This window comes from Rhodococcus sp. 7Tela_A2 (assembly GCF_049311045.1).
GTDB lineage: Bacteria > Actinomycetota > Actinomycetes > Mycobacteriales > Mycobacteriaceae > Rhodococcus.
In genome coordinates this window covers 1-57,288 of record NZ_JAXION010000007.1, presented here as the reverse complement: position 1 = coordinate 57,288, position 57,288 = coordinate 1, and the positions used below count along the sequence as shown (strand labels likewise).

At 68.1% G+C, this 57,288-nt stretch carries 53 protein-coding genes, 1 pseudogene and 1 riboswitch (1 of these 55 only partly in view); of the genes and pseudogenes, 32 read left to right on the top strand and 22 right to left on the bottom strand.

All coding sequences use genetic code 11. From position 1 onward, the window contains the following. Positions 1 to 739 carry the 5' portion of a biotin synthase BioB gene (gene bioB, locus TVH25_RS02750; protein ID WP_169653095.1) on the bottom strand. The gene continues 275 nt to the left of window position 1, outside the view, so 739 of the gene's 1,014 nt are visible here — the first part of the coding sequence; its start codon is at positions 737 to 739; its stop codon lies beyond the left edge, outside the window. Between the two features lie 121 nt (positions 740 to 860). Here bioB and TVH25_RS02745 point away from each other — a divergent pair, with 121 nt between their 5' ends. The 7 genes from TVH25_RS02745 (at position 861) to TVH25_RS02715 (ending at position 9,771) form a co-directional block, all read left to right on the top strand. Further along, positions 861 to 1,487 carry a TetR/AcrR family transcriptional regulator C-terminal domain-containing protein gene (locus TVH25_RS02745; protein WP_169620109.1) on the top strand — a complete coding sequence of 209 codons (627 nt, stop codon included), beginning with the start codon at positions 861 to 863 and terminating at the stop codon, positions 1,485 to 1,487. 42 nt (positions 1,488 to 1,529) lie between these two features. After that, complete coding sequence (locus TVH25_RS02740; protein ID WP_422423302.1) at positions 1,530 to 2,840, top strand: SWIM zinc finger family protein; 1,311 nt, start codon at positions 1,530 to 1,532, stop codon at positions 2,838 to 2,840. Then, positions 2,837 to 4,261 carry a DUF5691 domain-containing protein gene (locus TVH25_RS02735; protein WP_169620111.1) on the top strand — a complete coding sequence of 475 codons (1,425 nt, stop codon included), beginning with the start codon at positions 2,837 to 2,839 and terminating at the stop codon, positions 4,259 to 4,261. Before TVH25_RS02740 ends, TVH25_RS02735 begins: the two co-directional genes overlap by 4 nt. Beyond that, positions 4,258 to 5,358, top strand: coding sequence for an ATP-binding protein (locus TVH25_RS02730; RefSeq protein ID WP_169620112.1), 1,101 nt, complete (start codon positions 4,258 to 4,260; stop codon positions 5,356 to 5,358). The genes TVH25_RS02735 and TVH25_RS02730 overlap by 4 nt, the downstream gene beginning before the upstream one ends. After that, entirely contained in the window at positions 5,337 to 7,550 is a 2,214-nt protein-coding gene (locus TVH25_RS02725) for a DUF5682 family protein (protein WP_422423307.1), read from the top strand. The genes TVH25_RS02730 and TVH25_RS02725 overlap by 22 nt, the downstream gene beginning before the upstream one ends. Further along, on the top strand, positions 7,547 to 8,698 hold the full coding sequence (locus tag TVH25_RS02720; protein ID WP_422423299.1) for a VWA domain-containing protein: 1,152 nt from the start codon (positions 7,547 to 7,549) through the stop codon (positions 8,696 to 8,698). The genes TVH25_RS02725 and TVH25_RS02720 overlap by 4 nt, the downstream gene beginning before the upstream one ends. Before the next feature lie 116 nt (positions 8,699 to 8,814). Next, complete coding sequence (locus tag TVH25_RS02715; protein ID WP_169620376.1) at positions 8,815 to 9,771, top strand: iron-siderophore ABC transporter substrate-binding protein; 957 nt, start codon at positions 8,815 to 8,817, stop codon at positions 9,769 to 9,771. A 16-nt stretch (positions 9,772 to 9,787) separates the two neighbouring features. Here the strand turns inward: TVH25_RS02715 and TVH25_RS02710 are convergent, their stop codons facing one another. Genes TVH25_RS02710 through TVH25_RS02695 form a run of 4 tightly spaced genes read right to left on the bottom strand, consistent with a single transcriptional unit; the run spans position 9,788 to position 13,615 of the window. Further along, complete coding sequence (locus TVH25_RS02710; protein ID WP_169620115.1) at positions 9,788 to 10,546, bottom strand: succinate dehydrogenase/fumarate reductase iron-sulfur subunit; 759 nt, start codon at positions 10,544 to 10,546, stop codon at positions 9,788 to 9,790. Between the two features lies 1 nt (position 10,547). Next, positions 10,548 to 12,464 (bottom strand): fumarate reductase/succinate dehydrogenase flavoprotein subunit, encoded by a 1,917-nt coding sequence (locus tag TVH25_RS02705; RefSeq protein WP_169653091.1) that lies wholly within the window; start codon positions 12,462 to 12,464, stop codon positions 10,548 to 10,550. A 57-nt stretch (positions 12,465 to 12,521) separates the two neighbouring features. Beyond that, the gene (locus TVH25_RS02700) at positions 12,522 to 13,331 is read right to left on the bottom strand and encodes a hypothetical protein (RefSeq protein WP_169620117.1); all 810 of its coding nucleotides are present in this window, start codon (positions 13,329 to 13,331) and stop codon (positions 12,522 to 12,524) included. Continuing rightward, on the bottom strand, positions 13,328 to 13,615 hold the full coding sequence (locus TVH25_RS02695) for a hypothetical protein (RefSeq protein ID WP_169620118.1): 288 nt from the start codon (positions 13,613 to 13,615) through the stop codon (positions 13,328 to 13,330). Before TVH25_RS02695 ends, TVH25_RS02700 begins: the two co-directional genes overlap by 4 nt. 154 nt (positions 13,616 to 13,769) lie before the next feature. Between TVH25_RS02695 and TVH25_RS02690 the strand changes: the two genes are divergently transcribed. After that, the gene (locus tag TVH25_RS02690; RefSeq protein WP_169620119.1) at positions 13,770 to 14,402 is read left to right on the top strand and encodes a class I SAM-dependent methyltransferase; all 633 of its coding nucleotides are present in this window, start codon (positions 13,770 to 13,772) and stop codon (positions 14,400 to 14,402) included. On the opposite strand, the gene bioD is transcribed toward TVH25_RS02690, so the two are convergent. From bioD to TVH25_RS02675, 3 genes are read right to left on the bottom strand one after another with little or no spacing between them, the layout of a single operon-like run. Further along, a complete protein-coding gene (gene bioD, locus TVH25_RS02685; protein WP_169620120.1) occupies positions 14,399 to 15,076 on the bottom strand; it encodes a dethiobiotin synthase in 678 nt (225 codons plus the stop codon). The two genes, TVH25_RS02690 and bioD, sit on opposite strands and share 4 nt — an antisense overlap. Beyond that, complete coding sequence (locus tag TVH25_RS02680; RefSeq protein WP_422423296.1) at positions 15,073 to 16,212, bottom strand: 8-amino-7-oxononanoate synthase; 1,140 nt, start codon at positions 16,210 to 16,212, stop codon at positions 15,073 to 15,075. The genes bioD and TVH25_RS02680 overlap by 4 nt, the downstream gene beginning before the upstream one ends. Positions 16,213 to 16,259: 47 nt before the next feature. After that, positions 16,260 to 17,549: an adenosylmethionine--8-amino-7-oxononanoate transaminase gene (locus tag TVH25_RS02675; protein WP_422423294.1), complete on the bottom strand. Its 1,290-nt coding sequence runs from the start codon at positions 17,547 to 17,549 to the stop codon at positions 16,260 to 16,262. Positions 17,550 to 17,698: 149 nt separating this feature from the next. Here TVH25_RS02675 and TVH25_RS02670 point away from each other — a divergent pair, with 149 nt between their 5' ends. The 6 genes from TVH25_RS02670 (at position 17,699) to TVH25_RS02645 (ending at position 27,496) form a co-directional block, all read left to right on the top strand. After that, positions 17,699 to 19,777 (top strand): SGNH hydrolase domain-containing protein, encoded by a 2,079-nt coding sequence (locus TVH25_RS02670; protein WP_296550270.1) that lies wholly within the window; start codon positions 17,699 to 17,701, stop codon positions 19,775 to 19,777. A gap of 44 nt (positions 19,778 to 19,821) precedes the next feature. Then, positions 19,822 to 22,026, top strand: coding sequence for a glycogen debranching protein GlgX (gene glgX, locus TVH25_RS02665; protein WP_296550272.1), 2,205 nt, complete (start codon positions 19,822 to 19,824; stop codon positions 22,024 to 22,026). Continuing rightward, entirely contained in the window at positions 22,023 to 24,386 is a 2,364-nt protein-coding gene (treY, locus tag TVH25_RS02660; protein WP_296550274.1) for a malto-oligosyltrehalose synthase, read from the top strand. Before glgX ends, treY begins: the two co-directional genes overlap by 4 nt. Positions 24,387 to 24,602: 216 nt before the next feature. After that, the gene (locus TVH25_RS02655; RefSeq protein ID WP_240951851.1) at positions 24,603 to 25,436 is read left to right on the top strand and encodes a class II glutamine amidotransferase; all 834 of its coding nucleotides are present in this window, start codon (positions 24,603 to 24,605) and stop codon (positions 25,434 to 25,436) included. A gap of 62 nt (positions 25,437 to 25,498) precedes the next feature. Then, positions 25,499 to 26,053 carry a potassium channel family protein gene (locus TVH25_RS02650; RefSeq protein WP_422423291.1) on the top strand — a complete coding sequence of 185 codons (555 nt, stop codon included), beginning with the start codon at positions 25,499 to 25,501 and terminating at the stop codon, positions 26,051 to 26,053. Between the two features lie 24 nt (positions 26,054 to 26,077). Continuing rightward, complete coding sequence (locus TVH25_RS02645) at positions 26,078 to 27,496, top strand: DUF2252 domain-containing protein (RefSeq protein WP_422423306.1); 1,419 nt, start codon at positions 26,078 to 26,080, stop codon at positions 27,494 to 27,496. 10 nt (positions 27,497 to 27,506) lie between these two features. On the opposite strand, the gene TVH25_RS02640 is transcribed toward TVH25_RS02645, so the two are convergent. Beyond that, a complete protein-coding gene (locus TVH25_RS02640) occupies positions 27,507 to 28,172 on the bottom strand; it encodes a hypothetical protein (RefSeq protein ID WP_206036418.1) in 666 nt (221 codons plus the stop codon). A gap of 260 nt (positions 28,173 to 28,432) precedes the next feature. Here TVH25_RS02640 and TVH25_RS02635 point away from each other — a divergent pair, with 260 nt between their 5' ends. Next, positions 28,433 to 29,722 carry an adenylosuccinate synthase gene (locus TVH25_RS02635; RefSeq protein ID WP_169619125.1) on the top strand — a complete coding sequence of 430 codons (1,290 nt, stop codon included), beginning with the start codon at positions 28,433 to 28,435 and terminating at the stop codon, positions 29,720 to 29,722. 114 nt (positions 29,723 to 29,836) lie between these two features. On the opposite strand, the gene TVH25_RS02630 is transcribed toward TVH25_RS02635, so the two are convergent. Beyond that, entirely contained in the window at positions 29,837 to 30,304 is a 468-nt protein-coding gene (locus TVH25_RS02630) for an RES domain-containing protein (RefSeq protein ID WP_296550614.1), read from the bottom strand. Positions 30,305 to 30,455: 151 nt separating this feature from the next. Then, positions 30,456 to 30,974, bottom strand: a complete 519-nt coding sequence (locus TVH25_RS02625; RefSeq protein WP_422423290.1) for a hypothetical protein — start codon at positions 30,972 to 30,974, stop codon at positions 30,456 to 30,458. Positions 30,975 to 31,152: 178 nt separating this feature from the next. On the opposite strand from TVH25_RS02625, the gene TVH25_RS02620 reads away from it, so the two are divergent. Continuing rightward, the gene (locus tag TVH25_RS02620; RefSeq protein ID WP_422423289.1) at positions 31,153 to 32,601 is read left to right on the top strand and encodes a PLP-dependent aminotransferase family protein; all 1,449 of its coding nucleotides are present in this window, start codon (positions 31,153 to 31,155) and stop codon (positions 32,599 to 32,601) included. Between the two features lie 64 nt (positions 32,602 to 32,665). On the opposite strand, the gene TVH25_RS02615 is transcribed toward TVH25_RS02620, so the two are convergent. After that, entirely contained in the window at positions 32,666 to 33,763 is a 1,098-nt protein-coding gene (locus tag TVH25_RS02615) for a CaiB/BaiF CoA transferase family protein (protein WP_169619132.1), read from the bottom strand. A gap of 94 nt (positions 33,764 to 33,857) precedes the next feature. Then, complete coding sequence (locus TVH25_RS02610) at positions 33,858 to 34,241, bottom strand: nuclear transport factor 2 family protein (RefSeq protein WP_422423288.1); 384 nt, start codon at positions 34,239 to 34,241, stop codon at positions 33,858 to 33,860. 113 nt (positions 34,242 to 34,354) lie between these two features. Between TVH25_RS02610 and TVH25_RS02605 the strand changes: the two genes are divergently transcribed. Next, positions 34,355 to 34,729 carry a VOC family protein gene (locus TVH25_RS02605; RefSeq protein ID WP_378528062.1) on the top strand — a complete coding sequence of 125 codons (375 nt, stop codon included), beginning with the start codon at positions 34,355 to 34,357 and terminating at the stop codon, positions 34,727 to 34,729. 224 nt (positions 34,730 to 34,953) lie between these two features. Here the strand turns inward: TVH25_RS02605 and TVH25_RS02600 are convergent, their stop codons facing one another. From TVH25_RS02600 to TVH25_RS02580, 5 genes are all read right to left on the bottom strand, one after another. Beyond that, positions 34,954 to 35,439, bottom strand: coding sequence for a hypothetical protein (locus tag TVH25_RS02600; RefSeq protein ID WP_422423286.1), 486 nt, complete (start codon positions 35,437 to 35,439; stop codon positions 34,954 to 34,956). A gap of 108 nt (positions 35,440 to 35,547) precedes the next feature. Then, the gene (locus tag TVH25_RS02595) at positions 35,548 to 36,219 is read right to left on the bottom strand and encodes an MFS transporter (protein WP_422423285.1); all 672 of its coding nucleotides are present in this window, start codon (positions 36,217 to 36,219) and stop codon (positions 35,548 to 35,550) included. After that, positions 36,216 to 36,338, bottom strand: a complete 123-nt coding sequence (locus TVH25_RS02590) for a hypothetical protein (RefSeq protein ID WP_422423284.1) — start codon at positions 36,336 to 36,338, stop codon at positions 36,216 to 36,218. Before TVH25_RS02590 ends, TVH25_RS02595 begins: the two co-directional genes overlap by 4 nt. Continuing rightward, complete coding sequence (locus tag TVH25_RS02585) at positions 36,335 to 36,670, bottom strand: hypothetical protein (RefSeq protein WP_422423283.1); 336 nt, start codon at positions 36,668 to 36,670, stop codon at positions 36,335 to 36,337. Before TVH25_RS02585 ends, TVH25_RS02590 begins: the two co-directional genes overlap by 4 nt. 125 nt (positions 36,671 to 36,795) lie before the next feature. Then, entirely contained in the window at positions 36,796 to 39,564 is a 2,769-nt protein-coding gene (locus TVH25_RS02580; protein ID WP_169619140.1) for a vitamin B12-dependent ribonucleotide reductase, read from the bottom strand. Positions 39,565 to 39,609: 45 nt separating this feature from the next. Here TVH25_RS02580 and purT point away from each other — a divergent pair, with 45 nt between their 5' ends. The 7 genes from purT (at position 39,610) to TVH25_RS02545 (ending at position 45,740) form a co-directional block, all read left to right on the top strand. After that, on the top strand, positions 39,610 to 40,815 hold the full coding sequence (gene purT / locus TVH25_RS02575; RefSeq protein ID WP_169619142.1) for a formate-dependent phosphoribosylglycinamide formyltransferase: 1,206 nt from the start codon (positions 39,610 to 39,612) through the stop codon (positions 40,813 to 40,815). Beyond that, positions 40,812 to 41,294, top strand: a complete 483-nt coding sequence (locus TVH25_RS02570; protein WP_169619144.1) for a DUF456 domain-containing protein — start codon at positions 40,812 to 40,814, stop codon at positions 41,292 to 41,294. Before purT ends, TVH25_RS02570 begins: the two co-directional genes overlap by 4 nt. A 164-nt stretch (positions 41,295 to 41,458) precedes the next feature. After that, a complete protein-coding gene (locus tag TVH25_RS02565) occupies positions 41,459 to 42,289 on the top strand; it encodes a TauD/TfdA family dioxygenase (RefSeq protein WP_378528059.1) in 831 nt (276 codons plus the stop codon). Positions 42,290 to 42,297: 8 nt separating this feature from the next. Then, positions 42,298 to 43,134: an ABC transporter ATP-binding protein gene (locus tag TVH25_RS02560; RefSeq protein ID WP_296550601.1), complete on the top strand. Its 837-nt coding sequence runs from the start codon at positions 42,298 to 42,300 to the stop codon at positions 43,132 to 43,134. Further along, positions 43,131 to 43,901, top strand: coding sequence for an ABC transporter permease (locus TVH25_RS02555; RefSeq protein WP_296550600.1), 771 nt, complete (start codon positions 43,131 to 43,133; stop codon positions 43,899 to 43,901). The genes TVH25_RS02560 and TVH25_RS02555 overlap by 4 nt, the downstream gene beginning before the upstream one ends. Then, positions 43,898 to 44,644 (top strand): ABC transporter permease, encoded by a 747-nt coding sequence (locus TVH25_RS02550; protein WP_422423282.1) that lies wholly within the window; start codon positions 43,898 to 43,900, stop codon positions 44,642 to 44,644. Before TVH25_RS02555 ends, TVH25_RS02550 begins: the two co-directional genes overlap by 4 nt. Before the next feature lie 40 nt (positions 44,645 to 44,684). Then, positions 44,685 to 45,740, top strand: coding sequence for an ABC transporter substrate-binding protein (locus TVH25_RS02545; RefSeq protein WP_422423281.1), 1,056 nt, complete (start codon positions 44,685 to 44,687; stop codon positions 45,738 to 45,740). A 42-nt stretch (positions 45,741 to 45,782) separates the two neighbouring features. Here TVH25_RS02545 and TVH25_RS02540 read toward each other — a convergent pair whose 3' ends face one another. Together TVH25_RS02540 and TVH25_RS02535 are read right to left on the bottom strand one after the other, a co-directional pair. Beyond that, positions 45,783 to 46,859: an alkene reductase gene (locus TVH25_RS02540; protein WP_422423280.1), complete on the bottom strand. Its 1,077-nt coding sequence runs from the start codon at positions 46,857 to 46,859 to the stop codon at positions 45,783 to 45,785. A gap of 171 nt (positions 46,860 to 47,030) precedes the next feature. After that, positions 47,031 to 48,428, bottom strand: coding sequence for an FAD-dependent oxidoreductase (locus TVH25_RS02535; protein ID WP_169651357.1), 1,398 nt, complete (start codon positions 48,426 to 48,428; stop codon positions 47,031 to 47,033). A 290-nt stretch (positions 48,429 to 48,718) separates the two neighbouring features. On the opposite strand from TVH25_RS02535, the gene TVH25_RS02530 reads away from it, so the two are divergent. The 7 genes from TVH25_RS02530 (at position 48,719) to cobU (ending at position 55,163) form a co-directional block, all read left to right on the top strand. Beyond that, the gene (locus TVH25_RS02530; protein WP_169651356.1) at positions 48,719 to 49,153 is read left to right on the top strand and encodes a hypothetical protein; all 435 of its coding nucleotides are present in this window, start codon (positions 48,719 to 48,721) and stop codon (positions 49,151 to 49,153) included. A 48-nt stretch (positions 49,154 to 49,201) separates the two neighbouring features. Then, positions 49,202 to 49,612 carry a rhodanese-like domain-containing protein gene (locus TVH25_RS02525; RefSeq protein WP_169619159.1) on the top strand — a complete coding sequence of 137 codons (411 nt, stop codon included), beginning with the start codon at positions 49,202 to 49,204 and terminating at the stop codon, positions 49,610 to 49,612. After that, a complete protein-coding gene (locus tag TVH25_RS02520; RefSeq protein WP_169619162.1) occupies positions 49,609 to 50,832 on the top strand; it encodes an O-succinylhomoserine sulfhydrylase in 1,224 nt (407 codons plus the stop codon). The genes TVH25_RS02525 and TVH25_RS02520 overlap by 4 nt, the downstream gene beginning before the upstream one ends. Before the next feature lie 28 nt (positions 50,833 to 50,860). Further along, a riboswitch (cobalamin riboswitch) is annotated at positions 50,861 to 51,010 on the top strand. A gap of 88 nt (positions 51,011 to 51,098) precedes the next feature. Further along, entirely contained in the window at positions 51,099 to 51,992 is an 894-nt protein-coding gene (locus TVH25_RS02515; RefSeq protein ID WP_169619164.1) for an ABC transporter substrate-binding protein, read from the top strand. A 62-nt stretch (positions 51,993 to 52,054) separates the two neighbouring features. Beyond that, positions 52,055 to 53,014, top strand: a complete 960-nt coding sequence (locus TVH25_RS02510) for a FecCD family ABC transporter permease (RefSeq protein WP_240951912.1) — start codon at positions 52,055 to 52,057, stop codon at positions 53,012 to 53,014. Beyond that, a complete protein-coding gene (locus TVH25_RS02505; protein WP_169651354.1) occupies positions 53,014 to 53,826 on the top strand; it encodes an ABC transporter ATP-binding protein in 813 nt (270 codons plus the stop codon). The genes TVH25_RS02510 and TVH25_RS02505 overlap by 1 nt, the downstream gene beginning before the upstream one ends. Beyond that, a complete protein-coding gene (cobU, locus tag TVH25_RS02500; RefSeq protein WP_422423305.1) occupies positions 53,826 to 55,163 on the top strand; it encodes a bifunctional adenosylcobinamide kinase/adenosylcobinamide-phosphate guanylyltransferase in 1,338 nt (445 codons plus the stop codon). The genes TVH25_RS02505 and cobU overlap by 1 nt, the downstream gene beginning before the upstream one ends. Before the next feature lie 22 nt (positions 55,164 to 55,185). Here cobU and TVH25_RS02495 read toward each other — a convergent pair whose 3' ends face one another. Next, positions 55,186 to 55,959 carry a sulfite exporter TauE/SafE family protein gene (locus TVH25_RS02495; protein WP_169619168.1) on the bottom strand — a complete coding sequence of 258 codons (774 nt, stop codon included), beginning with the start codon at positions 55,957 to 55,959 and terminating at the stop codon, positions 55,186 to 55,188. Positions 55,960 to 56,012: 53 nt separating this feature from the next. Next, complete coding sequence (locus tag TVH25_RS02490) at positions 56,013 to 56,660, bottom strand: DUF998 domain-containing protein (RefSeq protein WP_422423279.1); 648 nt, start codon at positions 56,658 to 56,660, stop codon at positions 56,013 to 56,015. Positions 56,661 to 57,178: 518 nt separating this feature from the next. Here TVH25_RS02490 and TVH25_RS02485 point away from each other — a divergent pair. Next, positions 57,179 to 57,288 (top strand): annotated as a pseudogene (locus TVH25_RS02485) (glucose-6-phosphate dehydrogenase (coenzyme-F420)); the annotation flags it as partial.

Here is a 57,288-nt window from a genome sequence, read left to right as displayed (position 1 = left end):
CGGGCCGCGGATCGAGGAAGTTCAGCGGCACCTCGTCGGGTTCGACCGACGCGAGGTCAGCCGCGAATTCTGCTCGCTGCTCCAAGGTTTCGCCCATCCCGAGAATGCCGCCGCAGCACACCTCCATGCCGGCCTCTTTCACCATGCGGAGTGTCTCGAATCGTTCCTCCCAGGTGTGGGTGGTGACGACGTGGTTGAAGTACGAGCGCGCGGTTTCGAGGTTGTGGTTGTAGCGGTGGACGCCCATGGCCGCGAGTTGGTCGACCTGGTCCTGGGTGAGCATGCCGAGGGAACACGCGACCTGGATGTCGACCTCGTTGCGAATCGCCTCGACGCCGGCGGCGACCTGGGCCATCAACCGCTCGTCGGGGCCGCGCACGGCGGCGACGATGCAGAACTCGGTGGCGCCGGTCTTGGCAGTCTGCTTGGCGGCTTCCACGAGCGACGGGATGTCGAGGCGCGCGGCGCGCACCGGTGAGGCGAACAGGCCGGACTGGGAGCAGAAGTGGCAGTCCTCGGGGCAGCCGCCGGTCTTGAGGCTGACGATGCCTTCGACCTCCACCTCCGGTCCGCACCACGCCATGCGGACGTCGTGCGCGACGTCGAGTAGTTCCTCGAGCCGGGAGTCGGGCAGGCGGAGCACGTCGAGCATCCGGTCGCGGTCGAACCCGACCCCGCCCCGGAGTACCTGGTCGCGAGCGAGGTCGAGGATGTCGGTGCGAGCGGGCGCCTGGGTCACTGCGTCTCCTGACATGAGAAAACTTGAACGGTGTTCAATTGAACGGCGTTCAGGTTAGGTGGGGGGTCCGATACTGTCAACGGGAGGCCCAGACACAGCGGGACGGACAGGAGCGGACACGGTGCAGTTGCGACGCGGCGACGTTCTCGACGGCGCCATGGCGATCCTCGACGAATACGGGCTCGGCGACCTCACAATGCGCAAGCTCGCCACCTCGCTCGGCGTTCAGCCCGGCGCGCTGTACTGGCATTTCCCCAACAAACAGACTCTTCTCGGCGCGATGGCCGACCGCATCCTCGACGGCGTCGACGCGGAACCGGACTCCCCCGACTGGGACGATGCGCTCACCGAACTCGCCCACCGGTTGCGCTCCGCTCTGCTCGCCCATCGCGACGGCGCCGAACTCGTCGCATCCACCTACGCGTCGCGGCTGACCACTTCCCGCGCCCGCGATGCGTTCGTCGCCGCGGCGCAGCGCGGAGGGCTTTCCCGCGCGCACGCCGAACTCGCCGGTTACGCGCTGCTGCACTATGTACTCGGCCACACCGTCGACGAGCAGTCCCGCGCGCAACTCGCCGAACTCGGCGCGCTGACGCGGGGGCCGGTATCGCCCGATGTCGCGACGGAGACGGCGCCGACCTCGGACGACGATCTCCTCGACGGTGATCCCGCCATCCGTTTCGACTTCGGCCTGACACTCTTCGTCGACGGCATCCGGAGGCGTTTGAACACCCGTGCCACATCCTGACGATTCGGTCGCTGTCGGAACCCTGCCGTACGTTCTCAGGACGTGACAAGCCCCTGGCCCCCCGATCGGATCGCTGCCGCCGCACCTGATCCGTCCTCGCTGACCGCTGCGCGCGGACTGGTGTCGGGGTGGATCGATACGGGGCGGCAGGACGGCGCGCTCTGGGGCGAATGCCGCGGCCGGGGCACCGCTGTCTACCGCACCGCGATCGACCTCGACGGCCCCGCCTACACATGCACGTGCCCGAGCCGGAAACTCCCGTGCAAGCACGCACTCGCCCTGCTCATGCGCTGGTCCGACGGCATGGTGCCGAAGGCTGACCCACCCGGCTCGGTCACCGAATGGCTCGCGTCACGCGCCGCGCAGACCACTCCCCCGGATGAGCCGGGCGACGAACCCGCAAAGGCTCCCGATCCGGCGACCGTCCAGCGCCGCGCCGAGCGCGCGGCCGCCGGGCTCGACGAACTCGACCGCTGGCTGACCGACCGGATCCGCAGCGGTCTCGGTGCCGTCGACCACGGGTACTCCACCTACGACGACATCGCGGCTCGCATGGTCGATGCGCAGGTCCCCGGCGTCGCCTCGACACTGCGCGCTCTCGCCGGGGTCGTCGCGACCGAGGTGGACTGGCCCGCCCGGGTGCTCACCGAGTACGCGCGTCTGCATCTGCTGGTGGTCGCGTACCGGCAGATCGACGACCTGCCCGACCCTCTCGCGCGGTCGGTGCGCACCCACCTCGGATTCCCCACCCGCGCCGACGACGTGCGTTCCGAGCCGCCCGTCCGCGACCGATGGCAGGTACTCGCGACCCGCATCTCCGAGGACAGCCGACTGTTCACCCGCAAGGTGTGGTTACGTGGCCGCGACACCGGACGCTGGGCGATCCTTCTGGATTTCTCCCACGGCACCGCCCGGTTCCCCGACGCGACTCCCCCGCCGGGCATGCTCGTCGACGCCGACCTGCATTTCTATCCCGGTGCCGCACCGCTCCGCGCGCTCGTCGGCGAGCGGTACGCCGATCCCGAACCGTTCACCACGCTGCCTGCCTCCTTGCCCGGGACCGCACCGGATTTCGATGCGGCACTCGACGAGTACGCCCGTGTGCTGGGCGCCGACCCGTGGATCCGCTCGTGGCCGATGCTGCTCGACCGCGGCGGTCCGGGCGGAGCGGCCGGGGCCGGGCACCGCGCCGACCGGCCCGGGCGCGCGCTGCCGCGCGGCGGTGCCGCCGACACGGGGGGGCGACTACTCCCGGGCGCGGGTGGCCACCCGCTGACGGTATGCGGAGACTGGGACGGTACCCGCCTGGCACCGGCGTCGTTGTTCACGGCAGGACAGGAGTTGTCACTGTGACGGAGACCTTCGAAACCCTGTCGACCGCGGCGCTGCTCGGCACAGCCCGCTCGGCACCGGCAACGTCGACGCTGCACACCGCGGACGCGGCGACGGCGCTGACCGGCGATCCGGCTTCGCGTCTGCTCGCGGCCGCCGCCCTCGAGTCCGCGTTCCTCACCGCCGCGACCCTCCCCACGGTGCGCACACTGCCGAGCCCTGCCCCGGACGACGACCGCCTCACGCTCCCACCGGCGGCAGCCGAGCGGTTGCGTGGACTGCTCGTCGTCCGCTCGCCCCTTCTTCCGGAGTGGTTCGCGCTCGCCGAGCGGTTCCGGGCACCGCACGAGATCGTGGTGGATCTGCTGTGGTTCGCCGCGCCCGACACCCCACACCGCGAGCACCTGCTGCGCCTCGCCGGCGCCCGCGGCCAGTGGGTGGCGGCGCTCAACCCGGAGTGGTCCCACCTCGTCACACCCGACCCGGCCGACGAACGACTCTGGCTGCACGGCTCGCCTGCGCAGCGCCGCCGATGGTTCGCGGTGGCGCGGGCCGCCGACCCCCATGCCGCCGCAGCGCGACTGACGGCGTCGTGGTCGTCGGAGACGGCGGCGCAGCGAGCGGCGCTGCTCGAACTGCTGACGAACGGCCTCGGCGAGCACGACGAAGCCTTGCTCGAGCACGCGCTCGACGACCGCAGCCGCAAGGTCCGCGCGACCGCCCTCGGGTTGCTGCGCCGCCTCCCCGACTCCGATTTTGCCGAGCGGATGTCCCGGCGGGTGCGGGAGTGGACACGCGTCGACGACGGCGATCTCGTGGTCGAGGTCCCGGACCGACTCGACGCGGAAGCGCTGCGCGACGGCGTGGACGAGGGCGCCTCCCGGCCGGGTGGTGTCGCGATGCGCCGGCTGACGACGGTCGTGTCCTCCGCTCCTCCGTCCGCGTGGCAGCACATCGCTCCGACCGCCCGGCAGGTACTCGGGTACCGCGTCGGCGAACCCGCACGCGAGGCGCTCGACGCGGGCTGGGCTGCGGCCACTGCCCTGCATCGCAACGGAGAATGGGCCGCCGCACTGCTGCGCCGCGACGGCACGGTCGGTGCCGACGTCGCGCAGGCGCTGCCCCGCCCCGTACTGGTGGCGCATCTGCACGACTCGGCCGGCCGCGCCCTGCTCGACCCCGACCTGCTCGGCGCTCTCCCCGCGCCGTGGCCCCGGGATCTGGCGGAGAAGGTACTCATCGCGCTGTACGGCGATGAGGGAACCGGCGTCCGCTCGTTCCGGACGATCCTCGCGCTGATCGCGCATCGCGCACCGTTCGAGCTCACCGAACTGCTCGCCGACGCCGCGAACCGCACCGACCACCTCGACCGGCTGAACCTGTTCGCGACGGCCGCCGACACCTTGACCCTGCGCAAGACCCTTCACGAGGAGCTGAGTTGACCGACGCCGTTTCCGAACCAACGCTGTTGCGCCCCCATGCGGAGCAGCAGTACGCGCACGAACTCGCGGCGCTGGCGCGGCTCGACGACCGGCCCCGCCCGCCGTCCTGGCACCTGTCGCCGTGGGCGGTGGTGACGTACCTGCTGGGCGGCGAACTGTCCGACGGCACCGTCGTCAGCCCCAAGTACGTGGGCCCGCGACGTCTGATGGAGGTCGCGGTGGCCACCCTCGCCACCGACCGCGCCTTGTTGCTGCTCGGTGTCCCGGGTACCGCCAAAACGTGGGTGTCCGAACATCTTTCCGCTGCGATCAGCGGGTCGTCGACCCGACTGGTCCAGGGCACGGCCGGCACGTCCGAGGACTCGGTCCGCTACGGCTGGAACTACGCGCGACTGCTCGCCGAAGGACCGTCTGCGGACGCGCTCGTCCCGTCGCCGATCATGACGGCGATGCGCGACGGTGCCATCGCCCGCATCGAGGAACTCACCCGCATCCCCGCGGACGTGCAGGACGCCCTCATCACGATCCTGTCGGAAAAGACGCTGCCCGTCGCCGAACTCGGCATCGAAGTGCAGGCGAGCAAGGGCTTCAACGTGATCGCCACCGCCAACGATCGCGATCGGGGCGTCAACGAACTGTCCTCGGCGCTGCGACGACGATTCAACACCGTGGTGCTCCCCCTGCCCGCCAGCGAAGAGGACGAGGTCGCGATCGTGACCCGTCGCGTCGAACAACTCGGAACCTCGCTCGAACTCCCGAAGATCCCTGCTGCCGCCGAGGAGATCCGGCGCGTGGTCACTGTGTTCCGGGAACTGCGCCAGGGTGTGACCACCGACGGACGCACCAAACTCAAGTCGCCGTCCGGCACCTTGTCGACCGCCGAAGCGATCTCCGTGGTCACCGGTGGGCTGGCGCTCTCGGCGCACTTCGGTGACGGAGTCCTGCGCTCCACCGACATCGCCGCGGGCATCCTCGGGTCGGTGGTGAAGGACCCGGTCGCCGACCGCGTGGTGTGGAACGAATATCTCGAGGCGGTCGTGCGGGAGCGTCCCGAGTGGGCGGACTTCTATCGCGCATGCCGGGAGATCACCGGGTGAGCGACGGCGCCGAAATCCGGGTCTTCGGCATCCGGCACCACGGGCCGGGGTCGGCGCGGGCGGTGCTGCGCGCCCTCGCGGAGTTCGAGCCCGACACCGTCCTGATCGAGGGACCGACCGACGCCGATCCGTTCCTCGCCCTTGCCGCATCCGACGAGATGCAACCGCCGGTCGCGCTGCTCGCCTACGTGCGCGACGAACCCGCGCGCGCGGCGTTCTGGCCGTTCGCGGCGTTCTCGCCGGAGTGGCAGGCATTGCGCTGGGCGATCCTGCACGACGCCGACGTGCGCTTCTGCGACCTTCCGGCGGCAGTATCGTTGGCCGCGGACCGTTCTCCGGAATCTGCGGAGCGCACCGACCCGCTCGCGGCGCTGGCGTCCGCGGCGGGTTACGACGACTTCGAGCAGTGGTGGGATGCCGTGATCGAGCATGCCTCGGCGGAGGAGGAGTCGGGGGCCGGAGCGTTCGACGAGATCACTGCGGCGATGGCGGCCTTGCGCGCCGACGTGGAACTCGACGAGCACACGGCGCGCCGCGAAGCCCACATGCGGCAGGTGTTGCGCACGGCCGTCAAGGCCGGTGCCCGCAACATTGCCGTCGTGTGCGGGGCGATGCACGCGCCCGCCCTGAGCGGCCCGCTCGGTCCGGCGGCGCCGGACGCGCGCGTGCTCAGAGGTCTTCCGAAGGTGAAAGCGGCGCTCACGTGGGTGCCGTGGACCCATTCGCGGCTCTCTGCCGCGTCCGGCTACGGCGCCGGCATCACCTCGCCCGGCTGGTACGACCACCTCTTCCGCTACCCGGACGACACGACCGCACGCTGGTTCACCCGCGTCGCGCGGGTGTTGCGCGAGGAAGACCTCCCGGTCTCGAGCGCGCATGTCATCGAAGCGACCCGCCTCGCCGATACGCTCGCGGCGCTGCGCGGCCGTGCAGTGCCCGGTTTGGCGGAGGCCGTCGAGGCCACCCGTGCGGTCCTGTGCGACGGCGACGAGGTGCTGCTCGACTTCGTGGCGCGCACACTCGTGATCGGAGAAGCACTCGGCGCGGTTCCCGAGGACACCCCGACGGTTCCGCTGGACGCCGACCTGCAGGCGCGCTCGAAAAGCCTTCGGCTCAAACGCGCCCCGATCGCCAAGAAGCTGGACCTCGACCTCCGCAAAGATCTCGATCTGCAACGATCCCGCCTGTTGCACAAGTTGTCGCTGCTCGGGATCGAGTGGGCGCTACCGGCCGAGAGCGCGGTGCGTTCGACGGGAACGTTTCGCGAGACCTGGTCGCTGCAATGGGATCCGGAACTGGCGGTCGCCATCGTGGAGGCGTCCCGGTGGGGCACCACCGTCGAGGCCGCCGCATCAGCCACGGTGCTCGACCGCGCCCGGACCGCGGGCACCACGCTCGGCGAGGTCACCGACCTGCTCGAACAGGCATTGCTCGCGGATCTGCGCGACGCGGTGCCCCAACTGGTCACTGCGATCGACGCGGCCGCCGCGCTCGATCACGATGTGCTGCATCTGATGTCGGCACTCCCGTCGCTGATCCGTACGGTCCGCTACGGCGATGTGCGCGGGACCGATCTGTCCTCGCTGGTGCATGTCGCCGATGCGGTCCTCGCTCGCGTCTGCGCGGGCCTGCCGTCCGCCGTCACCGGGCTCGACACCGACGCCGCCGACACGGTACGAAACGCCGTCGACGAGGTGCACACGGCTCTGGCATTGCGCGACGATCCCGGCGCGACGGAACGCTGGCTCGACACGCTCGCTTCGGTGTGCGACCGCGACGATGTCGACGGCGTGCTCACCGGCCGGACGGTCCGGATGCTTCGCGATGTGGGGAGATTGGACGAACGCGCGACCGCTGTGCGGGTCGCCCGCGCGTTGTCGGTGGGGTCCGCGGCGGCCGCGAAGGCACGCTGGATCGACGGATTCGTCGGCGGTGGAGGGCTGCTGCTCGTGCACGACCGCGATCTGCTGTCCCTGATCGACACGTGGGTGTCGGATCTGCGCTCCGAGGAATTCGTCGACGTCCTGCCCGTGCTGCGACGCACGTTCGGTTCGTTCGCACACGGGGAACGCAGCCTGCTCGGCCGGGCTGTGCGAGGGGGCCCCGAGCACCGCACCTCTGCGGCACTCGACGCCGAACGCGGCCGTCGCGCAGTCGCGGCAACCGCCTTGATTCTGGGGGTCCCGGCATGACAACGGATTTCGACGAGCGAATGCGGCGCTGGCGACTTCTCCTCGGCGATGCCGCGGAAGAATCCACCACCGCGCTGGGCGCGGGAACCGATTCGGCGATGGACGCGGCCCTCGCCGCGTTGTACGACACCGACGCGGACGGGACCGGAGGACCGCGCAGCGGCGGACTGGGCGCCTCGGCCCCGAAGGTCGCACGCTGGCTCGGCGACATCCGCACGTATTTTCCGACGACGGTCGTGCAGGTGATGCAGCGCGACGCGGTCGACCGCCTCGGACTCGACAGGCTGCTGCTCGAACCGGAACTGCTCGACGCCGTCGAACCCGACGTGCATCTCGTCGGCACCCTGCTGAGCCTCAACAGCGTGATGCCCGAGACCACCAGGGCGACAGCACGAGCGGTCGTCGGAAAAGTCGTCCGTGAGGTCGAGGAACGCATCGCCCAGCGCACCCGGACCTCGGTGTCGGGAGCCCTCGACCGATCGTCCCGGACCTCGAATCCGAAAACTCGCGACATCGACTGGCACCGCACGATCCGCGCCAATCTGGCGCACTACCAACCCGACTATCGCACCGTGGTTCCGCAGCGTCTCGTCGGCTTGGGGCGACGCTCCCAGGCGGTGCAGCGGGACGTGGTGCTCGCCGTGGACCAGTCGGGATCGATGGCGTCGAGCGTGGTGTACGCGGCGGTCTTCGCTGCGGTGCTCGCCTCGATGCAGGCGCTGCGTACCTCCCTCGTCGTCTTCGACACCGCCGTGGTGGACCTCACGGGCAAGCTCACCGACCCTGTCGACGTGCTGTTCGGCACGCAACTGGGCGGGGGCACCGACATCAACCGGGCGATCGCCTACAGCCGGACCCTCATCACGCGCCCCACGGACTCGCTGTTCGTGCTGATCTCCGACTTGTACGAGGGCGGCATCCGGGCCGAAATGCTCTCCCGGGTGCGCGAGATGCTCGCCGCCGGGGTCCAGGTGGTGGTGTTGCTCGCGCTATCGGACGACGGCGCTCCGGCGTTCGACCGGGACAATGCGGCGGCGCTCGGCGCTCTGGGCGTGCCGGCGTTCGCGTGCACCCCGGACCGTTTCCCGGACCTGCTCGCACTCGCGCTCGAACGTGGCGATATCGGTCGATGGGCACAGTCGATGTAACTCGGCCGCCGAGATACCGTGCCGCCCCCACCGGGGGTTAGGATCACCTAACGCACATACGACGTGCACCGGCAAGTGAAACGAGGACACCTGTGAAACTCCGACTTGTGGCGCTGATGGCGGCCACCACGCTCGCCGTGGGAGCGTGCGGCTCGACCGACAGCGATTCGGCCGACGAGACGAGCAACAACGGATCCGGAGCGTTTCCCGCCACCATCGCCACCATGTTCGGTGATGTGACCGTCGAATCACAGCCCGAGCGCGTCGCCGCCCTCGGATGGGGCGACGCGGAGACGGCACTGGCGCTCGGCGTCCAGCCCGTCGGCGTGAGCGACTGGCTGGCCTTCGGTGGCGACGGAGTCGGCCCGTGGGTCGAGAACGGCTACTCGGAGTCTCCGGAGATCATCGGTACCGTCGACCCGTCCTTCGAGCAGATCGCCGCATTGGCACCCGATCTCATCCTCGACACCGCCAGTTCGGGCGATCAGGGCCGGTACGACACGCTCTCGGCGATCGCCACCACGGTCGGTCCCCCGAAGGGCGCCACGGCATATCTGACGCCGCGCGACGAGCAGATCTCGATGGTGGCCTCCGCGCTCGGCGTCCCCGACAAGGGTGCCGAAGTGGTCGCGGACATCGACGAACAGTTCGCCACCGCGGCGGCGGAGCATCCGGAGTTCGCCGGCAAGACCGTCACCGTCGCCGCCTACACCTCGGACGGATGGGGTGCGTACGTCTCCGGCGACGCGCGCGTGCAGTTCCTGCAGGACCTCGGGTTCGTCAACAACCCGGCCGTGGAGGCCGTGGAGACGGACAGCTTCTTCATCCCGGTCTCGGAGGAGAACCTGGGCATGCTCGACGCCGACCTGCTCGTCGTGCTGCCGATCTTCGTCGAGACCTCCGAGGTCACCGACAACCCCTTGTTCCAGCAGCTTCCTGCCGTGCGGGACGGCCGTTTCCTCGTCCTCGACAGCGGCAGCGACATCGCCAACGCCATCTCGCTGAACTCGGCCCTGTCGATTCCGTTCGCGCTCGAGCAGTTGGTGCCGCTTCTGAGCGAGCGCGTCAGCTGACGACCGCGCGGGTAGGTCAGCGCCGGAACAGCTTGTTGCCCAGCCACACGACCGGGTCGTACCGGCGACCGGCCACCCGTTCCTTCATCGGGATGATGGCGTTGTCGGTGATGTGGATGTATTCGGGGCAGACCTCGGTGCAGCATTTGGTGATGTTGCAGAGGCCGAGTCCGGCTTCGTCCTGAGCGAGGTCGCGCCGGTCCGCGACGTCGAGCGGGTGCATGTCGAGTTCGGCGAGGCGGATGAAGAACCGGGGTCCCGCGAACGCGGGCCGGTTCTCCTCGTGGTCGCGCGTCACGTGACATACGTTCTGACACAAGAAGCATTCGATGCATTTGCGGAATTCCTGCGAGCGTTCCACATCGATCTGCTGCATGCGGTACTCCCCCGGCGCGAGGTCCGGGGGAGGCGCGAACGCCGGAATCTCCCGGGCCTTGGCGTAGTTGCCCGACACGTCGGTGACGAGGTCACGGATGACCGGGAAACCCCGTAAGGGCGTGACGACGATCGGATCGTCCGTCTCGAAGAGCGACATACGGGTCATGCACGTCAGACGCGGGCGTCCGTTGATCTCCGCCGAGCACGAACCGCATTTGCCGGCTTTGCAGTTCCATCGCACCGCGAGGTCCGGCACTTGGGTGGCCTGGAGTCGGTGGAGGATGTCGAGGACCACCTCACCCTCGTTGACCCGCACCGAATACTCCTGCAGTTCCCCGCCGTCGCGGTCCCCGCGCCAGATCCTGAACTCGGCGGTGTAGCCCTCACTGTCGGCCATCTCAGTGCCTCCGTCCGGGGTGACCGGCGAGTTCCTCGTCGGTGTAGTACTTGGCGAGTTCCTCGATATCGAAGAGTTCGAGCAGTTCCGGATCCATCGGGGTCTGCTGTTCCCGTTCGACGGACACCTCAGGGATGATGCGGTCCTCACCGGACTTGCGGCACACCAGCAATGTCCGCCGCCAGTTCGCGTCCATCGAGGGATGGTCGTCGCGCGTGTGACCGCCGCGACTCTCGGTGCGCAGCAACGCCGCCCGCGCCACGCACTCACACACGAGCAGCATGTTGCGCAGATCCAGCGCGAGGTGCCAGCCCGGGTTGTACTGCCGGTTCCCCTCCACCGCAATGTTGGGGATCCGCGCGCGCAGGTCGTCGAGTTCCGCGAGCGCGCGTTCCACCTCGTCGGCTGTGCGGATGATGCCCACGAGGTCGTGCATCACGCCCTGTAGCCGCTGGTGCAGCGTGTACGGGTTCTCCACCTCGTCGTGGTCGGCGGGATCGAACGGTGAAAGCACTGTGCGGGCCGCCTCTTCCACCGCTTCGTCGGCTACTTCGGGCCGGGTGGTGAGACCGTGCACGTAGTCGGCGGCACCGAGCCCTGCACGACGGCCGAACACCAGCAGATCCGACAGCGAGTTACCGCCGAGACGATTGGATCCGTGCATCCCTCCCGAGCACTCCCCTGCCGCGAACAGGCCCGGTACCGACGCCGCGCCGGTGTCGGGATCGACCTCGATGCCGCCCATCACGTAGTGGCATGTCGGGCCGACCTCCATCGCCTCCCGGGTGATGTCGACGTCCGCGAGTTCGAGGAACTGGTGATGCATGGACGGCAATCGCCGGATGATCTCCGCGCTGGGCATCCGCGACGCGATATCGAGGAATACGCCTCCGTGCGGGGTGGCGCGACCCGCTTTGACCTCGGAGTTGATGGCCCGTGCCACTTCGTCGCGCGGCAACAGGTCGGGCGTGCGGAGATTGTTCTCCTGATCCTCGTACCAGCGGTCCGCCTCCTCGGGCGTCTCCGCGTACTGCCCTTTGAACACCGGCGGGACGTAGGAGAACATGAACCGCTCCCCTTCGGAGTTCTTCAGGACACCGCCGTCACCGCGGACCCCTTCGGTGACGAGGATGCCCTTCACGCTCGGCGGCCAGATCATGCCCGTGGGGTGGAACTGGACGAATTCCATGTTGATCAGTGAGGCACCGGCACGCAGCGCGAGGGCGTGCCCGTCCCCGGTGTACTCCCACGAGTTGGAGGTCACCTTCCAGGATTTGCCGATTCCCCCGGTCGCGATGACGACGGCCGGCGCCGTGAACTGGACGAACCTGCCCGATTCCCGCCAGTATCCGAAGGCGCCCGCGACGCGGCCCTGCCCGTCGAGAAGGAGTTCGGTGATGGTGCATTCGGAGAACACCCTCACCTTCGCCTCGTAGTCGCCGGTCGCGGCGAAGTCCTCCTGTTGCAGCGAGACGATCTTCTGCTGCATCGTGCGGATCAGTTCGAGGCCGGTCCGGTCGCCGACGTGGGCGAGTCGCGGATAGGTGTGCCCGCCGAAGTTGCGCTGGCTGATCCGCCCGTCCGGGGTGCGGTCGAACAGCGCCCCGTAGGTTTCGAGTTCCCAGACCCGGTCCGGCGCCTCACGGGCGTGCAGTTCTGCCATGCGCCAGTTGTTGAGGAACTTTCCGCCGCGCATCGTGTCCTTGAAGTGGACCTGCCAGGAGTCGCGCGAGTTGGCGTTGCCCATCGCGGCGGCGCACCCGCCTTCCGCCATCACGGTGTGGGCCTTGCCGAAGAGCGACTTGCAGACGACCGCGACCCTCAGTCCGCGTTGCCGAGCCTCGATGACCGCCCGCAGTCCGGCTCCCCCCGCTCCGATCACGACCACGTCGTAGTCGTGCCGCTCGACTTCCCCCATGTGTAGTGCCTTTCCGTATCGCGTCGTGCCTCGTGTGGTGCCGGTCGTACCGGTCTGTCAGCCGATGAATCGGAGGTCGGAGATGGTGCCGCTCGCGACGAGCATGATGTAGAAGTCGGTGAGGACCAGCGTGCCCAGAGTGATCCACGCGAACTGCATGTGCCGCGCATTGATCTTCGAGACGAACGTCCAGATCTTGTAGCGCACAGGGTGTTTCGAAAAATGCTTGAGCCTGCCACCGGTGACGTGCCGGCAGGAGTGACAAGAGAGCGTGTACCCCCACAACAAGATCACGTTCACGACCAGGATCACGTTCCCGAGTCCGAACCCGAAGCCGCTCGGACTGTGGAACGCGAGTATCGCGTCGTACGTGTTGACCAGCGAGATGACGAACCCGATGTAGAAGAAGTAGCGGTGCGAGTTCTGCACGATGAGGGGGAATCGGGTTTCGCCGGTATACGTCCGGTGCGGTTCCGCAACACCGCAGGCCGGTGGCGACAACCAGAACGACCGGTAGTACGCCTTGCGGTAGTAGTAGCAGGTGAGCCGGAACAGCAGCAGGAACGGCAGCGAGACGAACGCCAGCGGAATCCACCGCGGGAGTTCGCCGACCCACACGCCGAAGTGCGACGAACCCGGCAAACACGAGGCGCTGACACACGGTGAATAGAACGGCGTGAGGTAGTGGTACTCGTCGACCCAGTAGGCAGAGCGCGTGAACGACCGCACGGTGGCGTAGACGATGAACGCGGCCAGACCGAGAACGGTCAGCGCAGGTGTCTGCCACCACCGATCGGTCCGTAATGTGCGCGCGGCGATGCGCGCCCGGGCCGCACTTCGGACCCCGGCGCCGGCAGGGGCGCTCACCGCTCCCCGTGCAATCCGCCGAGTCCTTCGTCGTCGGCGTCGACTCCGCGGAACAACGACTCGTCGTAGGGCGAATCCGGAATCGGGATGCGGTCCTCGGATGCCGCCCACAGCGAACGCGGCGGTGTCTCCTGGAAGTCACGCGCGTCGATGTCGAGCCGGTCGAGGTCGTTGGTGAGCCTGCGGACCGGCGCGGCGTCGCCGTAGCGCGACCGTAGCGACCCGACGCATCGGCGTAGCTGGCCGATCGCGTTCTGCAGCTCGTGCATATCGGTGGTGGACATCCGTACCTCCGAGGAAAACGGTCGGCACGCCGACGCCCGCCGACTCCATGTGATTGCATTCACACTACGACAGGTGTGCGTACTCCCGAGCCGTTTCCGGTTTGCGAAGAGCGGTTGCCTTCCCTCGCACACCGGCACCCGGAACGGAGGGCTCGTGGCGCAGCCGGACAACGCACGAATTGCGCAGGTCTTCGACGCCATGGCCGATCGATACGACTCGCAGATCGGTGTCGTCGAGCGACGCCTGCTCGGCCGTCCCCGGCAATGGGCGGTCGAGCAGGCCCGTGGCCGAGTGCTCGACATCGCCGTCGGTACGGGGCTCAATCTGCCCCTGTACGGGCCGGATGTCACCGAAGTCCTCGGGGTGGACCTCTCCGAGGGCATGTTGCGGCTGGCGCGGCGGCGCATCGAGGAATACGGGCTCGACCACTGCGCCGTGGTCCGCGGCGACGTGCAGTCGCTCTCCGTCCCGGACACATCGGTCGACACCGTGCTGTCGACGCTCACGTTCTGCACCATCCCCGATCCGGAGTCGGCCGCGCGTGAAGCGATGCGTGTACTCGTGCCCGGCGGCAAGGTCGTGCTCGCCGAGCACGGTCCTTCCACCAGCAGAGCGGTGACAGCGGCGATGCGCGTGCTCGAACCTGTGTCGATTCGGTTCGGAGCAGATCACCTCACCCGCGACCCCGTCGTCTACCTGCAACGGGCCGGATTCGTGATCGACGAGGTGCGACGCACCGGGTTCGCGGGAGTCGGTATCCGGGTGGTGGCGCACTCGCCGTCCTAGACCGGAACGTCACGCAACCAGCGGGGCGCAGCGCGCGCGAACTCCGCGGACGTGAGGGCGGCCGCCCCTTCGGGTACGGAACCGAGCAGTGGAACACCCGTGACCGCGGGCAGGTCACCGACGTTGCAGCGCTCCGCCAGATCCGGTGTGGCAGGACTGCTGCCGATGACGAGTCCGCGGCATTCCACGGCGGCCGCGCGCAGCGCCCCGACGGTCAGCGCGCTGTGATTGAGGGTTCCGAGGCCCGCGGCCACGACCACCACCGTCGGTGCGCCGAGCGCCCCGGCGAGATCGACGAGTGTGAACCCGGCGGCACCGAGACGGACCAGCACGCCGCCGGCGCCTTCGACGAGGACGAGGTCGGCGGTGTCCTCGAGCGCACGCACCGCGTCGACGGTTCGGTCGAGATCGAGCAACGGCCGTCCCGAGCGCCGGGCTGCGGTGTCGGGCGCGAGTGGGTCGGGGTATCGGGCGAGTTCGACGGTCTCGATATCGGTTCCGGTGAGCCGGACGATCTCGGCGAGGTCGCCGGGTTCGCCGTCGCCGACCCCGGTCTGCGCCGGCTTGCACACCGCGACCCGCAGTCCCCGGCTCGTGGCGAGTGACGCGAGCGCGGCGGTCACGACGGTTTTTCCGACTCCGGTGGATGTGCCGGTGATACACAGCGTGGTCACGTGCGGGCCTCGGCCACTACCTCGGCGAGTACCGAGTCCACCAGGGCGCGTTCGTGCTGGGAGAGATTCGCCCGTGCGGTCAGGCGCAGGCGGGAGGTTCCCTCGGGCACCGAGGGCGGGCGGAAGCAGCCCACATGCACGCCGCGCTCGCGGCATCGCCGGGCCGCACGTGCCGCGACGTGCGGGCCGCCGATAATCACCGACACCACCGCGGAGGGTGGCGGCAGTACACCCGTCACCCTGGCGAGATGCGCCGCCTGCTCGAGGACCGCGCCGGCGAGTCCGGGCTCGGCGCGGAGCACCTTCAGGGCTCCGCGCGCGGCACCGACCGCGGCGGGAGCGAGTCCGGTGTCGAAGATGAACGTGCGGGCGGTGTCGATCAGGTGTTCACGCACCCGGGCGTCCGCGAGAACCACACCCCCTTGGGAGGCCAGCGATTTCGACAGGGTGGCGGTGACGATCACGTCCGGCTGCCCGGCCAGGCCAGTCTCGTGGACGAGGCCGCGGCCGCCCGCTCCCCGGACCCCGATCCCGTGGGCTTCGTCGACGAGGAGGAGTGCGCCGTGGGTGCGGCACGCCTCGTGCAGGTCGCGCAGCGGGGCAAGGTCGCCGTCGGTGCTGAACACCGAATCGGTGAGGACCAGCGCCCTCGGTTCGGTGCGTGCGGCGAGGGCGCCGGCGACCGCCCGGACGTCACCGTGCGGGGTGACGACGATCCTCGACCGGGACAACCTGCACGCGTCGACGAGCGATGCGTGGCATCCCGCGTCGGAGACGACGACGGTGTCCCTGCCCGCCAGCGCGGTGACAGCGCCGAGATTGGCGGCGTATCCGCTCGAGAACACCAATCCGGTTTCTGCGCCGGTGAACTCGGCGAGTTCGCGTTCGAGCAACTCGTGTTCGGCGGTGGTGCCCGTAACCAGTCGCGATCCGGTGGCACCGCCGCCCCAGCGGCGTAGCGCGGCCGTCGCCGCGGCCAGCACCTCCGGATGGCGGACGAGCCCGAGGTAGTCGTTGGATGCGAGATCGACGATCGGTGCGGCGACGGTGCGGGGAACGAGTTCTCGGTGCAGACCGGCGACCCGTCGCCGTTCCGCGGCGTGGTCGAGCCAGGCGAGACCGGCGGAGGTGGACATGGCGCTACCGTACTTGAACAGTGTTCAAGTACGGTAGCCCCGGGTGTTCAGCCCCGCACCGTGGCAGCCGCAGCGACCACACCCGCGGTGATCGCGGCGACATCCTCCGGCGTGCACACGTACGGCGGCATCGTGTAGACGAGATTCCGGAACGGCCGCAGCCAGACGCCCGCCTCCACCGCCGCCGCGGTCGCCGCCCGCATGTCGACCGGTTCCCGGGTTTCGACCACCCCGATTCCGCCGAGCACCCGCACGTCGGTCACTCCCGGAAGATCGCGCGCCGTCGCCAGCCCGGACACGAGCCCGGCAGTGAGATCGGCCACCTCGGCCCGCCAGTCCCGCGACAACAGAAGCTCGGTCGACGCGACCGCGACGGCGCACGCGAGTGGATTCGCCATGAAGGTGGGCCCGTGCATGACACCGCCGCCCTCCCCGGCACTGATCGTTTCTGCGACGTGCGTCGTGCAAAGCACTGCCGCCAGGGTCAGGTAGCCGCCCGTCAGCGCCTTCCCCACACACATCAGGTCGGGCGCGACGCCGGCGTGGTCGGCGGCGAACATCTCCCCGGTCCGCCCGAACCCGGTCGCGATCTCGTCGAAGATCAGTACCAATCCGTGTTCGTCGCACATGCGCCGCAACTCGCGCAGGTACGCCGGGTCGTGGAAGCGCATACCTCCCGCCCCCTGCACGACAGGCTCGACGATCACCCCGGCGAGTTCGTGCGCGTGCTCGGTCAGGACCGACTCGAAGGCAGCGACGTAACCGGGATCGAACCCGCGGGGAGGCGCCGGCGCGAAAACCTGCCTGGCCAGCACGTCCGTCCACATCGCGTGCATGCCGCCCTCCGGGTCGCACACACTCATGGGGGCGAGCGTGTCCCCGTGGTACCCACCCCGCCACGTGAGGAGGCGACGTCGCTCGGGACGGCCGACAGCCCGTTGATACTGCAACGCGATCTTCACGGCCACCTCGACCGACACCGATCCGGAGTCGGCGAGAAACACCTTGTCCAGGCCCTCCGGCGAGATGTCGACGAGCAACTCCGCGAGCCTCGCCGCCGGAGCGTGGGTGAGTCCGCCGAACATCACGTGACTCATCTTCGCGAGCTGATCGGTGACCGCGGCGTCGAGCACCGGATGCCGGTAACCGTGCACCGCCGCCCACCACGAACTCATGCCGTCGACAAGCTCGCGTCCGTCCGCGAGCACCAGCCTCGTACCGGCCGCACGGTCCACCACCAGGGGTTCCGTGGAGGCCGGAAACGCGCCGTACGGGTGCCACAGATGATCGGCGTCGAGCGTGCGGATCCGGTCGGCGGACATGCGGGGAGAAACCACGGCACGACTGTAGGCGGTTGGAATCGGCGGGTGCATTGGACGTAGTCTGCCCAAGTTCCTGGGTACCAAGGTCACAGGAAAACTGCTCGCGTGTTCCACGGCGTCCCGCCCGAGGCACCGCCGAGTCCACGACGCTGAGGAGTACACGTATGCCAGTCCGCACCTCGGACCGGGCCCCGGAGGCCACTGCGGCACCGGGCACCCGTCTCGGGTATCGCGCCGATCTCGACGGCGTGCGGGGCCTTGCGATCGCCCTCGTCGTGGTCTTCCACGTCTGGTTCGGACGCGTGTCGGGCGGTGTCGACGTCTTCCTCGCGCTCTCCGGTTTCTTCTTCGTCGGCACCCTGCTCCGGGTTGCCGAGTCGCACGCCCCGCTGGACCCGCGACCGGTGTTGCGGCGGGTGGGCAGGCGACTGCTCCCGCCGCTGGTGCTCGTGCTGCTGGGGACGACCGTCGCGGCTGTGGCGCTGCTGCCGTATACGCAGTGGTTCCGCGTCGCCGAGCAGACCGGTGCGTCGCTGCTGTTCATGCAGAACTGGCATCTCGCGCGCACAGCGAGTGATTACCTGGCGGCCGACCCGATGGTCAGCCCGCTGCAGCACCTGTGGTCGATCTCGGTCCAGGGCCAGTTCTACATCGGCGCACTGATCGTGGTGTTCGGCGCGACGTGGTTCCTGCGACGCAGATCGATACCCGCCCGCGCTCCCCTCGCGGCGCTGCTCACGATTCTCACCGTCGCCTCCCTCACATACGCCGTCCTGGCTGACGTGCCCCAGTCGTGGCTCTACTACGACAGCGCCGCCCGGATGTGGGAGCTCACACTCGGCGGAGTGCTCGCCTGTGTGGCCCCGTGGCTGCGGGTCCCCCGTCCGGCGCGGATCGTTCTGGGCGTCGTGGGTCTGGCGGTGCTGTGTGCCTGTGGTGTCGTCCTCGACGGCAACAGTCTCTTCCCGGGACCGTGGGCGCTCGTGCCGGTCGGCGCGGCCATGGCGCTGGTCGTGGCCGGTAACACCCGGGCCGGGGACAGCGTTGCCGACACACCGACCGCGCGGGTGCTGTCGAGCGTCCCGCTGGTACGGCTCGGAGCCGTCGCCTACGCCCTCTATCTATGGCACTGGCCGGTACTCATCGGCTACCTGGTGCTCCGGGACAGGCCCTCGGTCGGGTTGCTCGGCGGCCTCGGCGTGATCGCCGTGTCTCTCGCGCTCGCGGAGGCCACCACGCGATGGCTGGAGAACCCGATCCGCCGGTCCGAGTCCGGCCGCACCCGCAAGGTTCTCGTGGCGTCCGTCACAGTGGCCGGTGTCGCACTCGTGGCCGCGACCGCAAGCTGGACAACCCACGTTGCCCGTCAGGACGATGTCCTCGAGCGCGTGGTGGCACTGTCACCCGACCTGTATCCCGGTGCTGCTGCGCTGAAGGGCTTCGTCGACGTCGAGCCGCAGCCCGTCCAGCCCCCGCTGCTCGTCGCACACCGGGATCTGCCGCCGGCGACGCTCGACCACTGCATCGCCCAGCACACCAACCGCGAACCGCTGACGTGCACCTACGGCGACCCGTTGTCGACCCGGAGAATGGTGCTCGCCGGAGGCTCCCACTCCGAGCACTGGCTCGCGGCACTCGACACCCTCGGCAAGAAACACGGCTTCCGGCTCGACACCTATCTCAAGGTGGGGTGCCCGCTCTCGGACCCGCTCGCGGAGCTCACGGAGGAATCTCCGACGGTGGAGTGCGACACATGGTCGGTGAAGGTGCTGGCAGAACTCCAGGCCGATCCTCCCGACTACCTGTTCACCACCTCGACGCGGACGAAGGACGAAGGCGAGGGGCCCGGCGATTTCACCCCGTTCTGGTACGTCGACCTGTGGCGCACACTCGACGAGTACGGCATCCCCGTCGTCGCGATCCGCGACAACCCGTGGCTGTTCCACGACGACATGAGCTACCGGGCTGCCGATTGCCTTGCAGGTGGCGGTAACTCCGACTCGTGTGCGGTGGCGCGCGCCGACGCCCTCGACCCGGTCGACCCGGCGATCGAGGCCTCGGCCTTCTCCCCCAACGTGAGCTTGATCGACCTGTCGGATTCGCTGTGCCGGCCCGAGGTCTGCCGCGTCGTCGAGGGCAATGTGCTGATCTACCGTGACGAGAACCACCTCACGACGACGTACGTGCGCACGATGACACCCGATCTCGAGGCGCAACTGGGTCCCGCTACCGGCTGGTGGTGAACGCCCGGCGAGTTCATGTGCCCGAGTGCGGCTACTGTGCAGTCATGCAGCCCAGCCCCACGGATACCAGCGAAGAAACACCGGAGCCGATCCCTGTGTGGCCCGGTAGTGCCTACCCCCTCGGTGCGACGTACGACGGCGCCGGAACGAACTTCGCACTGTTCTCCGAAATCGCCGAAAAAGTCGAACTGTGCCTGATCTCGCGTGAGGGCACCGAGACCCGCATTCCGCTCGAAGAGGTCGACGGCTACGTGTGGCACGCATATCTGCCCACGGTCTCGCCGGGCCAGCGGTACGGATACCGGGTCCACGGCCCCTACGACCCCGAGAACGGCCACCGGTGCGATCCGAGCAAGCTGCTGCTCGACCCGTACGGCAAGGCCTTCGACGGTGACTTCGACGGGGACGCGTCGTTGTTCTCGTACGCGCTGCCCTCGGACACGGACGCGGAGTCCGACAGCGACGAGAGCGCGGAATCGGACGCGCCTGACGCCGACTTCCCCCAGCTCGACTCCCTCGGCCACACCATGACGACGGTGGTGATCAACCCGTTCTTCGACTGGGCGAACGACCGGCATCCCCGGCGCCCCTACAACGAGACGGTGATCTACGAGGCACACGTCAAGGGGATGACGGCCACGCATCCCGACGTCCCCGAATACCTGCGCGGCACCTACGCGGGTCTCGCCCATCCCGCCGTCATCGACCACCTGCTCGACCTCGGGGTCACCGCGATCGAACTGATGCCCGTGCACCAGTTCATGCACGACCAGGTGCTCCTCGACCAGGGTCTGCGCAACTACTGGGGCTACAACACCTTCGGGTTCTTCGCCCCGCACACGGAGTACTCGTCGTCGTCGAAGCCGAGCGAGGCGGTTGCCGAGTTCAAGGCTATGGTCCGCGCGTTCCACGAAGCGGGAATCGAGGTGATCCTCGATGTGGTGTACAACCACACCGCCGAGGGCAACCACCTCGGGCCGACCATCAGCTTCCGCGGAATCGACAATGCCGCGTACTACCGTCTCGTGGACGACGACAAGACCCATTACATGGACTACACCGGGACCGGCAACAGCCTCAACGCCCGGCATCCCCACACTCTCCAGCTGATCATGGATTCGTTGCGGTACTGGGTCACGGAGATGCACGTCGACGGTTTCCGGTTCGACCTCGCATCCACGCTCGCCCGCGAACTGCACGATGTGGACCGGCTGTCGGCGTTCTTCGATCTGGTGCAACAGGATCCGGTGGTCTCGCAGGTCAAGCTCATCGCCGAGCCGTGGGACATCGGCGAAGGTGGTTACCAGGTGGGCAACTTCCCCAGCCTGTGGACCGAGTGGAACGGCAAGTACCGCGACACGGTGCGCGATTACTGGCGCAGCGAGCCGTCGACCCTCGGGGAATTCGCCTCCCGCCTGACCGGCTCGTCCGACCTGTACGAGGACACCGGCCGGCGTCCCGGCGCGTCCATCAACTTCGTGACCGCGCACGACGGCTTCACACTCGCGGACCTGGTGTCCTACAACGACAAGCACAACGACGCCAACGGTGAGGACAACCGGGACGGCGAATCGCACAACCGGTCGTGGAACTGCGGCGTAGAAGGTCCGACCGACGATCCCGAGGTCCTGACTCTGCGGGCGCGCCAGCAGCGCAACATCCTCGCCACGCTGGTGCTGTCGCAGGGCACCCCGATGCTCGCGCACGGCGACGAGATGGGGCGCAGCCAGCGCGGCAACAACAACGTGTACTGCCAGGACAACGAATTGTCGTGGATGGATTGGTCTCTCGCGGAGGCCAATGCCGATCTGGTGGCGTTCACCCGCAATGTCATCGCGTTGCGAACCGAGCATCCGGTGTTCCGGCGTCGTCGCTTCTTCGAGGGCCGGCCGATCCGCAGCGGCGACCAGTCCCGCGACATCGCGTGGCTCACTCCCTCCGGGGAAGAGATGACCCCAGAGCACTGGGACAGCGGTTTCGGCAAGTCGCTCGCGGTGTTCCTCAACGGAGAGGGCATCCCCGAACCGGACCAGCGCGGGCAACGCGTCGTCGACACCTCGTTCCTGTTGTGCTTCAACGCCCACCACGAACCGATCGAGTTCGTGACTCCCGACGGCGCGCACGCGGACGAATGGTCCGTGGCAATCGATACCGATGTCGCGGACGGCGTGCGGGAGTTCAGCGTCACCGCAGGAAAGCCGATCCTGGTCGAAGCACGTTCGATGGTGGTGCTGCGGAGGACCGCATGACCTCACTCCCGTTGCTGTCCACCTACCGGCTGCAGATGCGAGGTGACGCGTTCACGTTCGCCGACGCCGTCTCCATCGTCGACTATCTCGACGGCCTCGGGATCTCGCATGTGTACCTGTCTCCCCTGCTCACCGCCACCACCGGATCGAATCACGGATACGACGTCGTCGATCCGTCCACAGTGTCGCCGGCACTCGGGGGGCGTGCGGGTTTCGAACACCTCGTACGAGAGGTGCGCTCGCGCGGAATGGGCGTGATCGTCGACATCGTCCCCAACCATGTGGGCGTGGGCGACCCACGCCAGAACGCCTGGTGGTGGGACGTGCTGCGGCGCGGCCGCGACTCGGCGTACGCGTCGTTCTTCGACATCGACTGGTCGGAGGACAACGGTGCCGACGGCCGGATCGCCCTTCCGGTGCTGGGTTCCGCCGACGCGGTGCAGGAACTGACGGTGGATCGCACGGGTGACGAACCCGTGCTCGCCTACTACGACAAGCGATTCCCGATCGCACCGGGAACCGACGACGGAACCCCGGCCGAAATCCATGCACGCCAGGCGTACCGGCTGGTGCCCTGGGATTCGGGGTTGATCGGATACCGGCGCTTCTTCACCGTGGACGATCTGGCCGCGGTGCGGGTCGAGGATCCGCGGGTGTTCGACGCGGTGCACGCCCAGGTCGCGTCGTGGATCGACGACGACCTCGTCGACGGCCTGCGGGTCGACCATCCCGACGGTCTCGCCGATCCGTCGGCGTACCTCGAGCGCCTGCGCTCCTTGATCGGACCGCAGCGCTGGCTGGTGATCGAAAAGATCCTCGCCGAGGGTGAGCCCCTCGACATGACGTTGCCGGTCGACGGCACCACGGGGTACGACGCACTCGACGAACTCGCCGCGGTGTTCGTCGACCCCCGCGGCGACAAGGCGCTCACCGCGGTGTCCCGGACCTACACCGGCTCCGACGGGGACGCCGCGTGGTTGCATTCCCAGGAACGCGACCTCAAGTGCTCGGTGCTGCGGTCCGGACTTGCTCCGGAGGTGGCCCGGCTCGTCCGCGCGATCCGGAAGGACACCGCCGGATACGGCGCGGCCGGCTCCGCACAGGAACTCTCGGACGCAGTCCTGCGCGATGCGGTGACCACGGTCGCGGCGCGGGTGCCCGTCTACCGCGCCGACTATGCTCCGCTCGCCACGATGCTCCCCCGCATCGTCGGCGAGGTCGCCCGGGAGAAGCCGGACCTCGAGCCCGCCCTCCGGATGCTCACAACGGCGCTCGCGACCGGAGGCGAAGCAGCCGCACGCTTCGGCCAGGTCTGTGGCGCGGCAACCGCGAAAGCGGTGGAGGACTGCCTGTTCTACCGGGCTGCCCGGCTCGTGTCCCTGCAGGAAGTCGGCGGGCAGCCGGGCCGCTTCTCCCTCGGCGCAGCCGAATTCCACCTTTCCTGGACCCAACGTGCACGTCGTCTTCCCCGCGCGATGACGACGTTGTCGACACATGACACCAAACGCAGCGAGGACGTGCGCGCTCGTATCGGAGTGCTGTCCCAGGTCTCCGACCTGTGGTCACAGCGGCTCGGCGAATGGAATGCGATCGCGCCGCCGCCCGACGCCGCCATCGGGCTGTTCCTCTGGCAGACACTGTTCGGGGTGTGGCCGGCCGACGGTGTTGTCACCGGGGAACTGCGCGAGCGGCTCCACAATTACGCCACGAAAGCGCTGCGCGAGAACGGCACCCGCTCCACGTGGACAGAGGTCGACGCGGAGTTCGAGGGCGCCGTCACGGACTGGCTCGATGCCGTGTGCGGCGGACCCGTCGGTGTGGCTCTCACCGGACTGGTCGCCGAACTCGAGCAGCATGTCGCCGCGGCATCCCTCGGGCAGAAGCTCCTGCAGCTTCTCGGGCCGGGCGTTCCCGATGTCTACCAGGGGACGGAACTGTGGGACGACTCCCTCGTCGACCCAGACAACCGGCGTCCGGTCGATTTCGCGATCCGCAAGGGCTTGCTCGGCGAATCCGGTTCGGTGCCCGCGAAGTTCACGGTCGTGAAGAGTGCGCTGCGGCTGCGCCGGGAGAAGTCGGAGAGTTTCGTGGACGGCGCGTACGTCCCGTTGTTCGCGGCGGGGCCCGGAGCCGAGCACGTCCTGGCATTCGGCCGTGGCCCGACGGCCGACGACGTCGATGTGCTCGCCTTGTCGATGCGGCATACCGCGGCTCTCGCTGCGACGGGCTGGGGCGACACGGTGTTCCACCTCCCGCCCGGATCCTGGACAGATGCGCTCTCGGGACGGCAATTCTCCGGAACCGTCCGGCCCGCAGATCTTTTCGCAGCGCTGCCGGTGGCGGCGCTGGTGCGCGACTGAGATGATGTCTGTTGACCTTGGTGGTTAAATGCCCGCACAGCGGGCAAAAACTAACCGAAACTTGCGGGCTCCGTGCTCACACCTCGGTTTCGTCCCGCGCTGCTTCCTCGGCTTCGCGGGGGGGGGGGGGGGGGGGGGCGGCGCCCCCCCCCCCCCCGCCGCCCGATCTGCCGCGATCACCTCGTACAGGCGGACTCCCGGTGCGACACTGGTGTGATGTGTAGATGGATGGCCTACTCCGGCGATCCGATTCTCGCCGAGGATTTGTTGTTCAAGCCGGAGCATTCGCTGATCGATCAGAGCCTGCACTCGCATCTCGGCGCCACAACCACCAACGGTGACGGTTTCGGTGTCGGCTGGTACGGCCTGGGCGAAACGCCCGCGGTGTTCAAGGGCATCGATCCGGCGTGGAACGACGAGAATCTTCGTGAAGTCGCGTCGCAGGTGAGCACCCACCTGCTGTTCGCCCATATCCGGGCGTCGACCGGGAGCGCCGTCCAGCGGAGCAACAGCCACCCCTTCCGGCACGAGAACTGGCTGTGGATGCACAACGGATGCATCGAAGGATTCGAGCGGATGAAACGGGATCTGGTGTTCGCCATCGAACCGGATCTCTACCCGTACATCGAAGGGTCCACCGACTCGGAAGTGCTCTTCTTTCTGGCCTTGACGTTCGGCCTCCGGGAAGACCCCCTCGGCGCGGTGGGGCGGGCAGTGGGCCTGGTCGAGCACCTCGCCCGGCAATACGGCATCGACGCTCCGGTGCAGATGAGCGCCGCCACCACGGACGGCGTCACGGTGTGGGCGTTCCGCTACTCGAGCGAAGGAAAAACACGTTCGCTGTTCTACTCCACCGAGATCTCGCGATTGCGCTCGCTGCATCCGGAGGTCGAGGCACTCCAGCGTTTCGGTATGACGGCGAGATTGGTTGTGTCCGAACCTATACGGGACTTGCCGGGTGCATGGAACGAAATGCCCGAAGGTTCCGCGGCGATCGTCCGCGAAGGCCGCGACGACATCGTTCCGTTCGTTCCACTGGGTGCGACGTAGACAGCGCGGGGCGACATCGTGTCCGCGTCGGCAACCCGTGACACCGGGGTCGGAGGCGGCGCGTGAGCGGCCCGCTACCGGCCGGAGGCCGGTCCACCCGCAGGTTGTTGTGGTCGGCCGGTGTGCGGCCGTTGCTGACAGCCGTTGTGCTGCTGACCGTCTACTTCCTCGCACCGCTCGACGGTATCGGAGACCTGGGGGCGGTGTTCCTCCTGGTCGTGGGGGTTCTCGCGGTGGGTACGGTGGCGGTCTGGCAGGTCAAGAAGGTACTGGCGTCGCACTACCCGGCGGTGCAGGCCGTCGAAGCGGCCGCTGCCACTGTTGCGTTGTACCTCGTCGGTTACGCCGCGTTCTACTACCTGCTGTCCGCTGCGAACGCGCAGGGATTCAGTGAGGTGCTCTCGCGGGTCGACGCACTCTATTTCTGTCTCACCGTGTTCGCCACGGTCGGATTCGGCGACATCGTGGCCACCACCGATTCGACGAGAGCGGTCGTATCCCTCCAGATCGTCGCTAATCTGGTGTTCCTTGCCGTCGGGATCCGCGTGCTGACCGGCGTGGTGCAGTGGCGTCGGCAGCAGCGTCAGAACCCTCCCGGCACTTCCCCGGGTGGGTAGGACCGCCACCCGAAAGGAATGGAAATCGTGGCCGAACCCGACATTCCGACGCACACCCAGGTGTCTCTCGATCCCCGAGCACGGAGAGCCAAGGGGAAGCACGCACGACGCTCGACGCCCCTCGACTCGCTCGCCGAATGCGGCGCCGATCCACGCCGTTCCCCGATCGATCTGCTCTCGACACAAGCGGAGACCAGGGTGCCCCAGTTGGTCCCCATCCGGCACGGTCGCATGGCGTCGTCGCCGTTCGCGTTCTACCGCGGTGCCGCGCTCGTCATGGCGGACGATCTGTCGCGGACCCCGTCGAGCGGGCTGACCACCCAACTCTGCGGCGACGCGCACCTGTCCAATTTCGGCATCTTCGCCACGCCCGAAAGGAAATTGGCGTTCGACGTCAACGACTTCGACGAGACCTATCCCGGGCCGTTCGAATGGGATGTCAAACGACTCGCGGCCAGTCTCGCGATCGCAGCGAAGGACAACGACTTCACCCGGAGGCAGCGGCGGCGCATCACCATTGCCTGCGCGTCCGAGTATCGGGAAACGATGCTCGAGCAGGCAGAGCGGGGGAACCTCGCGGTCTGGTACTCGCGGATCCAGCCGACCACCGAACTGGTCGAACTCCGCGACGAACTCGATTCGTCCATGAAAAAACGTGTTCGGAAGTTGCTCGAGAAGTCGGTACACAGCGACAGCGTGCACGCGGCCGGAAAACTGACCTCCGTCGTGGACGGGCGCCGCACGATCACCAGCCGGCCACCTCTGATCGTGCCGATCGAAGAAGTGTTCGCCGATGCCGATGCCACGCAGCTCTACGACGAACTGCATCGGCGACTGCGCGAATACGCCTCCACACTCCAATCCGATCGCCGCACCCTGCTCGCGCAGTTCGAATTCGTCCAGGCCGCGCGGAAAGTCGTCGGTGTCGGCAGCGTGGGCACCCGGGCATGGATCGTCCTGATGCGGGGGAGGGACGACGATCCGCTGGTGCTGCAGGCCAAGGAAGCGCAGCGGTCCGTACTTGCCGGGTACGTCGACGGGCCGCAGTACGAGAACGAAGGTGAGCGGGTGGTGCACGGCCAACGGCTCATGCAGGCCGCGAGTGACATCTTTCTCGGATGGCAGCAGGGTCCCGGAGTCGACGGTGTCCGGCGTGACTTCTACGTCCGGCAGTTGCGCGACGGCAAGGGGTCCGCGGTGGTGGAGGCGATGACGCCGAGAGGTATGGAGCTGTACGGACGGCTGTGCGCCCGAGTCCTCGCGTACGGCCACGCGCGCGGGGGAGACCGCATCGCGATCGCGTCCTATCTGGGATCGGGCAACGAATTCGACGAAGCGATTGCGGGGTTCGCGAAGACCTATGCGGAGAGGAACGTCCGCGATCACCAGGAGCTGGTCGCCGCGATCGACTCGGGTCGAATCGCCGCGCGCACCGGTATGTGAGCGCGACGGCTCAGCGCACCAGGAGCCAGTTCTTGTCGTGCCGGTAGAAGGTGGAGCGTTTGAGGGGGCGGGGATTCGCGACCCCGTCGCGGGTGACGGTCGCGGCGGGCGAACCCAGTTGCATCGCCCGTCCCGTCAGCCACTTGTAACCGCCGAACCAGCGCGGCCGGTCGATTGCGGCGCGCAGTCCCGGCATCGCCGGTGTGGGCTCGACCCGGATACCGGGCACCGTGCCGGAGAACAGGCGGGTGTCGTCGACGTAGGCCTCCCCGACGAGACCGGACTCGTCGCCACACACGAGCGCCCGGCCGACGAGCGCGATGCCGGCGTCGTCCCGGATCAGCGGAATCGGCTTCGCCTCACCGCGCAATGCGATGGTGGCCGCTTTCGAGCCGCTGCGCAGGCCGTATGCCTCGGTGGCCGGAGTGCGCGACTCGGGTACGTACGCGAGTTCGATGTCGTCGAGCCGATCGAGGCGCATCAGCCGGGTCAGTGTCGCGGCGAATGCGGCATCGTCTCCGACGACGATCAGCCGGGGGTTGTCCACCGAGTCCGCTTGGGCGAGGACATCCTCGAAATCGTCCTTCTCCGGAAGCGCGGGAGCGGACAGCGTCGTCTCCGGGGTGAGAGTCAGCGGCAGGGGTACCTCGCCACATCTGAACACTACCGGGGTCAACAGAACTCCTCGCGAATGTCGGGTTCGTACGGTTGCAGGCTTCGGTCCACTCTAATCGGAAGGCGCCGGGCGGGGGTGGGACGCGCGGCGGTGCCGCGAGTCCTCCTGCAGCTGCCACCCGGATCGTGCCGATACCGGTGCCGGAGCCGGAGGCCGTGGCAGGGTGGACTACACTGTGGTCCCGGCTGCTGTCCGGTTCCAGGGCAGGACCCTGCAGGCGAGACCGCCCGCACGTAACACCTGTCTGAGGAGAGCGCGACATGCCGGCAATCGTCCTGATCGGAGCCCAATGGGGCGACGAGGGCAAGGGCAAAGCTACGGACCTGTTCGGCGGACGTCTGCAGTGGGTCGTGCGCTACCAGGGCGGAAACAACGCCGGGCACACCGTGGTGCTGCCCAACGGCGACAAGTTCGCTCTGCACCTGATCCCCTCGGGCATCCTGACCCCGGGCGTCACCAACGTCATCGGCAACGGTGTCGTCGTGGATCCGGGCGTGCTGCTCACCGAACTCGCCGGCCTCGAAGAGCGCGACGTCGATACGTCCCGCCTGCTGCTCTCGGCCGACGCGCACCTGATCATGCCGTACCACGTGGCGATCGATAAAGTCACCGAGCGCTTCCTCGGCAAGAGCAAGATCGGCACCACCGGGCGCGGAATCGGCCCCTGCTACCAGGACAAACTGGCCCGCGTCGGCGTGCGCGTCGCCGATGTTCTCGACGAGAAGATCTTCACTCAGAAGGTCGAGGCGGCGCTCGAGTTCAAGAACCAGGTGCTCGTCAAGATCTACAACCGCAAGGCGCTCGATCCCGAGCAGGTCGTCGAAGAAGTCCTCACCCAGGCCGAGGGATTCAAGCACCGCATCACCGACACCCGCCTCGAGCTCAACAAGGCACTCGACCGCGGTGAGACGGTTCTGCTCGAGGGCTCGCAGGGCACGTTGCTCGACGTGGACCACGGCACCTATCCGTACGTGACGTCGTCCAACCCCACCGCGGGTGGCGCGGCAGTCGGATCGGGCATCGGACCGACGAAGATCACGACGGTGCTCGGCATCCTCAAGGCGTACACCACGCGTGTCGGTTCGGGCCCGTTCCCGACCGAACTGTTCGACCACCACGGTGAGTACCTGGCGAAGAAGGGCGGCGAGGTGGGTGTGACCACCGGTCGCGCGCGCCGCACCGGGTGGTTCGACGCCGTGATCGCCCGTTACGCCACCCGCGTGAACGGCATCACCGACTACTTCCTCACCAAGCTCGACGTGCTGTCCGGGCTCGACACCGTGCCGATCTGCGTCGGCTACGACGTCGACGGGGTCCGTGTCGACGAGATGCCGATGACGCAGACCGACGTCCACCACGCCAAGCCGATCTACGAAGAGATGCCCGGTTGGTGGGAGGACATCTCCCACGCCCGTACCTTCGAAGAGCTTCCGAAGAACGCTCAGGATTACGTGCTGCGTCTCGAAGAGCTTTCCGGAGCGTTCATCTCGTGCATCGGTGTCGGTCCCGGCCGCGACGAGACGATCGTGCGCCGCGACGTCATTCGCTGACACAGGCCGCGCCGCACTGAAACCGGTTGCGCGGCTGAGCCTCGACGGTCCCTCGGCGGACGTGCGGCTCGCAAGCGTCGGTGTGCAGCGGCCACCATGTGGTGCGGAACAGGATCAGGTCGTCGGTGGCGCGACGATGCGCACCGACCGCGGCGGGCTGGCAACCGTGAAGTCATACCGTCGCGCAGCGGCCACGAACGGGTCGGCACTCGGATCGGTCGGCCAGTCGGCCTCTCCCGCGTTCCCGAACAGGCTGACCGCGTTGGGGTTCGGCCCGGTGGTGAACCAGGTTTGATACTGCAGCCCGGCGAAGGTGGTGGCGGCGAACTTCGCCGCCCACTCCTGAGGCACCGCGTATGGGGTCATGGTGACAAGCTCCCTGGTTGAACCGAAGTCCGCTGCCGTGTCCGCGCAGGTGTCGGCGAGCCGATGGTTGTGTGGCACGGTCAGGGTGGAGAGCTGGCGTTCGGCGGCGAATTCGTCGCTGATGATCCCGGTTGCCGCCAGCGCCTGGCCGACGGTCTCCCGGATCGCGGTGAGCTCGTCGTACGCGAGGTAGCAGGTGCCGCGTGGCGGGGTCAGATCGAAGCGGCCGCCGCCGTCGGAGGAGAACCACCAAGGGCCGTTCCCGGCGCGGTGCCCGCGTGCAGCGGCTGCCCCACGGTGAGTCCGCAGGCGGGGAAGTTGCGCAGCGGCCGGGTCGGCGGCCCCAGAGCGACAGTGTCACGACTGCTCACGCGGCCCACCGCTGCGCGTCGGCGCGGGCCAGCTCCAGTGCCGCGTCCAGGGGATGACCGTCGACGATCCAGTCGGCCGCAGTGCGGTCATCGAGCTCAGGCTGGGGGCTGCGAAGCCAGACTGCGCGGGTCCACGGGTCGGCAGCGTCGCGCAGGGTCCTCCACAGAGTGAGCAGGTGTGGGTGCACCGTTCCTGTGTCGGTGAACTGCCAGGTGGGGTAGACCCACCCGCCGCCGTCGAGTTGGCAGGCGATCACACTGCCCGTGGCTACAGCCTTGTTGACGGCTTGGCGGCTCACACCCCACCACTGTGTCAGCCCCGCGGTGTCGTAAAACGGGCCGATGAGCTGGTCGTAGACGTGGGGAAGTGCTGCAGTCATCGCGCGAGCGATCGACTTGACGTCTGCAAAGGCAGCGGGGGAGACGTGGGCTTCGCGTGCGCGGTCGAAAGTGTCCTGGACGCGGCGGGTGAGCTCGTCCATGAGCTCACGTTGTTGCTCGGCGAGGGTAACCATGCGAAAGCCTCCTGGTCGTCAACCGTGTCAACCCCAGCGTCATCTTCTGCGTCAACCGTGTCAACGAACGGAAGATGGGTGTTCTCATTCCACCCGCAGTCGCTGAGGTTCGTCTCCTGCGGGCCTGCCTCACCGACTGGCCTGACTCGATCGGTCCACTTTCGGCGATACTGGACCGGTGATCACGCGTGCGATAGGGGCCGGTTCGCTTGTCCGGGATCTGGGCAACTGGCAGGACGCCGGGGACCGCAGGCCGGCATACCGTGCGCTGGCCGACGGCATCCGCCTCCTCGTGCACGACGGTCGGGTACCGCTCGGGGTTGCGCTGCCCAGCGAACGCGAACTCGCGTCGGCCCTGTCGCTGAGCCGCACCACTGTCACCGCCGCGTACACCGCGCTGCGCGATGCGGGGTACCTCCGCAGTCGGCAGGGAGCGCGCAGCACGGTGGCGATGCCTGCCGAACGAACCACGGTCCCGGCGTCGGTGCCGGTGCTCGGTGAGGCGATCGACCTCCGCAACGCGTCGCTCGCGGCCCCGGCGGCCGCCATCGAAGCGGCGTACAGCGCGGCACTGGGATCGATGTCCGCGTATCTGGGCTCCCACGGCATGGAACCCGTGGGCGTCATGGCGCTCCGTGACGTGATCGCACGCCGGTACCGGGATCGTGGGCTGCCCACCACGCCCGATCAGATCATGGTGACTTCCGGTGCGCAGCACGCGATGCGATTGCTGCTCGGCGTCCTCACCGATCCCGGCGACCGGGTGATCGTCGACCACCCCACCTATCCGAATGCGCTCGAAGCGATCCGTCGTCACGGCACCCGTCCGGTGCCGGTCCCGGTGCGACCGGAAGACGGACCCGCCGGCGGCTGGGATCTCGACGGACTTGCCGGTGCCGCCCGCCAGACCGGCGCGCGCACCGCGTTCCTGGTGCCGGACTTCCACAATCCGACCGGGCTGTGTCTCGACGCGGACGGGCGAGCAGAACTGACCCGCATCATGCGTGACGCGAGGGTGACGCTCGTCGTGGACGAGACGATGGTGGACTTGTGGCTGGACGCCTCGCCACCGCCGCCCGTCGCCGCGACCTCGTTCGGAGGGCAGGTCGTCACCGTCGGGTCGACCGGCAAGTCGTTGTGGGGCGGGCTGCGAGTGGGGTGGATCCGTGCCGACCGGGACCTGATCGTGCGTCTCACCGGAGCGCGTATGGCAGTGGACCTCGGCACGCCGGTCATGGAACAACTTGCCGCCGCGCACCTGCTGTCGGACGTCGAGGACCTGCTCGATGCCCGCCGCCGCCTGTTGCGGGAGCGCCGCGCCGCACTCGTCGCCGCGCTCGCGGACCGGTTACCGGCGTGGAGATACACCATCGGGCAGGGCGGCATGTCGTTGTGGGCGAGGATGCCCGAACCGGTCTCGACGGCCCTCGCCGCGACAGGACCGAGCCACGGGGTGCTCCTCGCCGCCGGTCCCAGATTCGGAGTGCAGGGTGCGTTCGAACGATTCGTGCGGCTGCCCTACACCCAGGAGCCTGACACCCTGCGGCGTGGAATGGCCTCGGTTGCCGCGGCCTACAGCGCCGTCACCGCGGGATCGCCCATAGACGAGACCAGGATCGTCGTCTGAGAGACCCCCAAACCCCCCCCCCCCCCCCCCCCCCGGGGGGGCCCCCGGTCGAGCTCTGAAAGAGTCAGACCCAGAGCGTGTCGATATCGGTCGCCTCGCCGGCCGGCGCGGCGGGCTCACCCGACGGCGTGCGCGAGAAGCGCGGGGCGGGCGCGTGCTGGACGACACCGTCGACCTCGATCAGCGATCCCCGTGCGGCGAGATGCGCGTTCTGCGGCGCCTCCGCGAAAGTGAGGACCGGCGTCACGCACGCATCGGTACCGAGGAACACCTCGGACCACTCGTCGCGGGTCCTGCTGAGGAACTTCTCCGCGAACACCTTCTTCATCTCCGGCCACGAGGACTTGTCGAGCTGATGCGGCAGATCGGCCGGATCGAGTTCGAGACCCTTCAACAGGAGCGCGTAGAACTGCGGTTCGATCGCACCGACGGCCATGTACTTGCCGTCCGAGGTCTCGTACACCTCGTAGAAGTGTGCTCCGGTGTCGAGCATGTTCACACCGCGCTCGTCGGACCACAGGCCGTTGCCGCGGAACGACCACATCATGTGCGACAGGGCGAGAGCACCGTCGACCATCGCCGTGTCGACGACCTGGCCGCGACCGGACGTCTGGCGTTCGACCAGCGCCGCGAGGATGCCGAAGACGAGGAACATCGAACCGCCGCCGAAGTCGCCGACCATGTTGAGGGGCGGGACGGGCCGCTCGCCCTCCCGGCCGATCGCGTGGAGCACACCGGTCAGCGAGATGTAGTTGATGTCGTGGCCGGCGGCGTTGGCGAGAGGACCGTCCTGTCCCCAGCCGGTCATGCGGCCGTACACGATCCGGGGATTGCGCTCGAGCACCACGTCCGGTCCGAGGCCGAGACGTTCGGTGACGCCCGGACGGAAGCCTTCGATCAGCACGTCGGCGCGCTCGAGCAGTGCGAGCACCTTCTCGATGTCCGCCGGGTCCTTGAGGTTCGCCTCGACGACGCGACGGTTGCGCTGGATCGGGTCGCGGTGGCCCGCGGGCGGGATCTCGCCGGGACGCTGCACGATGACGACGTCCGCGCCGAGGTCGGCGAGCAGGGTTGCCGCATGCGGTCCGGGGCCGAGTCCCTTGAACTCCACGACGCGGATACCCGCGAGCGGGCCCTTTTTCTCAACAGCTTCAGCGGACACTCGTCGAACCTCACTCCGATGCGTAGGAACTCTCCGACCGGGACAGTACCTTAGCGATCGCTCGGGAATATGAGCGTGGTCACGGTGCTCCGGCTCACGCCTGGTACAGGTCTGCCTCGGTCAGTCCGGTCGCCTCGAATGCGTCCGCGAGACTGCTGTGCCGCACCACCATCACGACTTTGTCGTCGACCACCCGGAAGGCGATCGCCTCGTCGAGCGGCGCGCCCGTGGCTTCCGCACCCCACGTCGACCGTTCTTCGACGACCACGATGCCCTCGTGGACGAACATCCGTCCGGGCTCGAGAGTGACGCCGGAGTTCGTTGCCCATTCGCGCAGTTCGTCGAGGCCCTGATCGGCGTCGTCGTCGTCGGTGGGAAGGACGATGTCGTCGCTCGACAACTCGAGGAGCGTGTCGATGTCGTTGCTGTTGACGGCCTCGTGCCAGGCCAGAACGGTAGCGATCTCGGAGGTGCTCATGATCGAAGCCTAGCGTTCCGGCCCGGAGGTCGGCATCGTTCCCAGGCCCGACCCGGGAGGCGAATCCGCCGAATCGGCCGCCCGGACGGGAGGTGCCGGGCACAGTGGAAGACATGCTGATCACAGGACAACTTGTGAGCTTCGTACCGAGCACGGACCTCGACGTCTCGGAGATGTTCTACGTCGACACCCTGAAATTCAGGAAGCTCGGTCGCGATGCGTTCGTGCTGGTGATCGATGGGGGCGGCGGAGCGCCCGTGCGGATCACGCTCGTGCAGTCGCGGGAGGAGACGGGCTACACCGCGCTGGGCTGGCGGGTACCCGACCTCGATGCCACCGTCGACCGACTCCGAGACAAGGGCGTCGACTTCACGCGCTACAACGGGATGGATCAAGACGAGCACGATGCGTGGACCGCGCCGGACGGCGCACGGGTCGCCTGGTTCCGTGATCCGCACGGAAACGTGCTCTCGCTCATGCAGTCCTGACCGGCGCGCGCCCGGTCCGCTCGGCGCCCGGGGCTCACCCGGCGAGGAAAGCACCCCGTACGAATCCGGCGAGCAGCACCGTGAATCCGCCGATCTCGCCGACGATCAGGGCGACCATCGCCGCTTCCGTACCGTGCACCGGATCGGCGAACTGGGCGCGATGTCGACGTACGGGTGCGCAAGGTGGTTCTCCGGCTTCGCCATCCCTGCTGCGAAGCAGCGGTTCATCCGGAAGTGCGATCCAACGGCGGGTTCTCTGCTGGATCGGTGGATGTTCGATCGGAGTTTGCGGAGCTGTCCTTGGCGATGATGGCGTACGCGATGAAGGCGAGAACCACGGGGACGGTGCCCGCGAGGAGGAAGAGGAGCCTGACGATTCCGTGGTCGATGAACAGCCCTGTCACCACTGTGGAGATGGGCATGAGAGAGATGCTGCCGAACCAATCGACACTGGTCACTCTTCCCCGCAGGTCGTCGGGCACGCCTTGTTGCATCAGGGTTTGCCAGAGGACGTTTCCGTAGGCGTTGAAGAGGCCGACGAGGACCATCGCGACCGCCGCCACTGCGACTGTCGGGTGGAAGGCGATGGCGATGAGGGGAAGGGACCCGAGGCTCCACGCGGCGAAGAGGGTTCCGAATCGGTTGTCGGGGCGGATCGCGAACGACGAGACCAGTGACCCTACGGCGCTGGCGATTCCGTAGCCGACCATGATGAGGGCGTATGCCCCTGCTGATCCCTCACCGAATACGACGGGTAGTGCGACGGATCGTGGGCCTGCCTGCAGAAGGAGCGCTAGTGCGGACCACAGCACTGCCGTTCATATCCATTTTGTCTGGGCCACGTACCGGAAGCCGTCGCCGATGTCCTGAAACACCGATGCCCAGCCGGCCGACCGGTCGGGTGCGGGCGGTTCGTAGGCCGGCACGATTTGTCGAGAGAACGCCGCCGTGACCAGGAACAAGACGCCCACGACTGCGAGAGCAGGGGCGGGGCCGGCCAGAGCGATTGTCGCGCCTCCGATCGCTGGTCCGAAGGCTTTCAGCAGCAGGGACTCCACTAAGGCTTGGAGGCTGTTGCCGACGTGGAGGTGCTCCTTTTCGACGATTTCTGGCAGGAGGGATTCGTTTGCCGGCCCGTATACGCCGTCGCAGGCGCCGACGATCGCCGCTGTTGCGGCCAAGGCGTACCACGGGATGGTGGCGGCCTCTGCCCATAGGCAGATGGCCAGGAGCACAGTCCCGGGGATGAAGGCTGACCAGGCGAGAATCGTCCGTTTGGGGTGCCTGTCGAGAAGGGCGCCGCCGAAGAGCAGGCTCGCCAGAGTGCCGATGAGTCCGCAGCCGACGACGATGCCGACGGTAGCCGGGCCGTATCCGAGGTGGAGTGTAAACAGGGGTAACGCGATGACCCACACGCCCGCTGCGAGCAGCGAGGATGAGAGTGCTAGCCAGAGGTATCGGAAGTCTCGATTACGGAGCGGGCTGGTCATGCCTTCCGGAGTGCCCTTTCCTTCGTGTCCACGCCTGAGCTGGTCGGGAGGTGCGCTCCGGCCGCCACCTTCTTGCGAACTGCGACCTTGACCGGCTGGCCGTCGGGGCCATCGGTCATGAGGACTGCTGGAGTCTCGGGCCGCTCCACAGGATGGGGTGTGCCCGCCACTGGAGTCCGTCGATGTCGACGATCGGCTCGACGTCAGGATGCGGGTTTCGCTTCTTCGCGTTGATCTTCCGGAGCTTGATCCTGCGGGACTGCCTGTCGTCGAAGGAGACGTCCATCGTCATGGAGTACTCCTCCGAGTTCGCGCTGATCGCGTTGGACTGCTGCTTCGCGAGCAACCGGTACCACCGCTCGGATGCAGCCTCGCTGTTCGGCTGGAAGACCGCAACTTCTAGGGGGGCTGCGTCGATCGGGACGTTGATTGCTCGGAATCGGGGTGCCACGAGGTCTTGTCGATTTGGTCTTCCGCAGGAAGGCAGCAAGAGTAGATGTTCGAGTCTGGATCCGTTGGAGGTCAGCACGTCCGCCTGGCCGCGCCCAGGGTCATCGCATCGGTATGGGGCAGCCGTCAACTGCAACCGCTGGTGCTCCCGCACGACGGGCAGGCGTGGCACGATCCGGCACGTTGCATACGCACTCCGCATTGCATGCAGTACGGCGCGTCCGGATTCCCCGGAGAGGGTGCAGTGAGGCCGCCGGGTGCCGGAGGAGTGTCGGGAGTATCCGTCGTGATCGCGGCCGTCGTGGCCGCTGTGGTTGTGCCCGTGTACGACGTGAGGGTCGGGGTGTCCGGGACGGTGCGCTCCGCGCTCGTCAGGATCCCGAGTTCGGTGCGTTCGTCGAGATCGAGGTAGTCCACCGCGAGCCGCCGGAAGATGTAATCGAGGATCGACGTGGCGATCCGCAGGTCGGGATCGTCCGTGATCCCGGCCGGCTCGAAGCGGGTGCTCGTGAACGCCCGCACGAACGTGCGCAGCGGAACCCCGTACTGCAGGCCGTAACTGACCGACATCGAGAACGCGTCCATGATTCCGGCAAGAGTGGAGCCCTGCTTCGACACCCGCAGGAACATCTCGCCGGGTCTGCCGTCGCCGTACTCGCCCACGGTGACGAACCCCTTGCAATCGGCCACGCGGAATTCGAACGTGCGCGAACGCCGGGTGCGCGGCATCCGTTCCCGGCGAGGCGCCGGGAGCGGCGTGGCGGCCCCGTCACGGCGCCCCGACCGGGAGGTCGCCGACAGCGGCTGACCGAGTTTGCAGTTGTCGCGGTAGATCGCGAGCGCCTTGAGGCCGAGCCGCCACGCGTCGACGTACAGGTCGGAGATGTCTTCCACCGTCGCGGATTCCGGAAGATTGACCGTTTTCGAAATCGCCCCCGACAGGAACGGTTGCACCGCCGCCATCATCCCGACATGGCCGCGCGGCGCGATCACGTTGTCGCCCATGGACGTCGCGAACACCGGCCGGTGTTCGTCACGCACGTGCGGCGCGCCCTCCAGGGTGTGCTCGAGATCGAGATAGGCCACGATGTCCGCGACCCGCGCCGGATCGTATCCGAGGCGTGACAGTGCCCGCGGCACAGTGCGATTGACGATCGAGAGCGACCCTCCGCCGACGAGCTTCTTCGTCTTGACGAGTGCGAGATCCGGTTCGATTCCGGTGGTGTCGCAATCCATCGCCAAGCCGATCGTGCCGGTCGGGGCGAGCACCGACACCTGGCTGTTGCGCACACCGTGTGCGGCGCCGTCGGCCACCGCACGGTCCCACGACTCGCGTGCCGCGGTGAGAACCTCCGGTGCCGCGAGGTCGGCGTCGATGTCGTCGAGCGCGCCCCGGTGTTTGGCGAGCACCCCGAGCATCGGCTCGCGATTCTCGGCGAAACCGTCGAACGGTCCGAGGCGCTGCGCGAGCTGCGCGGAGACCTCGTAGGCGGCTCCCGTCATCAGCGCGGTGACGGATGCGGCCCACGCACGGCCCGCATCGCTGTCGTAGGGGATACCCGAGGCCATCAGCAGCGCACCGAGGTTCGCGTATCCGAGCCCCAGTTGCCGGAAGCGCCGTGACGTCTCCCCGATCCTGTCGGTGGGGTAGTCGGCGCGGCCCACGAGGATCTCCTGCGCGGTGAGCATCACCGCGACGGCGTGCCGGAATCCGTCGACGTCGAACACACCGTCCTCGCGAAGGAAGGTCAGCAGATTGAGGCTCGCGAGGTTGCAGGCCGAATCGTCGAGGTGCATGTACTCCGAGCACGGGTTCGAGGCATTGATCCGGCCCGTCGCCGGCGCGGTGTGCCAGGCGTTGATGGTCGAGTCGTACTGCATCCCCGGGTCGGCGCATTCCCAGGTCGCGGCGGCGATGCGTTGCAGCAGGTCGCGGGCTCGGACGGTCCGCACCACCTCGCCGGTGCGGACCGCACGCAGCGGCCACTCGGCGTCGTCCACCACGGCGCGCATGAACTCGTCGGTCACCCGCACCGAGTTGTTGGCGTTCTGATACTGGACCGAATAGGTGTCGGCGCCGTCGAGGCTCATGTCGAACCCCGCCTCGGCGAGCACCCGTGCCTTGCGCTCCTCGATTGCTTTGCAGTCGATGAATTCCTCGATATCGGGATGGCTCACGTCGAGGATCACCATCTTCGCGGCTCGCCGGGTTTTTCCGCCCGACCTGATGGTGCCCGCGGAGGCGTCGGCTCCGCGCATGAAGCTCACCGGTCCCGACGCCCTGCCTCCGCCGGTGAGAGGTTCGGCGGACGACCGGATGTGCGACAGATTCACCCCCGCGCCCGACCCGCCCTTGAAGATCAGCGCTTCCTGCCGGTACCACTCCAGTATCGAATCGATGCTGTCGTCGACCGAGAGGATGAAACACGCGCTCGCCTGCTGCGGTTTGTCCGGCACACCGATGTTGAACCACACGGGGCTGTTGAACGACGCCCGCTGGTGGAGCAACAGGAACGTCAGTTCCGCCGCGAACGCCTCCGGATCGTCGAGGTGCCCGTCGGCCCTACCCCACGCCGTGACGGTGTCGACGATCCGGGCCACGACGTCGCGCAACGAGTGTTCGCGCTGGTCGGTGCCGATCTGTCCCCGGAAATACTTCTGGGTGACGATGTCGGTGGCGTTCTGCGACCAGAACGCCGGAAACTCGACTCCGGTCTGCTCGAACACCACCTTGCCGGTGCCGTGGTGGACGATGCGCGCGTCGCGGCGCTGCCAGTCCACTTCGTCGGCCGGATCGACGCCCGCCCGCGTGAAGAACCGGGTATCGGCGCGCGCGTCGGTGGGAGAGCCGGCAGGCGACTGCCGGGCGCTGCTGTGAGGCACTGCACTGCACATCGCTTTCCTCCAGGGACGGCGATCGATGCCACATATAGTCCCACCATGGTCTCACCGCGTCTCGGTACTCCGCTGTCTCCGACTGCCACCCGTGTTCTTCTGCTCGGCTCCGGCGAACTCGGCAAGGAGGTGATCATCGCCCTGCAGCGACTCGGCGTGGAGGTCATCGCCGTCGATCGCTACTCCAACGCCCCAGGTCATCAGGTTGCGCATCGTGCTCATACCGTCGACATGGGAGACCCCGACGCGCTCCTGGCGATCATCGAGGCAGAGCGTCCGCATCTGGTCGTGCCGGAGATCGAAGCCATCGCCACCGACGCGCTGGCCGTGGTCGAAGAACGCGGGCTCGCCGAGGTCATCCCCACCGCCCGCGCCACGCAGCTCACCATGAACCGCGAGGGGATTCGCCGCCTCGCGGCCGAGGATCTGGGTCTGCCCACCTCTCCCTACCGGTTCGCGCAGTCGCTCGACGAGGTCCGCGCCGCCGCCGAGCAGGTCGGTTTTCCGTGCGTCGTCAAACCCGTGATGTCCTCGTCGGGGAAGGGCCAGTCGACGGTGCGTTCCGCCGCCGACCTGTCCGCCGCGTGGGATCACGCACTGGCCGGGGGCCGCATCAACCACGGCACCGTCATCGTGGAGGGCTTCGTCGACTTCGATTACGAGATCACTCAGCTCACCGTGCGCGCCATCGGCGAGTCGGGCGAGGTCGAGACGTATTTCTGCGATCCGATCGGGCATCTGCAGCAAGACGGTGACTACGTCGAATCCTGGCAGCCGCAACCGATGAGCCCTACCGCGCTCGCCCGCGCCCGGGAGGTCGCCGGTGCGGTCACGGGTGCGCTCGGTGGTCGCGGCGTGTTCGGCGTGGAACTGTTCGTCAAGGGTGATGACGTGTACTTCTCCGAGGTCAGCCCGCGCCCGCACGACACGGGCCTGGTCACCCTGCGCACCCAGCGCTATTCGGAATTCGAGCTACACGCACGCGCGATCCTCGGGTTGCCGGTCGACACGGCCATGATCACCCCCGGCGCATCCGCCGTGATCTACGGAGGGGTCGACGCCCCCGGGATCGCCTTCGACGGTGTGGCCGACGCCCTGCGCGTCCCCGAAACGGACCTGCGCCTGTTCGGCAAGCCCGAGTCGTACCGTCGCCGCCGGATGGGTGTGGCCGTGTCGACCGCGACGGACGTCGCGACCGCCCGTGCCCGCGCGACCGATGCCGCGTCACGCGTGCACCCGATCGCACTGTGAGCACCGGCGCGGAGGTCCTCGTCGGCCTCGTGATCTGTGTCGGGCTGCTCGGTATCGTGCTCCCGATCCTGCCGGGCACGCTGCTCATCTTCGGAGCGATCGCGGTGTGGTCGGTGGTCACCGGGGGCGCGGTGGCATGGACGGTGTTCGCGATCGCCGCACTGGCCCTCGTGGTCACCGCGATCGTGAAATACACCTGGCCCGGAAAGCGACTCCAGCAGGCGGGTGTGCCGAACCGGTCGCTGATCATCGGCGGTCTGGTCGGGATCGTCGGGTTCTTCGTCGTGCCCGTGATCGGCCTCGTGCTCGGATTCCTTCTCGGCATGTACGTCTCGGAGATCCAGCGCCATCGCACACATGCGGGGGCGTGGCGGTCCACGGTGGCCGCTACCAAGGCGGCAGGCCTGTCGATCCTGGTGGAACTGTTCGGCGCCCTGATCGCAGCCGGCGCGTGGCTCGGTGCGGTGGTGTTCTGGTAGCTCCGGCGGCCGGGCCGGCAGCGCCGTCGTTGTTTACCCACCCGATCCGAATGGTTACGCCGTTGAAATGCGCGGCGGCCTAACGTCGTCCCCAACGATCGGTTCAGCGTCGAACCACCGGCCGTCACTCGCTGCCACCCGGAGGTGGGATGTTCACGTCACGATTGACAGAAGCCAGTGTGGTTCCCGAGCGGATAGACACCCCGCAGGAGGCACGCGCAGCCATCTCCTCCCGCGGTGCCGCGGTTGCCCGCGGACTGCACACCGAGGAAGATGCCCTGGCTTTTGCGGCGGAAGTGCTGGGAGACAAGCGTATCCGGCTCGGTCGGCAGTTCGAGGCGAGTATGCGCAACCATCAGCGGGAAGCTGCCGTCGTCGACGCTCAGCCCGTCGACGAGCGAGGACGAAAGCGCTCGTTCGGAAAACCGGGCGAACGGATGACCGCACACAACGACGGATTCGCGTTCGGGGACTACGCGCCGGACCACCTGTTCCTGTGGTGCAAGCGGCCCGCCGAATCCGGCGGTGACTCGTTCCTCGTCGACGCGTGGAAGCTCACCGAACTACTCGCCGCGGATCCCGCGACCGCCGACCTCGCGGAGTTCTGCCGGACCGTCGACATCGATCATTCGGAACCGAACTTCGCGCAGAGTACGTACGCGCCTATCGTGCGGGTCGTGCCCAGCGGGCGCGTACAGGCGCGGTACCACCCCTACCTGGCGCCGGTCCCGGGCTCGACTCGTCCCGCCGACGCCGACATGCTCGCGCGCTGGAACGACACGGTGCTGCACGTGCGGGACACCGGGCCGATGTTCCGAGCGGAAGCCGGCGAGATGATCTGTGTCGACAACTACCGGTTGCTCCACGGCCGCGACGGATACACCGATCCGGCGCGCGAGCTGTACTCGATCTGGGGGTGGACGACCGATGCGGTCGCCGTGCCCGTGCAGCAACTCGACATCGTCGAGCCGGACCTCGCCGGACTGACCGGCTGAGCCGCGCGATGAATACCGTCCTGTCCCGGGGAGCGCCCGCCGCAGGGGCCGCGACCGGACCCGCCGGCGAGGAGCACGTTCCGGCCATCGACATGAAGGGTGTCGCGAAGGCGTATCCGCTCGGCCGCCGACGCGGCGAACTGACCGCCATCGACTCGTTCGATCTGACCGTCGCTCGTGGCGAGTTCGTCGCGCTTCTCGGCCCGTCCGGTTGTGGCAAGTCCACCGTGCTGCGCCTGCTCGCGGGCCTCGAGGAACCCACGGCGGGAACGGTCCGCATCGAGGGAGGCGGACCCGCCGACCTGGTGGCCTCGCGCCGGCTCGGCGTCGCGTTCCAGGAACACGCCCTGATGCCGTGGTCGGATGTGTGGCACAACATCGCGCTGCCCTTCCGCATCGCCGGGCGGACGGTCGACTCCGGTCGCGTCGAAGAACTCGTCGAACTCGTGGGGTTGTCGGGCTTCGAGAAAGCACGACCGCGACAACTGTCCGGTGGCATGCGGCAGCGTGTGGCCATCGCGCGGGCGCTCGCACTCGAACCGGACGTTCTGCTGCTCGACGAACCCTTCGGCGCGCTCGATGCGGTGACCCGCCGGCGCATGAACTTCGAACTCGCCCGGATCTGGGGCGACGCGGGGTCGACGACCGTGCTGGTGACACACGACGTCGACGAGGCTGTGCTGCTCGCGGACCGGATCGTCGTGCTCACCGGCCGGCCGGGCCGGGTACGGCACATCGAGAACGTGGCGCTGCCCCGGCCGCGATCGGCGGAGATCACCCGCGACCCGAGATTCCACAGCATCGTCGACCGGCTCACCGGCTTGCTCGACGGGCCCGCGACGTGACCGCGGTTCTTCCGCGACCCGTCACCATCCCGCCGTTCGCGTCGAACATTCTCGGCGCCGCCCTGTTGCTCGCGATGTTCGAGGTCGTCGGCAGGGCGCAGGTGTTCGGGAAGAACTGGCCCCCGCTGACGGAGGTCGTCACGTACGTCGCCGGCAACGACGCCGTGCAGGCCACCTTGACACGGGCATTCGGTGCGACCGCCACCTCGGCGCTGTGGGGATTCGCGCTGGGCACCGTCGTGGGCGGAGCGCTCGCATGCGTCACCGTCGTGGCCCGATGGACCGCACCGGGACTCGACCGGCTGGCGACGATCGTGCACGCGATACCTCTCATCGCGATCGCACCGCTGCTGGTGACCACGGTCGGGCGCACGACCGCTCCGACCGTCGTCGCAGCGATGGGCGCGGGTTTCGCCGTCTTCGTTGCCACGTCGGCGGGGCTGGCGTCGGCACCGGCGGCGCAGTCCGACGTGCACACGGCGCTCGGATCGTCGCGTTGGTCGCGTCTTCGTTTCCTGCAACTCCCGCACACGGTGCCGCTCGTCACGGACGCGGCGGGCCTCGCGGTGACTTCGGCCGTCCTCGGGGCTGTTCTCGGGGAGTGGTTCGGCGCCCCGAAGGGGCTCGGTGTGCTGCTGGTCAGCGCGATGAACAACTATCAGATCCCGCTGCTGTGGTCCGCCGCCGCCGGATGCGTGGTGCTGTCCCTGACCGCGTACCTGCTGGTCCGTGTACTCGCCGTACCCGTGCATCGGAGATTCTCATGACTGTCGTGCGCGGCGCCGTCACGCGGTACTGGGTGCTGCTCGCGCTGCTCGGCGGGTGGTGGGCGGTGGTCGCCGTCAACGACTTCAACCAGATCGTCATGCCGTACCCCCAGGATGTTCTCGTCGCGATCGTCCGCGAGCGACACGAGTACGTGACCGCGCTCGTTCCGACCCTCGCGCTGTCGCTGGGCGGACTGGCCGCGGGCTTGACGGCCGGCGGCGTGTGCGCGGTGCTCGTATGGTCCTCCCGGATCGTCGCGGGAGTGCTGACCCCGATGGCGTTGCTGCTCAACTCCGTTCCCGTCGTGGCGATGATCCCGGTGCTCGCGCGGGTGCTCGGGTACGGGCAGACCACGGTGTTCGTGGTCACCGCCATCATCTGTTTCCTGCCCGCGTTCGTTTTCGTCGGCGCCCGGCTCGCGGCCCCGCCTGCGTCACTCGGAGACGTCTACACGGTGCTCGGGGCGGGCAGGCGAGTGCGGCTGAGGAGACTCCTGCTGCCCCATGCCCTGCCCGGGTTCCTCGTCGCTCTGCGGGTCAGCGCGCCCACCGCGGTCCTGGCAGTCCTGCTCGGTCAGTACCTCATGGGTGCCGGCGGCCTCGGAAAGATGTTCTCCACCTCGATCACCTACAGCCAGAACCAGCAGGCCTGGGGCGTGGCGGTGGTCGCGACCGCTGTGTCCACCGGCCTTTTCTTCGCGGCACGTGCGGTCGCGGATCGTGCCGCCGCGCGCTTGACCTGACCACCCGCTGCTTTCTCACCGATCATCACCAGGAGGCTCCATGCCCGCACGCCCCTTCACCGGTCCGAGCCTGAGCCGGCGCACTTTTCTGCGGGGAACCGCGGCCGGGGCTCTGGGAATCGCCGCGGCCGGCACTCTCGGTGCGTGTGGGTCCGGCGAATCCGGTGCGGAGTCCGACACGCTTCGGGTCGCCTTCGGCTGGATCCTCAACACCGAGTTCGGTGGGTACTACGTCGCCGAGGACAAAGGTTATTACGCCGAGGAAGGACTCACCGTCGAATTCCAGGGCGGTGGCCCGAACGCCCCCACGCCGATGCAGGCGGTCGCCGCGGGATCGGCGGACATCGGTATCGCGGCCGGCGCACCCGACCTGTACACCGCGATCGGGCAGGGCAACGATTTCGTGGCGCTCGGCGCCCAGTTCCAGGTCTCACCCGCCGGACTGCTGTCGTTGTCCGCACGACCGATCCGCACGCCGCGCGAACTCGCGAGCGCGCGCATCCTCGGTCAGGAAGGCATGCAGACCACCCTCGACGCGGTGCTCGTCGGCGCGGGTCTCGACCCGGTCTACGACTTCACTCCGGTCGGCTTCGATCCGAGCCCGCTCGTCGAGGGCCAGGGCGACTGCTACACCTGCTTCGTCACCAACCAGCCGATCACACTCGAACAGCAATACGGCTTGCGACGAGGCGACGGCTACGAGGTGGTCACCTTCGCCGATCTCGGTTCGGCGCAATACGCCGATGTCGTGTTCGTGGACCGCACCGCCCTTGCGGAGAATCGCGACAGGCTGGTGCGGTTCATGCGTGCCACGATGCGCGGCTGGGACGACTACCTTGCCGACCCGCACGCCGCAGCGGCATTGGCGGTGGACAAGTACGGCGTCGACCTCGGACTGGAGATGGCGCAGCAGACCCGGCAGGCGGAACTCCAGGTTCCCCTGATCGAAAGTCCGAGCGGCCTGTTCGCGATGGACGTCGCCGCAATGGAGGGGCCCATGTGGCAAGCGCTGGCATCGGGCGGGTACGAGAACCTGCCCGCGCCGGCCTCCTTCGTCGACCTCGGTGTGCTGGCGGAGGCACGTTCGCCTCGGTGAGACGTAGTGTGCCTCCGCCGGAAGGTCACGACGACGCCGGGGTCACACCTCTTGCAGGCGAGGGTAATCCGTATATCCCTCGGCGCCTGGTCCGTAGAACAGTTCCGGGCGCAAGTCGTTCTCGCGGTGTTCGCCCCGCCACCGTTCGACGAGATCGGGGTTGGCGAGCACCGCGCGACCGACGGCCACCGCGTCGGCATGGGCTTCTTCGATGAGGCGAACGGCTTCCTCACGCGTGGTCGGGGACGCGAAGCCGCTGTTGGCGATCACCTTCCCACCGAAGCGTGCACGCAGTTCCTGCACCAGTTCACCGGCAGGTTCCTGGTGCAGGACCGACAGATACGCCAGGCCGACGGGACGCAACCGGTCGACGAGGGCGCCGTAGACAGCGCGCACATCTTCGCGGTCGGTCTCGAGCGCGTCCTGGATGTTGTGTTCGGGGGAGATACGCAGTCCGACCCGGCCCGCACCGACGGCGTCCGCCACGGCCGTGACCGCCTCGACGACGAGACGGATCCGGTTCTCCACCGAGCCGCCGTACTCGTCGGTGCGCCGGTTCGAGGCCGGCGACAGGAACTCGTGCAGCAGGTAGCCGTTGGCACTGTGGATCTCCACACCGTCCAGCCCCGCGTCGATCGAGCGCCGGGCTGCGGCGACGATGTCGGCGACAGCAGCGGCCACCTCGTCGGTCGTGAGCGCGTGCGGTACCGGGTACGGCTGCTTGCCCTTGGCGGTGTGCACCTCACCGTCGATCGCGACGGCGCTCGGGGCGACGACGCGCCGTCCGCCGTTCACATCCGGGTGGGTCACTCGTCCGCCGTGCATCAACTGCAGCACGATGCGGCCGCCGCGTCCGTGTACGGCGTCCGCGACCCGGCGCCAGCCCTCGGCCTGCTCGTCGGTGGCGATTCCCGGCTGTCCGACGAACGCCTGCGACTCGAAGTTGACGTAGGTTCCCTCGGCGATGATCAGGCCGACGCCGGCCCGCTGCCGATAGTGCTCGGCGATCAGGTCGCCGGGAATCCCGTCCGGTCCGCCGCGCAGACGGGTCAGGGGAGCCATGACGATGCGGTTGCCGAGTTCGAGGTCGCCGAGTGTGACTGGTGTGAACAGATCCATTCGTGGCGCAACAGGATCTCCGGGGCCGGGATTCCCGATGTGGTGCCCGCTATGAAAAGTGTCACCGCGGGACCCGAGGTCCCCTCGGTGTCGTCCCGTCGCTCCGTGTGCGCATCCCCGCAGGACAGCGCAGAGACGGGGGCCGCCCCCGGGGCGGAGATGGGCCGGTGATCAGGCCTTGTGCGGCTCCGACGCGCGGAACATGTCCTCGCGTTCGACGACCTTGACGCGCTCACGGCCTTCGGCTTCGCCGAGGCTGCGCTCGTGCGCATCGAGCCGGTACCAGCCCTGCCACGTGGTGTACGGCAGCTGCTTGCCTTCGAGGAACTGCACGACGGCATCCTCGGACGGCTCCTCGGGAGAGTTCAGGCGGCCCGCCGAGCGATCCTCGAGCAGGTTCGCGACCGTCTCGTTCGCGTCGCCCTTCGTGTGGCCGATCAGGCCGACGGGGCCGCGCTTGATCCAGCCGGTGACGTAGGTGTGCGGCATGAACCGCTCCGGGCCCTCGACGGACTCGTCGCCGAGGACGCGACCGGCTTCGTTGGGCACGGTGCCCGCCTGCTCGTCGAACGGCAGCTGAGCGATGTTCTGCGACAGGTAACCGACGGCGCGGTAGACGGCCTGGACGTCCCAATCGCGGTACTTGCCGGTCCCGCGAACGTTGCCGGTGCCGTCGAGTTCGGTGCGCTCGGTACGCAGGCCCACGACCTTGCCGTCCTCCCCGAGGATCTCGTGCGGAGACTCGAAGAAGTGGAGGAACAACTTGTGCGGACGGTTGCCCACGTCGCGGATCGCCCAGTCCTGCAGCGTGTTGGCGACCATGTCGACCTGCTTGGACGCGCGGCGCGCCTGCTCGGAGCCCTGGTCGTAGTCGATGTCCTCCGGGTCCACGATCACTTCGATGGTCGGGGAGTGATCGAGTTCGCGCAGTTCGAGGGGCGTGAACTTGGCCTGGGCCGGACCGCGACGCCCGAAGACGTGCACCTCGACGGCCTTGTTGTTCTTGAGGCCCTCGTAGACGTTCGGCGGGATCTCGGTCGGCAGCAGTTCGTCGCCCGTCTTGGCGAGCACACGCGCAACGTCGAGCGCGACGTTTCCGACGCCGAGGACGGCGACCTTCTCGGCCTCGAGCGGCCACTCGCGCGGCACGTCCGGATGGCCGTCGTACCAGGACACGAAGTCGGCGGCGCCGTAACTGCCGTCGAGGTCGATGCCGGGGATGTTCAGCGCGCGGTCGGCGTTGGCACCGGTCGAGAAGATCACCGCGTCGTAGAAGCGGTTCAGGTCGTCGAGCGTGAAGTCGGTCCCGTAGTCGAGGTTGCCGAGAAGCCGGATGTTCGGCTTGTCGAGCACCTTGTGCAGGGCCGTGACGATGCCCTTGATGCGCGGGTGGTCCGGCGCGACTCCGTAGCGGATCAGACCGAACGGTGCAGGCATCCGTTCGAACAGGTCGATGCTGACTCCCGGATCCTGCGCGGTGTCGGACTTCATGAGCGCATCGGCGGCGTAGATACCGGCGGGACCGGCACCGACGATCGCGACGCGAAGGGGACGAGTCTGATCGGTCATCAGGGGATCAACTACCTCTTCGGTGAGCGGACGGACATACCCAGCTTAAATTAAGGCTGCCCTCAGCGGGCGGGGCGCAGGGCGCGGGGAAGGACGGTGTGAGAAGAATGAGAGAACCGTCGAGAGAATCGCTTCAGCGACAACACATGTGGGCACTCATGCGACACAGGTCGACGGCGAGGCGTCGAACGAGCTGAGTAGTGGCCACGTCACAATTCCTACCTCGAGAGGGTTTATTCGGCAAATGCGCCGTGACCGGCTCCGACCTGGTCGGGGATAGGATCGCCCATATGGCACAGCGTCAAGCACCCGATCCCGATCCCTCGGCCGACGAACCCGCCAGCGGTACACCCTGGCCGTTCATGGGGGCACTGCTGGTTGTCGTGCTGCTCATTCTGGCCGTGATGGGTGCGCAACTGCTCTCGCCCGCGCAGGACGAGCTGAGCGTGGACGAACGGATCAATCGCACGGTGGCGGACTACGTCAGGGCTCACAACGAGAACGACCGGGACATTCTCGCGCGTCTGCGCTGCGAAGAGCTGCCGGAGGCGGAGGCGCCGCTCTCCGACGTCGAGGGCACTGTGGAGTTGCAGGCGACCCAGGACGTCGCCGTGGAAGGTGACCGCGCGACGGTCGACGTCCGCGCGACCGTCGACGGTGAGTCCCGGATCGAGACCTGGCAGGTCGTCCAGGTCGACTCGGTGTGGCGGGTCTGCGAGTTCTGACAGCCTCCCGCTTGCGCGCCACGCCGTGACCTGTGAAAACATGTCGTGGTGAGCTACGCAGGTGATATAACGCCGCAGGAAGCTTGGGAGCTCCTGCGGGAAAACCCGGATGCCGTGCTCGTCGATGTTCGTACCGACGCCGAGTGGAAGTACGTCGGGGTCCCCGAGACCTCGCCCATCGGCCGCCGAACCGTCTTCGTCGAATGGGTTCGCTATCCCGACGGTGCCCCGAACCGAACGTTCGTGGACGACCTGGCGAAAGCCGGCGTCTCCGGCGGTCCGGTGATATTCCTGTGTCGCTCGGGGCAACGCTCGATAGGTGCCGCCGAGGCGGCTACCGCGGCGGGCGTGACCCCCGCGTACAACATCCTCGACGGATTCGAGGGAGCGCTCGACGCCGACGGGCATCGCGGAGCTCAGGGCTGGCGGGCAGTGGGCCTGCCGTGGAGGCAATCGTGAGCTCCATCCCCAAGGGCGGCGCATTCGAGCGCCGGCTTCCCGACAACGTGCGTCCTGCCACGCTGGGCGTGCGGGGTGGCACCCTGCGTTCCGGGTTCGAGGAGACGTCCGAGGCGCTCTACCTCAACTCCGGATTCGTGTACGAATCGGCGGAGGCCGCCGAAGCGGCGTTCACCGGCGAGGTCGACCACTTCGTGTACTCGCGGTACGGCAACCCGACTGTGAAGATGTTCGAGGAGCGGCTACGACTGCTCGACGGTGCCGAAGGCGCCTACGCCACGGCGTCGGGTATGTCCGCGGTTTTCACCGCACTCGCGGCTCTTCTGGGCAAGGGGGATCGGCTCGTCGCCGCCCGCAGCCTTTTCGGATCCTGCTTCGTCGTGTGCAACGAGATCCTGCCCCGATGGGGTGTGGAGACGGTGTTCGTCGACGGCGAAGACCTCGATCAGTGGGAACAGGCATTGTCCGTCCCCACGACCGCGGTGTTCTTCGAGACTCCCTCGAACCCGATGCAGACCCTCGTCGACGTGCGGGCCGTCTCCGAGATGGCGCACGCTGCCGGGGCAAAAGTGGTGCTGGACAACGTATTCGCCACTCCTCTCCTGCAACGCAGCATCGATCTCGGTGCCGACATCGTGGTCTACTCGGGCACCAAGCACATCGACGGCCAGGGCAGAGTGCTCGGCGGTGCCATCCTCGGACCCGCGGACTACATCGACGGACCCGTGCAGAAGCTCATTCGTCACACCGGTCCGGCGCTGAGCCCGTTCAATGCGTGGACGCTGCTCAAAGGTCTGGAAACGATGCCGGTCCGGGTGCGCGCCGCGGTCGATTCGGCGCTGCGCCTGGGCCAGTTCCTCGAGACGCAGGACAAGGTGCGCTGGGTCAAGTACCCGTACCTGGAGTCGCATCCGCAGCACGACCTCGCGCGGTCGCAGATGAGTGGCGGTGGCACGATCCTCACGTTCGAGCTCGACGCTCCCGAGGGCGAAGGCAAGAAGCGCGCGTTCGAGCTGCTCAACAAGCTGCGCATCGTGGACATCTCGAACAACCTCGGCGATTCCAAGTCCCTCATCACCCACCCCGCGACCACCACCCACCGGGCGATGGGCCCGGAGGGGCGCGCCGCGATCGGCCTGTCCGACGGGGTCGTGCGCCTCTCGGTGGGACTCGAAGACCCCGAGGATCTGCTCGAAGACCTCGAGCAGGCGCTCTCCTGACCCGAGAGCACTCTTCCGGCCCGGAAACGCTGTGGGTTACGCTGCGGGTTCTCTGCCAGTCGGGCAGGGCACCCGCAGCGTTACGGTGAAGCCGGTGAAAATCCGGCGCTGTCCCCGCAACTGTGAACTCCGGCGATCGTGCCGGGGAAGCCAGGTCAGCCGGCGCAGCGGGCACGTACTGGTCCTCGGACGAAGGACGGTCTCGTGCCGCAACTGACGATGTTGCAGCCGTACTGTTTTCGTCCTCCGAGTTACGGAGGATGGCTGTGCCCCTCGTATCCCACCGGCTGCTCGCTGCCGGAATCACCGCGTGCGCTCTGCTGGCCACGGCGTGCGGCGCCGACGACGCCGCCAACCATGACAACCACGACACCGCCGGAGCCGGAAGTCCCCAGGCGATCGTGTCCCTGAGTCCCGTCAGCACCGAAATGCTGTACGCCGTCGGCGCCGGCGACCAGGTGATCGCCGTCGACGACCAATCCGACCATCCGGCCGGCGTACCGGTCACCGATCTGTCCGGGTACACCCCGAACGTCGAGGCGATCCTCGGTTACGAACCCGATCTGGTGGTCGCCAACGCGGACACCGCGGATCTCGTCGCCGGACTCGAGCAGGCCGGCGTCGAGACCCTGATTCTGCCCGCGGCGCTCACCCTCGACGACACCTACGCCCAGCTCGAGCAGGTCGGTGCGGCCACCGGGCACGTCGCAGACGCGGCCGAACTGGTCGCGCAGATGAGGAGCGAGGTCGACGAGATCCTCGCCGGACTGCCCGAACGTCAAGTCCCGCTTCGCTATTACCACGAACTCGACAACACCTACTACTCCGTCACAGACGACACCTACATCGGCGAGATCTTTTCCATGCTCGGTCTCACCTCGATCGCGACCGGCGGCAACGGGTATCCGCAACTGTCGGCCGAGTTCATCCTCGAAGAGAACCCCGACATCGTCTTCCTCGCCGACGGCCAGTGCTGCGGCGTCACGCCCGAGAATGTGGCGGAGCGAGCAGGATGGGGCGAGCTCACGGCGGTCCGTGACGGGCACGTCTACGTCCTCGACGAGGACATCGCCAGCCGCTGGGGGCCGCGCGTCGTGGACTTGATGCGGGATGTCGCCCGGATCGTCACCGGGATCCCAGCGGCCCAGCCCGCGTCTTGATCACGACCCCGCGTCGTCGCGCCCTCGTGCTGGGTGGCGCGGCGGTCGTTCTCCTCGCCGCCATGCTGGTGAGCATCCTCGTCGGTCCGGCGGGACTCACGCCACAGGCGGTCCTTCTCGACATCGCCGACCGGTTGCCGTTCGTCGACGTCGATTCCGGGCTCTCGACGCGGCAACAGGCGATCCTCTGGAACATCCGCATGCCGCGCGTGGTGCTGGGGGTTCTCGTCGGAGCCATGCTCGCCGTCGCCGGAGCGGCGTACCAGGGCGTCTTCCGCAATCCCCTGGCCGACCCCTACCTGCTCGGGGTGTCGAGCGGGGCGGGCCTCGGCGCGACACTCGCGATCGTGGTCGGAGGCGCCGCAGGGTTTGCCGGGGTTCCGATCGCAGCGTTCGCCGGCGGCCTGCTGGCGGTCGGTGCGACGTATGCCCTCGGCCGCTCGGTCGGCGGGGTGCGTTCCGAAGTCGTCATCATCCTCGCGGGCGTGGCGGTCGCGGCGTTCGCGAATGCCATCCAGACGTTCTTCATGCAACTGCACGACGACACCTTGCGTCAGGTGTACTCCTGGATGCTCGGGCGGTTGTCCACCGACGGGTGGTCCGATGTCGTCGTCGTCCTGCCGTACGTGGTGGTCGCGGTCGCCGTCATCGCGCTGCACCGGCGCACCCTCGACGTCATGGCGGTCGGCGACGTCGAGGCCGCCAGCCTCGGGATCCATCCGGCTCGTGTCCGGCTGTTGTTGGTCTGCGTGGCGACACTCGGCACCGCCGCCGTGGTGTCGGCGAGCGGACTGATCGGGTTCGTCGGCATCGTGGTGCCGCACGCGGTCCGGTTGCTCGTCGGCCCCGGTCACCGCATGCTGCTGCCGTTGTCATTGATGGTCGGGGCGACGTTCCTCGTCCTCGCCGATGTGCTCGCCCGCAGCGTCATGTCGCCGTCGGAACTGCCCATCGGCGTGGTCACCGCCGCGATCGGTGCGCCGTTCTTCCTCGTCGTACTCAGACGAAGCCGAGGTGCATGATGCCCGCCGATCTCGAATCGCTCGCGTCCACCGCCGTCACGTGCCGCGGTGTCGGGGCTGCACGCGGCGGCGTGGACGTGCTCCACGACGTCGATCTCACCGTGGCGACGGGCGCGTGGGTGTCGCTCGTCGGACCCAACGGGTCCGGTAAGACCACGTTGTTGCACGTTCTCGCGGGACTCGTTCCCTCGACGGGGCACGTGCGGGTGGCGTCCGTGACGCCCGGCCGGGGCGGCCGGCGCGCAACGGCGCGCGCGGTCGCGCTGATGCCCCAGCGCCCCGTGGTTCCCGAGGGTGTCACCGTCGAAGAACTCGTCCGGCTCGGCCGCACACCGCACATCGCACGGTTCGGCTCGGAAACGGGACACGACCGCGCGGTGGTGGACCGGGTCATCGAGCGCCTCGAACTCGAGCCGTTCACACGCCGATTCGCGACGGATCTGTCCGGGGGTGAACTCCAGCGCGTGGTCCTCGCTCGCGCACTGGCACAGGAACCACAGGTGCTGCTGCTCGACGAACCCACCAGCGCGCTCGACATCGGGCACCAACAGCAGGTACTCGAACTCGTGGACTCCATGCGCACCGAAGGCGAGCTGACGGTGATCGCAGCCATGCACGATCTGACCTCGGCGGCGCAGTACGGTGACAGGCTCGTCCTTCTCGACCGCGGCCGGGTCGTCGCCGACGGGCCGCCCGCCGAGGTGCTCACGGTCGACCGGATCGGCCAGGTCTACGGGGCGCGGGTCGAGGTCCTCGACCGTCCGGCCGGCCGCGCCGTTCTCCCGCTTCGTGATCCGTGGAAGGACGCATGATGGACGTACTGCTGCTGGGCACCGGTGCCGCGGACGGCTGGCCGAATCCTTTCTGTGCCTGCGAGTCCTGCACGGATGCCGCACGCCGCGGTGAGATCCGCGGCCAAACGGCCGCGCTCATCGACGACGTGCTCATGCTCGACTGCGGACCCGAAGCTCCCCGCGCCGCAGTACGTTTCGGCAGGACCTTGGCGGGTGTGCGTCACATCCTGCTCACCCACGCGCACACCGACCACCTCGGGCCGCAGGCACTGTTGTTCCGCTCGTGGGTCGATGCGGGTCACGTGCTCGAGGTCGTGGGACCGGCGGACGCGGTCGACACGTGCCGGCAGTGGGCGGGCCCGGACGATCCGGTGCGCTTCGTACCGGTCCGGGCGGGCGACGCGCTCACCGTCGGCGGGTATGCGGTGCGGGTTCTTCCCGCACGACATCACGTGTTCCGCGACGGTGATGCGGTGCTCTACGACGTCACCGGTCCGGACGGTTCCCGCATCCTGTGGGCGTGCGACACCGGCCCGCTCCCGGACGGCTGGTTCGACGCGGTGCGCGGTGCGCGGTTCGATGCCGTGTTCCTCGAAGAAACATTCGGTGACCGATCGGAGTTGGGGCAAGGGCACCACGGACTGCCCGAATTCCGGGACACCGTCGCGGCTCTGCGCAGGTGCGATGCCGTGACCGACGCGACGGACGTGGTGGCGGTGCACCTCGGCCACCACAACCCGCCGATCACCGCCCTGCGCGAGCGGTTGCGGGAGTATGGGGCCAGGCCCGGTATCGACGGCGAGGAGGTGCGCGTGGGGGACGCCACCGCGCCGCCGCACCGGACCCTGGTGCTCGGGGGCGTGCGCTCCGGAAAGTCACGGCACGCGGAAGAACTGTTCGCTTCGCACGCCGCCGTCACCTACGTCGCGACCGGCGGGACCCGCGCAGGCGACGAGGAATGGGCGCAACGGGTTGCCCTGCATCGCGAGCGGCGGCCCGAATCGTGGTCGACGGTGGAGACATCCGATGTGAGCGGCGTGCTGCGCGCGGCTACCGATCCGCTGTTGGTCGACTGCCTCGGCACCTGGCTCACCGCACGAATGGATCTGCACGACGTATGGAACGGCGGCGACATGGGGGCGGTCGACGCCGACATCGCCGAACTCCTCGACGCGTGGCGGCGATGCCGGGTGCCGGTGGTCGCCGTGAGCAACGAGGTGGGCAGTGGTGTGGTCCCGGCCAGTGCCTCGGGACGGCTGTTCCGCGACACTCTCGGGCGTCTCAATGCCGCGGTGGCGGCAGTCTCGGACAGTGTCACGCTCGTCGTGGCGGGGATACCGCTGACGTTGCGCTGATCCCCGCGACCAGGCCTCTGCCTCAGGCGAGCAACCGGTACAGGCCGATGAGCCCCACAGCGACGATGACCGCCCGTAACACGGTGGGGGACATACGCCGACCGTACCGGGCACCGAGGTCTCCGCCGATCAGCGAACCCACGGCGATCAATACGACCACCGTCCAGTCGATGCGCTCGAACGCCACGAGAATGTATGCGGTGGCCGCGACGATGTTCACCAGCAGCGAGAGCAGATTCTTCGCGGCGTTCTGCCGTTGGATGTGTTCGGTGAGCAGAGCGCCGAACAAGCCCATCAGCAGAATTCCCTGCGCGGCGGTGAAGTATCCGCCGTAGATGCCGACAGCGAAAGTGCCCGCCACGAGCAGACTCATCCGCACCGGACCGATCCGGGCTTCCGGGTCGGCGTCGGTTCGCCGCAGTACCCACTTCTGGATCTGCGGTTGCAGCACGACGAGGACGAGTGCCAGGACCAGCAGGACCGGAACGACGGTCTCGAACACCGTCTCCGGCAGATGCAGCAGAAGCCACGACCCGATCAGCGCGCCGCTGACCGACGCGGGGATCTGCCATCGCAACGTCGGCCACTGGCCGCGTAACTCGCGCCGATAACCCCACGTTCCCGACACACCGCCCGCGACGAGTCCGATCGCGTTCGACATCGTCGCGGTGACGGGCGGCACGCCGAACGCAACGAGGGTCGGGAAGGTGATGAGGGTTCCGGAGCCGACCAGCGAGTTGATCGCACCGGCGCCGAGTCCGGCGAGGGCAACGAGAAACAACTCCAGCGGCGTCACTGCTCGGAGTCTACGGAGACCCCGGAACAGGGTCGAGGCGGCTTCCGGTCGCTCTAGGTGCCTGCATCCTGGCGCGCACTACGCCGCAAGGCGAGGACGACGACAAGGGGCCATATCGTCTCGGGCGTCAAGCCCACCCGCTCGACCAACCCGAAATACTGCCCGCCCTGCGCCGAGATCAGGAACGCCACGGTCAGGGCCACGAACACCGCGGTCGCGATCGCCGATCCGCGGACGCTCAATGCGAACGACCGCGGACGGCTGCGAGACCCGACGAACGCGGGGAATGTCGCGATCAGGATCGAGCCGACGACGACACTGACCACGTGCGACGTGGCAGACCCGTTCGCCGGTTGCGGAAGTGCCGCGAGAGCGATCCCGGAGATCCCCGCGCCGCCGAGGACCAGTCGTGCGGAGGGACGCAAGGCACTCAGTCCGAGCGCAGTGATCACATGGCACGCGCCGAGCACGAACAGCGATGTCGTCATGATCCAGCGTTCGGCTCCACCGTGCCCGGCGAGCGCACTCAGGCTCTGCCGCACAGCGCTGTACTCCGGGGGTTGTACCGTGCCCGCGACAACCCAGCCCGCGGTCAGTGCAACCGGGGCGAGCACGGCCGAAGCCACTGCCCACCAGGGTGCCCCGCGATACGCGCGGCCCGGCCCGGACGCGGTGATCGATACTCGTTCGACGCTGCCCACGTGCTCCATCGTTGCGCACCAGCGGCTTCCGCGGCGCCGGATTGGAATGTTCCGCGAGGCTCGAAATCGCCAAGCCGTCGATACGGCGGTGCTCGCCGAACGACTGGGTGCGAAGGAAACAGCGCGGTGCCGAGCGGCACGAGCACCCCAGTTCCTCCTGATCGTCTCGGGTCGTACCGGGCGGCAACCTCGCGGCCCGGACGCCGGCCCTTTCTCGCTGTCGCACAGCGTGCTCGCCGTAAAGCTTGCTACCACAGCATGTTCCCATCGACCGTTGTCTCGCTCCGGCGACGCTGCCCGTGCCGTACGGCTCGCCTCGAGTCGCGGTGTGCAGCAACCGGGAGTGCAGGCTCCGGGCTTCGACGCCAGGGTTGACGGGATCCTCGCGCTTTCCCGCACCGCCTCACCGCGCCGCCTGACCGGCATTCGGCTTCCACGGGGCGTTTCGGGCACCGCACCGGTCTCGACCGGAGGGGCATACTCGGGGGAAGTTGCACTACGACGGTCGGAGGATTTCGGTGGCACAGGAACTGAAGCTGGGATACAAGGCGTCGGCGGAGCAGTTCGGGCCGCGTGAGCTGGTCGAACTCGGGGTGCTCGCCGAGGCGCACGGGATGGATTCGGCGAC

What these genes read in the sequence shown, in the direction of transcription:
- TVH25_RS02725 (WP_422423307.1), top strand. Translation starts at nt 5,337, where the DNA reads ATGCCGGGAGATCACCGGGTGAGCGACGGCGCCGAAATCCGGGTCTTC.
- TVH25_RS02720 (WP_422423299.1), top strand. Translation starts at nt 7,547, where the DNA reads ATGACAACGGATTTCGACGAGCGAATGCGGCGCTGGCGACTTCTCCTC.
- TVH25_RS02715 (WP_169620376.1), top strand. Translation starts at nt 8,815, where the DNA reads ATGGCGGCCACCACGCTCGCCGTGGGAGCGTGCGGCTCGACCGACAGC.
- TVH25_RS02710 (WP_169620115.1), bottom strand. Translation starts at nt 10,546, where the DNA reads ATGGCCGACAGTGAGGGCTACACCGCCGAGTTCAGGATCTGGCGCGGG.
- TVH25_RS02705 (WP_169653091.1), bottom strand. Translation starts at nt 12,464, where the DNA reads ATGGGGGAAGTCGAGCGGCACGACTACGACGTGGTCGTGATCGGAGCG.
- TVH25_RS02695 (WP_169620118.1), bottom strand. Translation starts at nt 13,615, where the DNA reads ATGTCCACCACCGATATGCACGAGCTGCAGAACGCGATCGGCCAGCTA.
- TVH25_RS02680 (WP_422423296.1), bottom strand. Translation starts at nt 16,212, where the DNA reads ATGTCCACCTCCGCCGGTCTCGCCTGGCTCGACCACGCCGCGGAACGG.
- TVH25_RS02670 (WP_296550270.1), top strand. Translation starts at nt 17,699, where the DNA reads ATGCCAGTCCGCACCTCGGACCGGGCCCCGGAGGCCACTGCGGCACCG.
- glgX (WP_296550272.1), top strand. Translation starts at nt 19,822, where the DNA reads ATGCAGCCCAGCCCCACGGATACCAGCGAAGAAACACCGGAGCCGATC.
- treY (WP_296550274.1), top strand. Translation starts at nt 22,023, where the DNA reads ATGACCTCACTCCCGTTGCTGTCCACCTACCGGCTGCAGATGCGAGGT.
- TVH25_RS02655 (WP_240951851.1), top strand. Translation starts at nt 24,603, where the DNA reads ATGTGTAGATGGATGGCCTACTCCGGCGATCCGATTCTCGCCGAGGAT.
- TVH25_RS02635 (WP_169619125.1), top strand. Translation starts at nt 28,433, where the DNA reads ATGCCGGCAATCGTCCTGATCGGAGCCCAATGGGGCGACGAGGGCAAG.
- TVH25_RS02625 (WP_422423290.1), bottom strand. Translation starts at nt 30,974, where the DNA reads ATGGTTACCCTCGCCGAGCAACAACGTGAGCTCATGGACGAGCTCACC.
- TVH25_RS02610 (WP_422423288.1), bottom strand. Translation starts at nt 34,241, where the DNA reads ATGAGCACCTCCGAGATCGCTACCGTTCTGGCCTGGCACGAGGCCGTC.
- TVH25_RS02605 (WP_378528062.1), top strand. Translation starts at nt 34,355, where the DNA reads ATGCTGATCACAGGACAACTTGTGAGCTTCGTACCGAGCACGGACCTC.
- TVH25_RS02600 (WP_422423286.1), bottom strand. Translation starts at nt 35,439, where the DNA reads ATGGTCGGCTACGGAATCGCCAGCGCCGTAGGGTCACTGGTCTCGTCG.
- TVH25_RS02595 (WP_422423285.1), bottom strand. Translation starts at nt 36,219, where the DNA reads ATGACCAGCCCGCTCCGTAATCGAGACTTCCGATACCTCTGGCTAGCA.
- TVH25_RS02590 (WP_422423284.1), bottom strand. Translation starts at nt 36,338, where the DNA reads ATGACCGATGGCCCCGACGGCCAGCCGGTCAAGGTCGCAGTTCGCAAG.
- TVH25_RS02580 (WP_169619140.1), bottom strand. Translation starts at nt 39,564, where the DNA reads ATGTGCAGTGCAGTGCCTCACAGCAGCGCCCGGCAGTCGCCTGCCGGC.
- purT (WP_169619142.1), top strand. Translation starts at nt 39,610, where the DNA reads ATGGTCTCACCGCGTCTCGGTACTCCGCTGTCTCCGACTGCCACCCGT.
- TVH25_RS02560 (WP_296550601.1), top strand. Translation starts at nt 42,298, where the DNA reads ATGAATACCGTCCTGTCCCGGGGAGCGCCCGCCGCAGGGGCCGCGACC.
- TVH25_RS02550 (WP_422423282.1), top strand. Translation starts at nt 43,898, where the DNA reads ATGACTGTCGTGCGCGGCGCCGTCACGCGGTACTGGGTGCTGCTCGCG.
- TVH25_RS02545 (WP_422423281.1), top strand. Translation starts at nt 44,685, where the DNA reads ATGCCCGCACGCCCCTTCACCGGTCCGAGCCTGAGCCGGCGCACTTTT.
- TVH25_RS02540 (WP_422423280.1), bottom strand. Translation starts at nt 46,859, where the DNA reads ATGGATCTGTTCACACCAGTCACACTCGGCGACCTCGAACTCGGCAAC.
- TVH25_RS02535 (WP_169651357.1), bottom strand. Translation starts at nt 48,428, where the DNA reads ATGACCGATCAGACTCGTCCCCTTCGCGTCGCGATCGTCGGTGCCGGT.
- TVH25_RS02530 (WP_169651356.1), top strand. Translation starts at nt 48,719, where the DNA reads ATGGCACAGCGTCAAGCACCCGATCCCGATCCCTCGGCCGACGAACCC.
- TVH25_RS02510 (WP_240951912.1), top strand. Translation starts at nt 52,055, where the DNA reads ATGCTGGTGAGCATCCTCGTCGGTCCGGCGGGACTCACGCCACAGGCG.
- TVH25_RS02505 (WP_169651354.1), top strand. Translation starts at nt 53,014, where the DNA reads ATGCCCGCCGATCTCGAATCGCTCGCGTCCACCGCCGTCACGTGCCGC.
- cobU (WP_422423305.1), top strand. Translation starts at nt 53,826, where the DNA reads ATGGACGTACTGCTGCTGGGCACCGGTGCCGCGGACGGCTGGCCGAAT.